Consider the following 54736-nt stretch of genomic DNA (forward strand, 5'->3'; position numbering starts at 1 on the left):
TGTCGATGTCGCTCGTCGACCGCGCCCTCAAGGCACGCGAATTCGGCGAGGCGGCCGAGTACCCGGCGCAGCAGGACGAGTTCGTCCTCTACCACTCCGACAATGTCGAGGCGGCGGGCTTCGTCGAGCATCTCAAGCTGCCGCACTATGTCGATTTCCAGGGCGAGCTCGAACTGATCCGCCGCATCCGCCGCGAGCGCGAGGCGCGCCTCGCAGCCGAACCCGAGACGCTGCCGGAGGCCGCGGAATGACCGTTCACCAGACCCTGCCGGGCGACGAGACCAGCCCCGCCTACAACTACGCCTATCTCGACGAGCAGACGAAGCGGATGATCCGCCGCGCCCTCCTCAAGGCCGTGGCCGTGCCGGGCTACCAGGTGCCATTCGGCTCGCGCGAGATGCCGCTCGCCCGCGGCTGGGGCACTGGCGGCATCCAGGTCACGGCGGCGATCATCGGCCCCCAGGACACGCTGAAGGTCATCGACCAAGGCGCCGACGACACCACCAACGCCGTTTCGATCCGCCGCTTCTTCGAGAAGACCGCCGACGCCCGCACCACGGAAGCCACCGAGCAGGCCACGATCATCCAGACCCGCCACCGCATTCCCGAGGCGCCGCTCCAGGCCGGGCAGATCATGGTCTACCAGGTCCCCCAGCCGGAACCGCTGCGCAAGCTCGAGCCGCGTGAGGCCGAGACGCGCAAGATGCACGCCTGGGCCGAATACGGGCTGATGCAGGTGAAGCTCTACGAGAACATCGCCCGCTTCGGCGAGGTGACGACGACCTATGACTACCCGGTCATGGTCAACGGCCGCTACATCATGGCGCCCTCGCCCATCCCCAAATTCGACAACCCGAAGATGCACATGTCGCCGGCGCTCCAGCTCTTCGGCGCCGGCCGCGAGAAGCGCATCTATGCGCTCCCGCCCCACACCAGCGTGCGCAGCCTCGATTTCGAGGACCACCCCTTCCGCATCCAGAGCTGGAACGAGCCCTGCGCGCTCTGCGCCGCCACCGACAGCTATCTCGACGAGGTCGTGATCGACGACCAGGGCAGCCGGATGTTCGTCTGCTCGGACAGCCACCATTGCGAGACGCGTCGCGCCGCCGGCCATCGCGGCGCGATGCTGGGCGATGCGGCGGCGAGCGGGCTGGTCGCCAGCGAGGAGAGCACGTCATGACCCTCCACGTCTCCCCCCCCGACACCGCCCTCGAACCCGCCCCACTGCTCTCCGCCGCCGGCGTCTCGCGCTTCTATGGCGAGCGCATCGGCTGTGAGGGAGTCTCCTTCGACCTCTGGCCGGGCGAGGTGCTCGGCATCGTCGGCGAATCCGGCTCCGGCAAATCGACCCTGCTGCGCTGCCTCGCCGGCATCGACCGTCCCGACGAGGGCGAGGTGCTGTTCCGCGGCGGGGCCGAACCGCTCGATATCTACTCCGTGCCCGAGCAGGAGCGTCGGCGGCTGATGCGCACCGCCTGGGGCATCGTTCACCAGAACCCGCGCGACGGCCTGCGCATGGACGTCTCGGCCGGCGGCAATGTCGGCGAGCGCCTGATGGACCGTGGCGACCGCCATTACGGGCAGATCCGCGAGCGCGCGCTCGACTGGCTCTCGCGCGTCGAGATCGCCGGTGCGCGCATCGACGACCGGCCGCGCCAGTTCTCCGGCGGCATGCAGCAGCGCCTGCAGATCGCCCGCGTGCTCGTTTCGGAACCCCGCCTCGTTTTCATGGACGAGCCGACCGGCGGCCTCGACGTCTCGGTGCAGGCCCGCCTGCTCGACCTGCTGCGCGTGCTGGTGCGCGATCTCGGCCTCGCCGCCATCATCGTCACGCACGACCTCGCCGTGGCGCGGCTTCTCACCGACCGGCTGATGGTGATGAAGGACGGCCATGTCGTCGAGCAGGGCCTGACCGACCAGGTGCTCGATGATCCCCACCATGCCTACACACAGCTCCTCACCTCGGCGGTGCTGACCGTATGAGCGGCTTCATCCAGCCCCAATGGTCGGGTTTCGGCGCTCAGGCCGTCCCGAGCCCCGTCTCCAGCGAGGCGGACCGGCAGCCGAGCGGGCTGGATGTCGAACGGACCCTGCTGGGCCGGCCGGCCAGGGCCGCCCCGCCGCCGAACACCTCGACCACCCAACGCACGCCCGTCACGCCGGCGTCACCGCCCCCCTCCAAGGCCTGATCCCATGACCACGATGATTCGCGTCGAGAACGTCACCAAGGCCTTCACCCTGCACAACCAGGGCGGCGTCCGGCTGCCCGTCTTCGACGACGTCAATTTCAGCGTCGAGGCCGGCGAGGCCCTCGTGCTCGCGGGCGCGTCCGGCGCCGGCAAGTCGAGCCTGCTGCGCATCCTCTATGGCAACTACCTGCCGAGCGCGGGCCATATCCACATCACCCATGCGGGTCGGCCGGTCGACATCGTCACCGCCGTTCCGCGCACGGTTCTGGACATCCGCCGCCGCACGCTCGGCTTTGTCTCGCAGTTCCTGCGCGTGATCCCGCGCGTCAGCGCGCTCGACATCGTGCGCGACCCGCTTCTGGCGCGCGGCATCTCGCCGGATCAGGCGAGCGAACGGGCCAAGGCGATGCTCGCCCGGCTCAACCTGCCCGAGCGCCTCTGGAACCTCGCGCCGGCGACCTTCTCCGGCGGCGAGCAGCAGCGCGTCAACATCGCGCGTTCCTTCGTCGATCCCTCCGCCATCATGCTGATCGACGAGCCGACCGCCTCTCTCGACGCCGCCAACCGCGACGTCGTGGTCGAACTGATCGCGGAAGCCCGTGCTAAAGGCTCCGCCATCGTCGGGATCTTTCACGACGAGGCCGTGCGCGAGAAGGTCGCGACGCGCTATCTCGACATCACCGCTTTCCGGAAGGCCGCCTGATGCAGACCGTTCTGACCAATGCCCGCCTGATCCTCGAGGACGAGATCGTCACGGGCACGATCGCCTTCGAGAACGGCGTCATCACGGCCGTCGACCAAGGACTCTCCTCGCTGCCGGGGGCTGTCGACGCCGGCGGCGACTATGTCGCGCCCGGCCTCGTCGAGATGCACACCGACAACATGGAAAAGCATTTCATGCCGCGGCCCAAGGTCTTCTGGCCGAACGGGCTTGCCGCCGCGCTGGTCCATGATGCGCAGATGGCGGCCGCCGGCGTCACCACGGTCTATGACGCGATCTGCGCCGGCACGCCCTTCTCGGCCAAGGATTACCGCAAGGACATCTTCGCCGATGTGATGGCCTCGCTTGCCCAGGGCCAGGCCGAAGGCGTCTTCCGCATCGACCACCGCATCCACATGCGCTGCGAGCTGACCAGCCCCGATCTGCTCAGGGACATCGAGCCCTATCAGGACGATGCGCTCGTGCAGCTCGTCTCGCTGATGGACCACACCCCGGGCCAGCGCCAATGGCGCAACATCGAGCACCTGCGGACCTATGCCATCGGCAACGGCAAGACCGAGGCCGAGTTCGAGGAGGACGTCGCCACCCGCCAGCAGGAGGGCGCCGCCAATGTCTCCAGCAACTGGCAGGCGGTGGTCGCGCTGTTCCGCGCCCGCGGCATCCCGATCGCGACCCATGACGACACCACCGTCGCGCATGTCGAGGAAGGCCTCGCCTCGGGTGCGGTGATCTCGGAATTCCCGACCACGGTCGAGGCCGCCGCCGCCGCCAAGCAGCGCGGGCTCGCCACGATCGCCGGCGCGCCGAACGTCGTCCGCGGCGGCTCGCATTCCGGCGGCGTGTCCGTCTCCGAACTGGCCGAGAAGGGCCTGCTCGACGGCCTCTCCTCCGACTATGTGCCCGCCAGCCTGCTCCAGGCGGTGCTCAAGCTGCATGACGACCATGGACTCGGTCTGCCCGACGCCATGGGCATGGTCACCTGGAAGGTTGCCGACATCCTCGGCCTGAAGGATCGCGGCCATCTCAAGACCGGGCTGCGGGCCGACCTCGTTCGCTTCAGGGCGCTCGGACCGACGCCCGTGATCGCCGCGGTCTGGTCGAAGGGCGAGCGCGCGTTTTGAGCGGCCCGCGCTACGCCCTCTATTATGCCCCCGCAGTCGACAGCGCGCTGTGGCGCTTCGGCTGCGCGACGCTGGGATACGACGCCTTCACGGGCGAGGAGATGCCCTTCGCTGTCCCGCCCGGCTGCGACGCGCAGCTCTGGCCGGACCGCACCGCCGAGCCGCGCCGCTACGGCTTCCACGCGACGCTGAAGGCGCCGTTCGAGCTGACCAACGGCCGCAGCGAGGGTGAATTGCGGGCCTTCGCCCGGCAGATCGCGATCGGCCGCGCGGCCGTGCCTCTCGCCGGGCTCAGGGTCGCCTCGCTGGGCCGCTTCGTCGCGCTGACGCCGAGCGAGCCGAGCCCGGCGCTGCAGGCGCTGGCCTTCGGCATCGTCCAGGCCTTCGAGCCGTTTCGCGCGCCGCTGGGACAGGCCGATCTGGCGCGGCGCCTCGCCAGCCCGCTGACCCCGGCCGAGCGCGCCCATCTCGAAGCCTATGGCTATCCTTATGTCGGCGACGCCTTCCGCTTCCACATGACGCTGACCGGGGCGCTCCCGCCGGGCGAGGCGCCCGCCGTCGCGGCCGCCCTGGCCGAGGCCCATGCGCGCGCCGTCCCCGCGGGTCCGGTTGCCATCGACCGCCTCGCTCTGTTCCGGCAGGACGACCGGGCCGGCCGCTTCCGCATCATCGACGCCTTTCCGCTCGGCCGCTGACGACCGGGCCGGCGATCCCCACAGGACGGAGACACCCCATGGCCGCCAAGAAGCTCGGGCTCGAACCGGTGATCCATGAGACGGCGGTCGTCCGGGAGGCGACGCTGGGGCGCTACACCGAGATCGGGGCGCGAACCTCCTTCGTCGAGTCGACGATGGGCGACTACTCCTACGTCGTGAACGATTCCAACATCATCTACACGACCATCGGCAAGTTCTGCTCGATCGCGGCGATGACCCGGATCAACCCCGGCAACCACCCGATGCAGCGGGCCAGCCAGTCGCATTTCACCTACCGCGCCAGCGCCTATTTCGAGGATGCGGAGGACGATGCCGCCTTCTTCGAATGGCGCCGCTCGACGCCGGTGACCATCGGCCACGATGTCTGGATCGGCCACGGCGCCATCATCCTGCCCGGCCGCAGCATCGGCACGGGCGCTGTCGTCGCCGGCGGGGCGATCGTGACCAAGGACGTCGCGCCCTACACCATCGTCGCGGGAAATCCGGCCCGGCCGATCCGCCGCCGCTTCCCCGAACAGGTCGCAGAGCGGCTGATGGCGCTCGGCTGGTGGGACTGGAACCACACCCGCCTGCGCGCCGCACTGGCCGACTTCCGGGCGCTGCCGGTGGAAGCCTTTCTTGAACGCCATGAACACGACCATGTGCAGAGCAACGGGTAGCAGTACGCTACGGCATGCAATCCAGCCGTGCGAATTTGATCTGGATCAACGCTTTTGTTGAGGGGCGATTAACCAAACTGCGCTTTCCTTGGTCAGTAGCCGGCAATCGGCACTCTTGGCCCAAGGAGCCTTTCGATGTCGTCGGATCACCTCACGAGCCGTCTCGCCTTCATGCAGCTCGACAGCAAGTCGCGCGACCGCATCAAGGGCATGCATGACGAGATCGTCGCAGCCCTGCCGGGCGCGCTCGATGCCTTCTACAGCCAGCTCAGGACCTATCCGGAGACGAAGCGCTTCTTCAGCAGCGAAACGCAAATCGATGGCGCCGCGCAGCGCCAGTCCTCGCATTGGGACCGGATCGCCAAGGGCGAGTTCGATCAGAACTACGTCGCCGCCGTCACCAAAGTCGGCGAAATCCACGCCCGCATCGGCCTCGAGCCGCGCTGGTATATCGGTGGCTATGCCCTGATCCTCGAGCGGATCATCAGCGATGTCCTCGAGGCCCGCTGGCCCAAGAGCCGCTTCGGCGGTAAGATCGCGGGTGCCTCCGACCGGGCCGCCGAAATCAGCGCCCTCGTCAAGGCGGCGCTGCTCGACATGGATTATGCCATCTCGGTCTATCTCGAAGCCTCCGAAGCGGCCCGCCTCAAGTCCGAGGAGCGCGCAAAAGTGGCCGAGCGCGTCCTGACGGCCGAGCGCGAGAAGGCGGTCAAGTCGGTCAGCGAAGGCATGGCGGCCCTCGCCAAAGGCGACCTGACCTTCCGCATCGGCCAGGACATTCCGCAGGAATACAGCACGATCCGGGACAACTTCAACGAAGCCATGGGCCGGCTCGAACAGATGGTCACCACGATCAAGACCAGCTCGGCCGCGATCGCAGCCTCCTCCCAGGAGATCAATTCCGGCGCCGAGGATCTCTCCTTGCGGACCGAGCAGCAGGCCTCGGCACTGGAGGAAAGCGCAGCCACCACCGAGCAGCTGGCGGCTTCGGTCAAGACCTCCGCTCAGGCCTCCCGCCGCTCGGTGGCGCTCGCCGATGACGCCACCAAGATCGCCCGCACCGGTGGCGACATCGTCAAGAACGCGACCGATGCGATGGCCCGCATCGAGGAGGCCTCGAAAAAGATCTCGGAGATCACCAGCGTCATCGACGGGATCGCCTTCCAGACCAATCTTCTCGCGCTGAACGCCGCCGTCGAAGCGGCCCGGGCCGGCGATGCCGGGCGCGGCTTTGCGGTCGTCGCGGCGGAAGTTCGCGCGCTCGCCCAGCGCTCGTCGGACGCCGCCAAGGACATCACCGGGCTGATCGCCTCCTCCGACGCCGAGGTCACGGAAGGCGTCAAGCTCGTCAGGGAGGCTGGCGGCACGCTGGAGCAGATCGTCGAAGCCTCGGCGGCCGTCTCCAACACGGTCCAGGAAATCGCCAGCGCGTCGGCCGAACAGGCCGGCGGCATCGACGAGATGAGCCAGACCGTCAGCCATATGGACGAGATCACGCAGCAGAATGCAGCGCTCGCCGAGCAGAGCGCCGCCTCCGCCAAGACCCTGCTCGACCAGATCGAGCAGCTCAACAGGCTGATCTCGACCTTCCGCACGCAGGACAGCCGCGTGGTGACCATGCCGGCCGCGCGACGCGCGGCCTGAGGGAAGCGAAAGGCGGCTGACGGCGTGGGCTCGGCCTACGCCGTCAGCCGCCACACCGTGCTGTGCTTGATGTCGGCATCCTCCAGCGAGCGCGTCACCGGCACCGCGTAGCTCGCCAGCGGCTCCAGCCGGTCCTTCGGCAGATAGCTGCGGCCGGGGTCGCCGATCAGCACCCGGGCGCCGCGTGACGCAAGCCGCGTCAGCCAGGCGACGGCACGCTCCGCCATCGCCTTTTCGTAGCAGACATCCCCGGCGCACACGACGTCCCAGCCCTCGTCCCGGCCGACGAGATCCTCGAGGCGGACCGTGATGGAAACACCGTTGGCAGCGCCGTTGAGACCGATCGCCTCCGCCGCGAAAGCGTCGATGTCGCAGGCCTCCACCGCGCTCGCCCCGCATCGTGCCGCCGCGATCGCGACCAGCCCCGAGCCACTGGCGAAATCGAGAACGCGATGGCCGCGCACGATCGCCGGATCGTCCAGCAGATAGCGCGCCAGCGCCTGACCACCGGCCCAGGCGAACGCCCAGAACGGCGGCGGCAGGCCGATCACGGCGAGCTCGTCCTCGGTCTTCTGCCAGAGTTCGGTCGCCTCCTGCGCCACATGGAGGCTGAGCTCGGGCGCATGCGGCACCGGCAGAAGCCGGGTGTGCTCGAGAATGAAGGCGCGCCGGTCGAGCGCCGCCGCGCTCACGCCGCGATATCCGTGGTCGGCCTGGCGAGCAGGCGGCGGTACAGCGCCTTCACGGCGTTCATCACGTCGCGCTCGGTGTGCCCGTCGATCAGCCGGGCCCGGGCGCTGGCGCCCATGCGCTCGGCCAGCGCCGGTGCGCGGGCGAACAGGATCAGCGCCTGCGCCAGTGCAGCCGCGTCATCGACTGGGACGACCTTGCCGTCCAGCCCGTCGCGCACGAAGGAGCGGCACCCCGGCACGTCGGTGGTCACAATCGCCCTGCCGCAGGCCGCTGCCTCCAGGATCGTGCGCGGGAGCCCCTCGCCGCCGCGCGAGGGCAGAATGCAGAGATGGTGCTGGCGCCAGACGCCCTCGATGTCGCGCGTCGGCCCGGCCCAGACGATGCCCGGCCGCGACGCCCACTGCTTCAACATGTCCTCGGGGATCGCCTTGGGGTTGGACGGGTCGGGCGCGCCGTGGATCGTGAGTTCGACCCGCACGCCCTCGGCCCGCGCCAGGCGCACCGCCTCGACCGCGAGATCGACGCCCTTGGACCAGAGCATGCGCGCCACCAGCGCCACCTTGAGCGGCGGCGTCGTCGGCATCGGCTCGGGCATCAGGATCAGCGGGTCGACCCCGGCCCCGCCGACGATCGCGACCTTGTCGTGATCCTGCGGATCGAGACCCAGCGTCACCGGATCGTCGGGGTTCTCGAACAGGAAGCGCACCTGCGGGCCGTCGATGGCGCCGCGCAGCCAGAGCGTCGCGGCCAGCCGGGCGGCCGCCGCGACCGCCCCTTGCCGGGCGCCCAGGAAACCCAGCCCGGTCAGGGCGTAGACGCGCCGCTCGACACCCGCCAGCCGCCCCGCGAGACCGGCGAGCGCGATCGGCTTCAAGGCGATGCAGTGCAGGATGTCGGGGCGCTCCGCCTCGATCAGGCGCTTCAGCGCCAGGATCTGCCGGAACAGCACCCGGGGGTCGAGGCTGCGGCGCTCCGCCTCCAGCGCAATCAGCCGCGCACCGGCGCCTTCGATGATGCGGCGATGATGGCGTTCGCGCGCGATCACCGCGACCTCGAAATCGAGCTCGCGCGCGGCCCGCGCCATCGGCAGGAAATGCGACGCGAAGAACCAGTCCTCGGTCGCGACGAAGAGAAGTCTCGGTCGGGCCATGGCGCGACATCAGGCCGATGCCGCGCAGAAGGTCAAGGCTGCGGCTGGGAAAACACCCGCCCATAGCCGTTGCCAGCGGGGGCCCGGCGCATGCTAGCCTCCGGCTTTCCGGAGACACGCCCATGAACCGACCATCGCCCCCCTCGCCCGCCCAGGCATTCCCGGCTGCGCTGGCGAATTTGCGTGAAGCGCTCGCCCATGTCGCCAATGGCCATGTCGAGCCGATCAAGGCGCTCTATTCCCACGCCGACGACGCGACCAGCATGTATGGCTGGGGCGGCTACGAGAAGGGCTGGGACGCGATTTCGCGACGCTGGGACTGGGCCGGCCGGCAGTTCCGGGGCGGCACCGTCCGCCATGACAACGTCACCACCATCATCGGAGGCGAGCTCGCCTACACCACCGACATCGAGACGTTCGACGTCACGCTGCCCGGCATGGACGCGCCGACGCAGTGGACCAACCGCGTCACCCATGTCTTTCGCTTCGAGGACGGGAGCTGGCGTCTGCTCCACCGCCACGCCAACCGGCTGGAGGGGCAATACGAGCCCGCCCCGCGCCTCGGCGGCGGCACCAAGCCGGACGCGTAAGCCTGATCAGGGCCGCGAGGCGGTCACCGGCTGGGCCCGGGCGAGCGCCGCGGCCGCATCGATCCGGCCCGCGCCGAAGACCGGGTCGCGACCCTTCGAGCCGAGGTCGATCGCGCTTTCCGTCAACAGCCGGCGCACACCGGCGAGGTCGAGATCGGGCCGCCGCTCAAGCACGAGCGCGACCAGCCCGGACACATGGGCGGCCGCGATCGAGGTGCCGGAGGAGAAGGCATAGCGTCCCTGCGGCTCGGCCGCGAGCACATCGACGCCGGGCGCCGCCAGCGTGATATAGGCGCCGCGATTGGCCTGGCGGAAGATCTTGTCGTCGGCGTCTGTCGCGGTCACCGCAATGACGTTGGGATCCGCGCCGGGAAAAAGCGGGGCGGCGCCCGGCCCGCCATTGCCGGCCGCCGCCACCGCGATCACGCCCTTGGCGGCGACCCCGGCGAGCCCGCGCGTCAGCAGCCGGTCTTCGGGACCGGCGAAGCTCAGATTGATCACGCGGGCGCCCTGGTTCACCGCCCATTCGATCGCCGCCATGATCTGGAGGCTGGTGCCATTGGCCGAGGTCGTGCTGGCACGCCCCGAAAACGCCCTCGCCACGAGCAGCCGCGCCGCCGGCGCGACACCCTGGAGCTGGCCCTGTGCCGAGATCGCCGCCGCCATGGCGGTGCCATGGGCATGCGGGACGAAGTCCTCGCCGAGCGCATCATAGGAACCGGCGATCGCGCCGCGCAGTTCGACATGGCCGACATCGACGCCGGAATCGATCACCGCGACGCGGATCGTCGCCCCGCGCGCCAGCTTGTGAACATCGCCGAGCCTCAGCTTGTCGACGACATATTGCGGCGGCAGATCGCGCCGGGGCGTCGGCGTCGCGCGCACGGCGGCGGGGTCCGACAGGCGCAGCGTCGGAATGTCCGAGCGCGCATTGCCGGACGCCGTGGTGCTGACCGGCTGCGCCGACCCCTGCTGCAGCTCAAAGGTGAAGTTCGGCTGCGCCCCGGCGATGGCGGTGTCGTTGGCCATCTGCGTCAGCACGGCGCGCAGGTCGCGGCCGGCCTCCAGCCGCGCGCGGATGATCGTCGTCCCGGCGAGCTCGACGCGCCGGCTGGTGATCAGCGTCGCGCCATAGCGCCGCAGCACCGTCTCGGCCTGGGCATCGGGGGCGAGCTCGAACAGGATCTCGTCGGGGACGAAGCGGTTCTCGGTGGCGGCCGGCACCACGGTGCGCGACTGCCGCGCCCCGCCGAAGACAGAAGGAACCTGCCAGGCCGGCGGCGGCACCGTGATCGCCCGCGTCGAACCCGAACCGCTGGCCGGCGGCGTGCTGGCGCCCCCGCTGCCCGGCTGCTGGGCCAGCGCGGGCACAGCGGCCAGGGACAGCAGGAGCGAAAGGCATCCGCCTGCCGCCAGCCGCAGGGTCTGGCCGAGCCGGAAAACGGGCGGCAAGTGCGTCGTCATCATGCGCTCTCCCGATACGCCTCGATGCAGCCTCGGCTTAGCAGAACGCTGCCGATCCGTCACCGTGTCAGCGCCGAGACGTCACGGCGCCGGGGCGACGAAACGCACGATCGCGGCCTCGGACTTCATCCGCGCCGCGATGGCGTCGACCTGCGCCTGCGTCAGCGTGGCGTCGCCGACGCGTACCTTGAAATAGCCGTTGGCGCGGGGACCGTCGACGACCGAGGCATCGAAGCGCTTGAAGAAGGAGGCGATGTCGCCGGCCCGGGCATCGCTGGCGAAGCTCAGGAGCACATAGCGCTCCGACGAGCGGGCGGGAGCCGATGCGGTTTCAAAGCCCGTGCTCTCGCGCAGGGCGATGCCGGTCAGCGCAACGCCCTGAATCGCGATCAGCGCGCACGCCGCGGCCCCCGCATAGGCCAGTCGGCGGGGCGGCTGCGCGGCCAGGAGGCCTCCAAACCAGGTCATGAAGCCACCCTTGGCGGTCGCCAGCAGGCCTGCTCGGCGCGGTTCGGCTTCGATCCCCGCCATCAGCCGGTCGAGGACGCGCGGCGAGGGAGCGCCGAGGCTCTCGTTGAGCAGCGTCGTCTCGGCCATGTCGTCACGGATGATCTCGAGGCGTAGCGCGAGCTCGGCATCGGTGGCGAGCGCTGCATCGATGCGCGCCTTGTCGGACGCGGAGATGCGGCCATTGGCATAAAAGGGCAGGAGTTGCTCGAGTTCGGCGCGCTGCGCGTCGGTCGCGATGGCGTCTGTCATGACTTTACTCCCGGACAGCTTGGAGGATGGAAGCGACGCATCGGCAACGTAGCGCAGGACCGGCGCGAGGCCGGCTGTTCCTCAAGGCCAGCCCCGGTCGATCCCGGCGCTCTTGAGCAGCTCGCCCAGCTTCTTGCGGGCATGGAAGAGCCGTGTCTTGACGGTGTTCTCGGGAATGCCGACGATCTTGGCGACCTCGTCGAGAGAATGCTCGTGATAATAGACGAGGTCGATGACCTCAGAATGCTCGCGGGACAGTTTCTGGAGGCAGGCCCGGATCGCCAGCCCCTTGTCCTGCTTCTGCAGCACGACCTCGGGATCGTCGGCCTCGTCCTCGATGCTTTCGGCGAAATCGTCGTCGAGCCCGGCGTCGCGCCGCTTGCGCAGGGCGGAATAGGATTTGTTGCGCGCGATCGTGAGCAGCCAGGTCGTGACCGAGGAACGAGCCTCGAACCGGTCCGCCTGACGCCAGAGATCCATGAAGACGTCACCGGTCACATCCTCCGCCCTCGTTTCGTCGCGCAGCAGGCGCAGCGCGAAACGATAAACCCGCGTCTGGTGCCGCGAGAACAGCACCTTCATCGCGAGCCGGTCGCCACCGGCGATCCGCTTGACGAGTTCTTCGTCCGATTCCGTATGCATTGCCCTCGAGGCCTGACATCCGGCTCGCAAGGGTTGGTCGCGGCGAGCGTGGGAAAGGTTCAACCAGCGGCGAGATTAAACTGCCTGCGACAATTTTTCATACGTCATCGACAGGCTTGGTCAACCGGAAGTGACGCAATGGCGCAAATCGAGGCGACCACCGCGCGACGGTCACGCGGCGGATGAGAACAAACTGATCAGGGAGAGGGCAGCATAAGCCAAGAAGCCCCCCGGGGGGGGCGGCCAGCGCCACCCTTTTCGAAACGGCGGCCCAGGCGAGGCGATCAGAGCGCGGGCTTGGCCTTCGGCACGCGCTTGACGACGGCTGCGGCCTTGGCGGTCTTCGCAGCCTTCGCGGCAGCCTTGGCGTCGGCGATCTCGGCCTTGGCACGGGCCTGCTCGTCGGCCACGATCGCGGCCGTCTCGGCGTCGGCAGCTTCCTTGGCGAGACGCAGCGCCTTCAGGCGTACGGTCTTCTGCAGCACGGCGTCGCGCTCGAGCTGTTCGGCCTCCATCGCACGCGAAGCCTCCTGCTTGCGTGCATCGGCCTTGTCGAAGGCGAGTTGGGCCCGACGCTTGATCTCGTCGGGTGAGAGGCCTCGCGTCGCCATGGCGGCTCGCTCCGAATGTGCGGCTGAGGCGGGTTCACGGTTCGCGCCGATCGGCTCGAAGCGACCCGGCTCCTGAAGGGAGGCGTGACGCGCCCGTCAGGCCAGGCGTCTCGGAAGAGACCCGTCCGGACAGACATCGACTGCCGAGCCTTCACCGCCACATGCGTGCGCGCGAAACCCCGCAGCGAACGCCGGGACGATGCGGCCCGGCGCCAAACTTGTCTAGCGGCGACCGCCCTTGCCGGCGGCGCGCATCTGCGCGTACTGCACGGCCTCGAGCAGCACCTTGCGCGGACGCTCGGCATCGCGCTTTGCTTGCTCAGCCTTGCGCTCGACTTCGCGCGCGATTTCGGCGATGCGCTCTTCCTCTTCGAGGCGCAGGCGCTCGATCTCGGCGAGACGCTCCTGCTCGGCGCGGGCAGCGGCCTTTTCGGCCTCGCGCGCCATGCGCGCCACGGCGACGGCTTCGCGTTCCGCGCGTCGCTGCTGCATGATCGGGTCATCCGGACCCGGCCGCGCCTTGAAACGCTCGAGGAGCGCCTTCTTGGCGGCCGACGAATTGGCCTGACGATCAGTGAAGCTGCGGTCGGTCGGGTTCTTCAAGGCTGGCCTTCTCTCGGGTTGTCACGGGCGCACATCGGCCCGCGAGGGCGCAATAATCCAAAATGCGCCCCAATGGTATCGAAATCAGCGCGGCGCAGGTGCGCTTCCAGCGCGCACCGGGCGCGGCTTGGGCTTCGGCGCGGCGATCAGACCCTCGCGCTGCATCTGCTTGCGGGCGACCTTGCGAGCGCGACGGATGGCATCGGCCTTCTCGCGGACGCGCTTCTCGGACGGCTTCTCATAAGCCGAACGGCGCTTCATCTCGCGGAAAACGCCTTCGCGCTGCATCTTCTTCTTCAGAACCCGGAGGGCCTGGTCGACATTGTTGTCGCGAACGAGAACCTGCATGTCTCACTCCTGCGGTTGGAGGATGGAAAAAGGGCCGGGCTTGGTTCCCGACCCTTCGTCATGCCGCGGCGTCCTGACTTGGAAATGGCGGGCGCCAGTACATCCGTGGTCGCCCTTCCTGATCTCTCTGGCCAGCGCGCGCGGCTGTCGTCTCACTCGGCGCGAAGCTGGTCGGCCGACATCTTGCCCGAACGCTTGTCCTGCGTGAGCTCGTAGGAGATCTTCTGACCTTCACGGAGATCGCGCATGCCAGCGCGCTCGACGGCGCTGATGTGGACGAACACGTCCTGACCGCCATCATCCGGCTGGATGAAACCAAAACCCTTGGTCGAATTGAACCACTTAACTGTACCGGCGCTCATGACGAACCCTTTCACGGTATTATTGTCAGGCGCGCAAAGGAGTTCACGCGCCCTTTTTCGAATTTTAGCGGGAAGGTCGTCAGCAAGCGCATTTACATGCGCGGGGCCACGTCGTTCGGCCTAAATATCGACATCGCTGATATGGGCTCTTGAAACCGCAATGTCAATGCAAAGCTGTCGCGACGACGGACTTCGCGTGCCGGCCAGCGTCCTCGGTGCTTTACAAAGCGCCGCTTTTCGCCAACAGGCAGGGTTCGAGATCGCCAGCCATCCGGTTCCCTTCCCGTGCAGACGCCGTCGCTGAACCAGTTCCGCCGCATCGTCGTCAAGGTCGGCTCGAGCCTTCTGGTCGACCGGGCCCGCGGCCGGCTGCGCCAGGCCTGGCTCGCCGCCCTGGCCGAGGATCTGGCCGAGCTTCACCAGCGTGGTGCCGACGTGCTGGTCGTCTCGTCGGGGGCGATCGCACTGGGCCGCACGGTGCTGGGGCTGCCCGCAGGCCCCTTGCGTCTGGAAGAGAGCCAAGCCGCCGCCGCCGTCGGACAGATCGCGCTGGCCCGCACCTGGTCCGAGGCGCTCGGCGCGCATGGCCTGACCGCCGGGCAGATCCTGCTGACGCTGGCCGATACCGAGGAGCGCCGGCGTTACCTCAACGCCCGCGCCACGCTCGGGCGCCTGCTCGACCTGCGGGCCATACCCGTCATCAACGAGAACGACACCGTCGCCACGACGGAGATCCGCTATGGCGACAACGACAGGCTCGCCGCCCGTGTCGCCACCATGGCCGGCGCCGATCTCCTGGTGCTGTTCTCCGATATCGACGGCCTCTACACCGCCCCGCCCGCGCGCGACCCGGCGGCGAGGCACATCCCCCTGGTCGAGCGCATCACGGCCGAGATCGATGCGATGGCCGGCGGCGCGGCGTCGGAACTCTCGCGCGGCGGCATGCGCACCAAGATCGAGGCCGGCAAGATCGCAGCCGCCGGCGGCACGCACATGCTGATCGCCGACGGACGGCCCAAGAACCCGCTGGGCGCGATCCTCGCAGGCGCACGCTGCACCTGGTTCCTCACGGCCTCGACGCCCGCCACGGCCCGCAAGACCTGGATCGCCGGCTCGCTCGAACCGCGCGGGACGCTGCATGTCGACGCCGGCGCGGCGCGCGCGCTGGCCGGCGGCGCGAGTCTCCTGCCCGTCGGCGTCAGCCGCATCGAGGGCGAATTCGCCCGCGGCGACGCCGTGCTGATCCGCGACCCCGAAGGCCGCCTGCTTGGCCGCGGGCTCGTGGCCTATGATGCCGGCGAAGCGGCGCTCGTGCTCGGCAAGGCCTCGCGCGACATCGCCGCGATCCTGGGCTATCCCGGCCGCGCCGAGATGATCCACCGGGACGACATGGCGCTCGGCGTCGGCTAAGGTTGCACGGCTATGGCGTTTGACGGGGTAAACATGACGAGCGAAGGCGCGCTTCGCAGGGTCTCGACCCGCGACCCGGCCCGCGACGATGCGGCCGGCGACATCGCCACGCAGATGCGGGCGCTGGGCCGTCGCGCCCGCAAGGCGGCGCGGCTGATCGCGCTGGCGCCCGAGGCGCAGCGCAACGCAGCGCTGGCGGCCATGGCCGCTGCGCTGCGTGAGCATGCTGCCCCGATCCTCGCCGCCAACGCGCTCGATCTCGCCGAAGCCCGTGCCGCCGGGCAGACCGCGGCCTTCATCGACCGGCTCCTGCTCGATCCGGCCCGCCTGTCTGACATGGCTGACGCCGTGGCCAGCGTCGCGGGCCTGCCCGACCCGCTGGGCCGCGTGCTGGCCTCCTGGACGCAGCCCAACGGCCTGCGCTTCGAGCGCGTCGCGACACCGCTCGGCGTCATCGCCGTGATCTTCGAAAGCCGCCCCAACGTCACCGCCGATGCCGGTGCGCTCTGCCTGAAGAGCGGCAATGCCGCGATCCTGCGCGCCGGCTCCGACAGTTTCCGCAGCGCGAGCGAGATCGCTTTGGCCCTGCGCGAGGGGCTGGAAGCGGCCGGCCTACCCGGCGACGCAATCCAGCTGGTGCCGACCCGCGATCGGGCGGCCGTCGGCGAGATGCTCCAAGGTCTCGACGGCTGCGTCGACGTCGTGGTCCCCCGCGGTGGCAAGAGCCTGGTGGCGCGCGTCCAGAGCGATGCGCGCGTGCCGGTCTTCGCGCATCTCGACGGCAACTGCCATGTCTATGTCCATGCGCAAGCCGATCTCGCCATGGCGCGCAAGATCGTGCTCAACGCCAAGCTGCGGCGCACCGGGGTCTGCGGCTCGGCCGAGACGCTGCTGGTCGACCGGGCCTGCGCGGCGACGCATCTGTCCCCCCTCGTGAGCGCACTGCTCGACGCCGGTTGCGCCGTGCGCGGCGATACCGACACGCAGGCGACAGACCCGCGCATCACCGCCGCCACCGAGGACGACTGGGCGACCGAATATCTCGATCGCATCATCGCGGTGAAGGTTGTTTCCGGGCTCGACGGGGCGATCGATCACATCGAGCGCTACGGCTCGCATCACACGGATGCGATCGTCACGGCCGACGAGGCCGCGGCAAAACGATTCCTCGCCGAGGTCGATTCGGCGATCGTCCTGCACAATGCCTCGACCCAGTTCGCCGATGGCGGCGAATTCGGCTTCGGCGCCGAGATCGGCATCGCCACGGGCCGCATGCATGCGCGCGGACCGGTCGGCGTCGAGCAGCTCTGCTCCTTCAAATATCGCGTCCATGGCAGCGGTCAGATCAGGCCGTGACCCATGATCCCGCCGCGGCTCCCACGCCTCACATGACCACCGAACATCTGCGCCTGCCGCCGCATGCGCCGGGCCTTCGCATCGGGCTGTTCGGCGGCACCTTCAACCCCGCTCATGACGGTCACCGCATGGCCAGCCTCACCGCGCTGCGCCGGCTCCAGCTCGACCGGGTCTGGTGGCTGGTGACGCCGGGCAACCCGCTCAAGGACAACGCCGCCCTGCCCGCGCTGGCGCAGCGCATCCAGTTCGGGCGCAAGCTCGCCGACCATTCGCGCATCCACGTCACCGGCATCGAGGCGATGCTGCGCACGCGCTACACCGCCGACACGCTGCGCGCGCTGAAGCGCCGCTGCCCGGGCGTGAACTTCGTCTGGATCATGGGCTCGGACAATCTCGCCAGCTTCCACCGCTGGAACGAATGGCGCGCGATCGCCCGGATGATGCCGATCGCGGTGATCGACCGCCCGGGGTCGACCCACAGCGCGGTCGCCTCGCCGGCCGCCAACTGGCTGTCGCGCTGGCGGATTTCCGAAAGCCAGGGCGCCGCGCTCGCGCTGACCAAGCCGCCCGCCTGGATCTTCCTGCACGGGCGCCGCTCGGAGCTGTCCTCGACGATGTTGCGCGAGCGGGCCGAACGCGATTGAATTTTGGGCCGATCCGGCGTATTTTCGTTTGATCGCGCCACGAGCGCATCGAACATGTGAGGATACGGAACTGACCCGTTCAACCCTTGGCGAAGCCGAGCCCAAGCCGCTTCCCCAGGCCGCTGTGCCAGAGAACCCCTCTGCAGCCAGCGTTGCCCTCGCATTGCATGTTCTCGAAGACATGAAGGCCGAAGATATCACGGTCATCGATCTGGTCGGCAAGACCTCGCTGGCGGATGCGATGATCATCGCGACCGGCCGGGTGAACCGCCATGTCGCCTCCATCGCCGATTCGCTGGTCGAGGCGCTGAAGGCGTCGGGCCTGCAGACGCCCAAGGTCGAGGGCATGCCTGCCTGCGACTGGGTCCTGATCGACACCGGCGACATCATCGTCCACGTCTTCCGCCCGGAAGTGCGGCAGTTCTACAATCTCGAGAAGATGTGGGGCGCCGACAGGCCCAATGAGCGTCTGGTCGGCTGACGACCCACAGCCGGCCGCGTCGAAGCGGACCCCATGCGCCTCGCCCTGATCACCGTCGGCCGTCTCAAGGATGGGCCGGAGCGTGAACTCTGCGAGCGCTACCGCGAGCGGGCCGCGACGCTGGGACGCGGGCTGGGATTGACCGGACCCGAGATCGTCGAAATCCCCGAAAGCCGCGGCCGCCGCGCCGACGAGCGCAAGCGCGACGAAGCGGCGGCGATCACGGCCAAGCTCGCCCCCGGCCTCGTCATCGCGCTCGACGAGCGCGGCAGGAGCCAGGGCAGCGACGCCTTCGCAGCCCGTATCGCAGCGGCGCGCGATTCGGGAACCGCCTCGCTCAACCTCGTCATCGGCGGCGCCGATGGTCTTGCCGACGAGATCCGGAACGCGGCCGCGCAGACGCTCTGCTTCGGAGCCTTGACGATTCCCCATCAACTCGTCCGGGTGCTCGTGCTCGAACAGCTCTACCGGACGATGACGATCCTGACCGGTCACCCCTATCACCGCGCCTGAGCTATCATCTCCCATGCGCCCTATCCGGCCCCTGATTCGCGCCTTCGCCGCGACCGGTCCCCTTCCCACCGCCTGCGGCGGGGAAGGGTTGGGGATGGGGAGCCGCAAAGTACGCACGCAACCCGTGATCGTCTCGCCGAGCGGCAAGGCCTCCCACCCCAACCCTCCTCACCGCAAGCGGGGGGCGAGAGTGCGCATGTGCCTGTCGGCGTTGTGGCTCTTGCTGACCGTCATGCCACTGGCCGCCCAGCCACAGCCGCCCGACCCTGACGCGCTCACCCGGGAGGCGATGCAGAAGCTCGTCGAAAAACAGGCCCGGGAGGCCGAACTCAAGGCCATCGAGGAGCGGCTGGCCGGCAATGCCGCGGCGCGCGCCAGGCTCGAGGCCGAGATCGCCGCAATCCGGGCCGACCGCGCCGCCCTCAACAAGGCCCTGCTCGACACCACCGCCCGCGCGCAGGGCGCCGAGCAGCGCGCCAGCGCGCTGGAACAGCGACTCTCCCTGCAGCAGTCGAGCGAGAGCGCCATCCGCCGCTCGCTCGAGAGCCGGCGCGGCCTGATCGCAGAGGTTCTGGCGGCGTTGCAGCGCATCGGCCGCCGGCCGCCGCCGGCCGTTCTGGTGCGCCCCGAGGACATTCTGGAGGCCGTACGGGCCTCGATGCTGCTGGGTGCCGTCGTCCCCGACCTGCGTCATGAAATCGAGGTGCTGGGCACCGATCTCGGCGAACTCGTCCGGCTGCGCGAGGCCATCGCCAAAGAACGCAAGGCCCTGACCGCCGAACTGGAGCAACTCGCCGGCGAGCGCCAGCGCATCGCTTCGCTCGTCGAGGCGCGCCGCCAGCGCGAGGCCAGCGCCGCAAGCGACGCCGATGCGCAGCGCGGCCAGGACGGCGACCTCGCCGCCCAGGCCCGCAGCCTGCGCGACTTCGTCGAACGCATGGAAAAGGAGATCTCGGTCGCCAACCGCGCCGCCGACGCGGCCCGCGAGGCGCTCGAGGCCGAGACCCGCGAGCAGCGCCAGCGCATGGCGGCGCTGGCCTTCAAGGACCCGGCCCGGCTGGCGCCCAAGATCGCGTTTGCCGAAGCGCGCGGCCTGTTGCCGCTGCCGGTGGCCGGTTCACAATTGCGTGGTTTTGGCGCGTCCGACGGCGCGGGCGGCACAACCCGCGGAATTTCGCTGGAGACGCGACCCGGCGCCCTAGTTTCGGCGCCTTCGGACGCTTGGGTGGTTTACGCGGGTCCGTTCCGCTCGTTTGGGCAACTCTTGATCCTGAACGCGGGCGGGGGGTACTATATGCTTCTCGCCGGCATGCAGCGGATCGACGTCGCGCTGAATCAGTTCGTCCTCGCGGGAGAACCGGTTGCGGTTATGGGCGAAACGTCGGAAGCTGCCGCGACGATCGTGGGTTCGGGAACCGGCCAGCCGGTTTTGTATATCGAATTCAGAAAAGACGGCGTGTCGGTCGATCCGGCGCCGTGGTGGACGAAACCGCTTGGCGAAAAGGTTCGCGGATGATGCGCAAGGTTTCTCTCGTTTTCGCCGGAGCCGTCCTCGGTGCGGGCCTGACCGGCATGGTCACGCAGACGCGCCTGCTGACCTCCACCAGCGCGGTCGCGGCCTCGGCCGAGGTCTATCGCAGCCTGAACCTCTTCGGTGACATCTTCGAGAAGATCCGCACCGACTATGTCGAGAAGCCCGACGAGCAGAAGCTGATCGAGGCCGCGATCAACGGCATGGTCTCCTCGCTCGATCCGCATTCGTCCTATCTCGACGCCAAGTCCTTCCGCGACATGGACACCGACATGCGCGGCCAGTTCGGCGGGCTGGGCATCGAGGTGACGATGGATGACGGCGTCCTCAAGGTCGCCAAGCCGATCCGCGACACGCCCGCCTTCAAGGCCGGCATCCTCGCCAACGACATCATCAGCCAGATCGACGGCACCGAGGTGAAGGGCCTGTCCCTGACCCAGGCGGTCGAGAAGATGCGCGGCATCATCAACACGCAGGTCAAGCTCAAGGTCGATCGCCCGGGCAAGCCGGAGCCGCTCGAATTCACCCTGACGCGCACGACCATCGTCGTGCCCGCCGTCGAGGAGCGCGTCGAGGCCGATATCGGCTATATCCGCATCGGCACCTTCAGCGAGCAGACCTATGAAGGCCTGCGCAAGGCGATCGACAAGGTCAACGCCGATATCGGCATCGACAAGGTCAAAGGCTACGTCATCGACCTCCGCAACAACCGCGGCGGTCGTCTCGACCAGTCGGTGCTGGTCTCGGACGCCTTCCTGGATCGCGGCAAGATCGTCTCGACCCGCGGCCGCAACGCCGAGGAGACGCAGGTCTTCAACGCCAAGGCGGGCGACCTCACCAAGGGCAAGCCGGTCGTGGTGCTGATCAACGGCTCCTCGGCCTCCGCCGCCGAAATCGTCGCCGGCGCCCTGCAGGACCACAAGCGCGCGACCGTGATGGGCACGCGCTCCTTCGGCAAGGGCTCGGTCCAGACCGTCATCCCGCTCGCCGGCAATGGCGGCCTGCGCCTGACCACCGCGCGCTACTACACGCCCTCGGGCAACTCGATCCAGGCCAAGGGCATCACGCCCGATGTCGAGGTCGTCCAGGAGATCCCGGCGGAGCTCAAGGACAAGCTGGCGGAAAACAAGGGCGAGGCCGCTCTGAAGGGGCACCTCAAGGCCGGTGACGGCAAGGACGAGCAGTCCGGCTCGGCCTCCTATGTGCCCGCCGACCCGACCAAGGACACGCAGCTGATCGCGGCGCTGAACCAGATCCGCGGCGTCAAGAAGGACGCAGCCGCTCCGGCGGCGCCTTCGACCGAAGCGCTCAAGCCGAACTGAGGCGGGCGAGGGCAGCGCAATACGAGCATGATCGCGAAGACGACGCGAAAGGCTGTCTGATCGAACCGAAATCTGACAGTGTCTCGCCTTGCGGGTCGCTGATTCGGGCCCGTTTCGTAAGCTTGAGGACGGCTTCGCTTGGCCGGAACGCCGCTCACTGAGCTCAACCGGCCGCTCGGCCAGGACATCGCCAAGCCCCCTGGCAAGCCATGGGGCCGCTGGCTGGCTTTTGTGTGCGCCGGTGTCGTCGGCCTCGTCTGGGCCTCGGTTCTGCTCGTCGTCGCGATCCGTCGCGATCCCGATGGCGGCGAGCCGATGACCACAGCCCGGATCGAGAAGCGCGCCGCGCCGGCGCCATTGCCCGCCACGGCACCGTCGCCGGGCAACGTCCAACCCGATCCGGCTCAGACGGCGCGGTCGCAGTCCAGCGCACGCCAGCTCGAGACCGCATCGGGCGTCACGGTCGTGCGGCCGGGCTCGGAGGCGCCGGGCTCCATCGTCATCACCATCCCCGACGACTCCGCGGCGGTGAAACTCGCGCCGGCGCCCGACAGCCGGCTGGTCGAGCGCACGCGCTTCGGCCTGCTGCCGAAGATCGGCCCCGACGGCGCGACCGCCGCCCAGATCTATGCGCGGCCGATCGGACCGGCGCACTCCGGGAAGATCGCGGGCCGCATCGCCATCCTCGTCGGTGGTCTCGGCATCAGCCCGACCGGCACGGCCGACGCCATCACCAAGCTGCCCGGCCCCGTCTCTCTGGCCTTCGCCCCCTATGGTGCCGAGCTGGAGCGGACGGTCCAGCGTGCGCGCAGCGAGGGCCACGAGGTCTTCCTTCAGCTCCCGATGGAACCCTTCGACTACCCCGACAGCGACCCCGGCCCCCACACGCTCCTGACCGGGCCCAAATCAGCTGACAACATCGATCGGCTGCACTGGGCGATGGGCCGTTTCACCGGCTATGTCGGCATCGTCAATTTCCTCGGCGGGCGCCTGACCTCGGACGAGGCCGCGCTCTCGCCGATCCTGCGCGAACTGGCGGGCCGCGGGCTGATGGTCGTTGATGACGGCTCGTCGGCGCGCAGCCTGCTCGCAGCCTCCGCAGCCCGCGCGCAAATCCCGGCGATGAAGATCGACCGAGTCGTCGACACGGTGGCGCGCCCCGATGCGATCGACAAGGAACTGGCGGCCATCGAGGCGATGGCGCGCGACCAGGGCGTCGCGGTGATCAGCGCCAGCGCGCTCCCGGTCTCGATCGAGCGGATCTCACGCTGGGCGCAAACGCTGGAAGCCAAGGGCCTGATGCTCGTGCCGATGAGCGCGGCCCGCGGCCTGCGCAGCCCGAAGACGACCGGATCCCTGAGATGACGACAGCCATGATGACGCAGGCCCCGCCGGAAGGCTATCGCCCCTGCGTCGGGCTGGCCCTGTTCAATGCGCAGGGCCTCGTCTTCATCGGCCGGCGCGCCAACCAGTCCCTTCGCGAACACGTCGCGCCCGGCCATGAATGGCAGATGCCCCAGGGCGGGATCGACAAGGGCGAGGCTCCGTTGCAGGCGGCCACGCGCGAATTGCAGGAGGAGACCAACGTCACCTCGGTCGCCCTCCTGGCCGAGGCGCCGGGCTGGCTCGCCTATGATCTGCCCGTCGATATCGGCAAGGAGGCCTGGAAGGGTCGCTGGCGCGGCCAGGCGCAGAAATGGTTCGCCTTCCGGCTGACCGGCCCCGACAGCGAGATCGACATCGAAAAGCCGGCCGGCGGCCACAAGGCCGAGTTCGACGCCTGGCGCTGGGAACGGCTGGACGCGACGCCGTCCCTGATCATCCCGTTCAAGCAGGGCGTCTATCGCGAGGTGGCGGCGCTGTTTGCGCCGTTTGCCGCCCCCGCTGGCGCCTGACGCGCTGAGGACATGGCCATGCAGTTTGACGACGCTCTCGGGCCGGTCTCGCCCGCCTGGCGGGAGCGCCTCGCGCCCGGCGGCACGCTGCGCGCCGGCATCAACCTGTCCAATTTCCTGCTGGTCTCGGCCCGGACGGATGACGGCGGCCCGGCCGGCGTCTCGCCCGACATGGCGCGCGCGATCGCAGACAGGCTCGGCGTGGGCCTGCGTCTCGTCCCCTATGCCTCCCCGGCTCTGCTGGCCGATGCCGCGCAGCGCGACGAGTGGGATATCGGCCTGATCGGCGCCGAGCCCCAGCGGGCTGAGACCATCGCCTTCACGCCGGCCTATGTCGAAATCGAGGCGACCTATCTGGTGCCGGCGGGCTCGGCACTGACCAAGATCGCCGAGGTCGACGCGCCGGGTGTGCGCATCGCGGTGACCGCCAAGACCGCCTATGGCCTCTGGCTCGACCGCAACATCCACCGCGCCGAACTCGTCCGCACCGCCACGATGGACGAGACCTTCGCCGATTTTCGCGATCGGGGCCTCGAAGCGCTCGCCGGCCTGCGCGCGGGATTGGTCCCGGATGCCGCCCGCCTGCAAGGCTCCCGCATCCTCGACGGCCGCTTCATGGCCGTGCAGCAGGCGATCGGTATCGTCCGCAAGGACGATGCCGAGACGCAAGAGGCCGTCGCCTGGCTCACGCGCTTTGTCGAACGCGCCAGGACCACGGGCTTCGTCGGCGATCTGATCCGCAAGCACGCCGTCCCCGATCTGCGAGTCGCGGAAGGCTGAGCGGGGTTGATTACCGGCCCCTCGCGGCCCACCTTCCGGCCCGCCCTTGCGGAACCCGCCGGTCGTCTCACGGGTTGCCGAGGCGGCCGCAGAGCGGGCCGATCGATCGAACAGGAGCTTCATGGTGCAGGACGAGATTTGGGCGGCGCTGGCCGATCATCGCGAAGCCACGCGCGGGCACCATCTGCGGACGCTCTTCGCGCAGGACCGCGCGCGCTTCACCGGGTTCTCCGCCCGGCTCGACGACCTGCTGCTCGACTACGCCAAGACCGCGATGACGGCCGAAACGCGCGCGCTGCTGCTGAAGCTGGCGCAGGCCGCCGACGTCGCAGGTCAGCGCGACGCGATGTTTGCGGGCAAGCCGATCAACACCACCGAAAACCGCGCCGTGCTCCACACCGCGCTCCGCGCCCCCGCAGGCCACAAGGTCATCGTCGACGGCGCCGACGTCATGCCGGAGATCCAGGCCACGCTGGACAAGCTCGCCACCTTCGCAGACGGCATCCGCAGCGGCGCGATCGCCGCCGCCGATGGCGCACCCTTCACCGACGTCATCAATATCGGCATCGGCGGCTCCGATCTCGGCCCCGTCATGGTGACGCTGGCGCTGGCGCCTTATCATGACGGCCCGCGCCTGCATTACGTCTCCAATGTCGACGGCGCCCATATTGCCGATACGCTGGCGAAGCTCGATCCGGCGCGCACGCTGGTCATCGTCGCCTCCAAGACCTTCACCACCGTCGAGACCATGACCAATGCCGCCACCGCCCGGCGCTGGATCGCCGGCGCGTTGGGGGAAGCCGCCGTCGCCTCGCATTTCGCCGCGGTCTCGACCGCGCTCGACAAGGTCGGCGCCTTCGGCATCGCGGCCGACCGCATCTTCGGTTTCTGGGACTGGGTCGGCGGCCGCTACTCGGTCTGGTCGGCCATCGGCCTGCCGGTGATGATCGCGATCGGCCCGGAGCATTTCCGCGCCTTCCTCGCCGGCGCACACGCCATGGACGAGCATTTCCGCACCGCGCCGCCGGAGGCCAACCTCCCCGTCCTGCTCGGCCTGGTCGGGATATGGCATCGCGATATCTGCGGCTATTCCGCCCGCGCGGTCCTGCCTTACGAACAGCGCCTGTTGCGCCTGCCAGCCTATCTCCAGCAACTCGACATGGAATCGAACGGCAAGCGCGTCCGCAAGGACGGCTCGCCCGTGACGCGGCCCACCGGCCCCCTGGTCTGGGGCGAGCCCGGCACCAACGGCCAGCACGCCTTCTATCAGCTTCTCCACCAGGGCACGGACACCGTGCCCTGCGAGTTCCTGGTCGCGGCGGAAAGCCATGAGCCAGATCTCGCCCAGCACCACCGTCTCCTGCTGGCCAACTGCCTGGCCCAGAGCGAGGCGCTGATGAAGGGCCGCACGCTGGACGAGGCGCGCGAGGTCCTGGCGAAGCAGGGCATGGCGCCCGACACCATCGCCGCGCTGGCGCCGCACAAGGTCTTCCCCGGCAACCGCCCCTCGGTGACGATCGCCTACCGCAAGCTCGACCCCTTCACGCTCGGCCGCCTCATCGCGCTCTACGAGCACCGCGTCTTCGTCGAGGCGGCGATCTGGGGCATCAATGCCTTCGACCAATGGGGCGTCGAACTCGGCAAGGAACTCGCCACCGCACTCTTGCCGGTGATCGAGGGCAAGGCCTCCGCTGACACCCATGATTCCTCGACGGCGGGTCTGGCGGGATATCTGACGGGCAAGGGCTGAGACGCGCCGCGTGGCAGGTCAAACAGGCCCGGCGCTTGCGTCACATGCCATCACTGCTTAATTTGCCATCAGTGATGACGGAGCGCGGCCATGGCGAGCATGACGATCCGCAATATCGATGACCAACTGAAGACACGCCTGCGGATGCGTGCGGCGTCGCATGGTCGCTCCATGGAAGACGAGGCCCGCGACATCCTGCGCGCCGCGCTTTCGACCGAAAGGCCCTCCGCTCGCAACATCGCCGCAATGATCCGCGCGCGCCTGTCGCAGACGGGTGGGGTGACGCTGGACCTGCCGCGCCGCGAACCCATGCGTGAACCGGTCGATCTGGGAGAATGATCGTCCTCGACACCAATGTGGTATCGGAATTGCTGACCCCGGCGCCTGACGCCTCGGTCGAGGCATGGCTGACCGCACAGCCGCCGGCGTCGATTTTCACGACAGCGATCACGCAGGCGGAGATCCTTTATGGACTTCGCCTTCTCCCGGACGGAAAACGCCGAACCGAGCTTGAAGCGGCGATCCGGCCAATCTTCACGGAGGATTTTGAGGATCGCGTCCTGTCCTTCGGCCCACAGGCGGCCGAAATCTATGCGCATATCGCCGTCGTTCGGCGACAGGCGGGCCGCCCGATCAGCCAGTTCGATGCCCAGATCGCAGCGATCGCGCTGTCGCGGGGCGCCGCCCTGGCCACGCGCAACGTGGCCGATTTTGCCGGCATCGGCCTGACGATCCTCAATCCGTGGCAGCTCACGACATAACGGTTCAACTCGGGCCAGCCGGCCTTCGCAGCGATCTGTCATGGTCTGTGCTGCCCGCAGACATCGGCATGCGCTATGCACCAATGCTGGGCCAGTGAAGCGGGTTCACCCGTGTTTGCTTCGGCAACGACATCACGCGAGGCCCTTAGGTGAGACTGGATCGATATGAGTGACGGCCTGACCGCTTTGGATTGCCCCGGGCTCCCGTCAGCCCCCAATGACCCCCGCTCGCTGCGTCGCCGCGAGGATGAGCGCTTCCTGACCGGCCGGGGCGACTATCTCGACGACAGCGCGCTCAACGGGCAGCTCTGTGCCGCCGTTCTGCGCTCGCCCCACGCCCATGCCGCGATCGTCTCGATCGACACGAGCGCCGCCGCTGCCCTGCACGGCGTGCGCGGCGTCTATACGGCGGCCGATCTCGACGGGCTCGGCCCGCTGCCGACCTCGATCACGGTCGCCACCGTCGAGCCGCTGATCGTGCCGCCGCGCCTGCCGCTGGCGCAGGGAACCGTCCGCCATGTCGGCGAGCCCGTCGCCTTCGTCGTCGCCGACACGCCGGCCCTGGCCCGCGAAGCCTGCGAGCAGATCGCCGTCGAGTACGACATCCTGCCCGCCGTCACCGACCTGCGTAGCGCTGTAGCGCCCGAGGCTCCCCAGCTCTGGCCGGAGGCTCCTGGCAACCTCGCCTTCCGCTTCCGCCGCGGCGACAAGGACGCCGTCGCGAGGGCTTTCGCCAAAGCGGCGCATGTCGTCAGCTGCGACCTCGTCAACAACCGCATCGTCGCGGCCGCGCTCGAACCGCGCATCGCGATCGGCCGTTTCGACCCAAACTCAAGCGTCTATCATCTCGAACTCAGCGGCGCCTCGGTCCACGCCATCCGGCAGGAGCTGGCGCAGGGCGTCTTCGGGCTGCCGCTCGACAGGATCCAGCTCTCCAGCCCCGATGTCGGCGGCGGCTTCGGCATGAAGAACGTCACCTATCCGGAATATGCGCTGGTGCTCTGGGCCGCCCGTCGGCATGGCCAGCCGGTGCGCTGGAGCGCCGAGCGGATCGAGGAGTTCACCGGCGGCGTCCACAGCCGCGACAATCTCAGCACCGCGCGGCTGGCGCTCGACAGCCGCGGCCGCATCCTCGCACTCGAAGTCGAGACGATCGCCAATCTCGGCGCCTATGTCTCCTCGCTCGGCCCCGGCAGTTCGACCAATGCGCCCTCGGCCGCCATGGGCGGGCTCTACGATATCCCGGCGATGAGCATGGATGTCCGCGGCGTCTTCACCAACACCGCGCCGATCGACGCCTATCGCGGCGCCGGCAAGCCCGAGGCCAACTACCTGATCGAGCGGCTGATCGACGAGGCCGCTCATAAGCTCCGCATCGACCCCGCGGAACTGCGCCGGCGCAACTTCATCCGCGCCTTCCCCTATCGCTCCGCCTTCGGCACCACGATCGACTGCGGCACCTTCGCGGAGAACCTCGACGCGGTGCTCGAAGCGGCCGACCGGGCGGGCTTCGCCGCGCGCAAACGGGCGGCCAAAAAGCGCGGCAAACTGCGCGGCTTCGGCATCGGCTGCTTCCTCGAAACCTCGCGCGGACAGCCCAATGAGGAAGCCTGGCTGCGGGTGCGCCAGGACGGCACGATCGACATGGCGGTCGGCACGCAATCCAACGGCCAGGGACACGAGACCTCCTTCGCGCAGGTCGCGGCAGCAAAACTTGGACTGCCGGTCGAGACCTTCAACCTCGTGCAGGCCGACACGACGCGCGTGCCCCGCGGCGGCGGCCATGGCGGCGCCCGCTCGCTGCATCTCGGCGGCACCGCGTTGGTGATGGCGGCCGACGATCTGATCGCGAAGGCGAAGCCCATCGCGGCGCAGTTGCTCCAGGTGGCAGCCGACGGCCTCGTCTTCGAGAACGGCCGATTCCGGGCCGCCGCCGGCCCCGACGGCCTGCCGCGCGAGATCGACCTCTTCGCAATCGACCGCCATTGGCGCGACGGCGCCGGCTCAGGCCTCGAAAGCCATGGCGACAATGTCTGCGACATCATCACCTTTCCCAATGGCGCCCAGGTCGCCGAGGTCGAGATCGACCCCGAAACCGGCGCGATCTCGCTCGAACGTTATGTCGCGGTCGATGATTACGGCACGCTGGTCAATCCGCTGCTGACGGAATCCCAGGTTCATGGTGGTCTGGCGCAGGGCATCGGTCAGGCCCTGCTGGAGGAGGCGATCTACGATCCCGATTCCGGCCAGCTATTGAGCGCGACCTTCATGGATTACGCCATGCCGCGCGCCGACGACATTCCGTTCTTCGATCTCAGCATGGTCGAGGTTCCCACAAAGGCGAACCCGCTCGGCGTCAAGGGCTCCGGCCAGGCCGGCTGCATCGGCGCGCCGCAGACGGTGATGAACGCGGTGCTCGACGCGCTGCGCCCGCTCGGCGTGACGCATGTCGACATGCCCGCCACGCCGGCGAAGGTCTGGCGCGCGATCCGGGATGCGCGGGTTGCGGCCGCCACAAAACCTTGAGCCCCTCCAAAGCGCTGCCCCGATCAATCTGCGCGCCGTCATCCCGGGCGCAGCGAAGCGGAGACCCTGGATCCATTCCGGAACGGGTCAGGAATGGATCCCGGATCGGCGCTGCTTCGCAGCTTGTCCGGGATGACAGGTGGGTCCAAGCGAATTCAGAACAGCCTCACGCCATCACCAACCCGCCATCGACATGCAGTGTCTGGCCGGTGACAAAGCCGCTCCAGTCGGAGGCAAGGAACAGCACCGGTCCGGTGACGTCGTCGGGCGTCGCGATGCGCCCCAGCGGCGTCTGCGCGATCAGCATGTCCTTGACCGCCTCGCGCGTTCCCCGGCTGGCATCGGTCGGCCAGACCAGCCCCGGCGCGACGCAGTTGACGCGGATACCGAGCGGCCCGAGCTCCGTCGCGAGATTGCGGCTGAAGCCGATCAGCGCGGCCTTGGCCGTGGTGTAGTCGTGATAGGCGATGCTCGGCCGCGCCACGAGGTCGGTCGCCATGTTGACGATCGCCCCCCGCCCGCGCTGGCGCATCAGCGGCAGCACCGCCTGGCAGACGGTGTAGGTCGCCTTCAGCGCGCCATCGATTTGCGCTTGATAGGAAGCCCACGGCGTCTCCCAGAAGCGCACCCGGTTGTCGGGGTCGAAGACGTAAGGCGCAAAGGCGTTGTTGACGACCACGTCGAGCCTGCCGGCCTCCTCGGCGATGCGCGCGACCATCGCCTCGACCGCCTCCGGGTCGGTGACGTCGGCGGCGATCGCGACCGCTTGCCCGCCTGCCGCCCGACAGGCCTCGACCACCGCCTCAGCCGCCGCCTCACTGCTGCGGTAGTTCACGAAGACGAGCCCGCCCTCGGCGGCGAAGGCTTTGGCGATGGCCGCGCCGATACCCCGGCTCGCCCCGGTGACGAGGATCGTCCTGTCGCGGAATTTCATGATGTCTGTCCGCCCAGCATTCGCAAACCCCGCATGAAAAACACCACGTCATCCCGGGCGACCGAAGGGAGACCCGGGATCCATGCCTGAAGCGTTCCGGAATGGGTCCCGGGTCTGCGCTGCGCTCCGCCCGGGACGACGACGCGTTTAAGGGGAGACAGAGCCCTCACGGGATCAGATCCGACTTCACGACCGCGCCCATGTCGAGCGGCTTTCCGATCAGCCCGAGCTTGTGGAAGGTATCCGCGCCCTTCTGCATCAGCTCCGGATCGAAATGGCCGAGCCCTTTGGCGGTGGTCGTCGGCGACACCGTCGAGATGTTGCGCAGCTTGATGATCTCAAGGTTGAGCGCCTCGTCGCGGCCGTTGATGGCGCGCGTCACCGCGATCTTGGCCGCCTCTTCCGGCTTGGCGATCATCCAGGCGGCGCTGTCGCGATAGGCGGCGAGGAAGCGCTTCAGCAGCGGCTTCTTGGCCTCATAGGTCGCCTGCGTCACCACGAAGATGTCGCTGGGCAGGTTGAGATGGTCCTTCACCTCGATGACGTCGACCTCGGGCAGGCCCTTCATCTTGGCGACCAGCAGGCCTGTATCGGTGGCGGCCGTGGCATCGACCTGCCCCTGGATCAGCGGCGCGAAGTTGAGCAGGCCGGTGACCTCGACCGTGACGTCTTTTTCGGTGAGCCCGACCTGGTGCAGCAGCACCTGCAGGTTCTGGCGCGTGCCGCTCGACAGCGAATAGACGCCGATGCGCTTGCCCTTCAGGTCGGCGGCCGTGCGGATGCCCTTGGCCTTCGGCGCGACCACGTTGAAGACGTTCTGCGGATAGATGTTGTAGATCGCGACCAGCTTCTCGCCCTTGTCGAGCGCGAGATAAAGCGCGGCCGGGTCCGTGAAGGCGATGTCGGCCTGGCCGGTCAGCATGTTCTGGATCGCCGAGCCGCCGCCGGAGCCGGGCACATAGCCAAGATCGATACCCTTCGCCTTGAAGAAGCCCTTGTCCGGCTCGGCCAGCAGGTTGGTGATCTCGCTGATCGGCTGGCTCCAGCCCGCGACCGTGACCTTGTCGAGCGGCTGGGCTTGGGCGGACGACATCGCAAACAGGCTTGCCGCGACACCGGCCACCACCCGCGCCGTCATCCCGGGCGCCCGCAGGGCGTCCCGGGATCCATCGGAGGGCAACGACTGATGGATCCCGGCCCTCCGCTTCGCTCCGGCCAGGATGACGAGCCCCTTCCGGAGGACATGCGAGAGGTCGAACCGACCATTGGCAATCATGACTTACCCTTTCAGATGATGGCGCAGCAGCAGCCGTTCGAGGAGAAGCGCCGCCTGGTAGAAGGCCATGCCGAGCAGCGTGATCACGATGAACAGCGCAAACATCAGGCTGGAATCCATCACGCTCTGCGCGGCGATGATCGAGGCGCCGAGCCCGGCCCGCCCGCCGATGAACTCGCCGACCACGGCCCCGACCAGCGCCAGCACCACCGCGACGCGAAACCCCGCGAGGATCACCGGCAGCGCACTCGGCAGCTTCAGCCGCAGCAGCGTCTGAGCGCGGCAGGCGCCCAGCATGCGAAACAATTCGCGCCTGGACGGATCGACCCGGGAAAGCCCCGTCAGCGTGTTTTCCATCAACGGGAAAAAGCAGATCAGCGCGGTGATCACCACCGTCGGCGTCAGGCCGAAGCCGAACCAGATGATAAAGAGCGGCCCGAGAGCGAGCTTGGGCACGACCTGGCTGGCGACGATGTAGGGGTGCAGCAGCCGTCTCAAAAAATCGGCCTCCGCAAGCAGGATGCCGGCGCCGAGCCCGATCAGGCTGCCGAGCGCCAGCCCCAGCGTCATCTCGGTGGCGGTGATCGCCAGATGCGGGAACAGCCGGCCGCTGGCGATCTCGCCCCACAGCGTCGCGAAGACGGCCGATGGCGCGGGCACGATCAGCGCCGGCACGTTGCCGAGCCGGCACCACGCCTCCCACGCGCCGAGCAGCACCACCAGCAACAGGGCCGAGGCGAGACGCGCCTTCATGACGCGGCGTCCATCGCCCGCCGCAGCTCCCGGCAAAGCGCATTGAAGGGCTGGCCGTAGCGCAGTTCGCGTCCCCGCGGACGCGGCAAGTCGACTGCCATCTCGTGGTGCAACCGCCCCGCCGCCATGATCGCGACCCGGTCGGCCAGATAGACCGCCTCCCCGATGTCGTGGGTGACGAACAGGACCGTCGTGGCGTGATGCGCACAGAGCGCCAGCAGGTCGTCCTGCAGCTCCTCCCGCGTCAGCGCATCGAGCGCGGCGAAAGGCTCGTCGAGCAGGAGCAGGTCGGGCTCCGTGATCAGCGCCCGCGCCACCGCGACCCGGCTCTGCTGCCCGCCAGACAGCTGCCACGGATACCGCTGTGCGTAATCACCGAGCGAAACGAGGTCGAGCAGCGCGTGGGCCTTCTCGCGATCCTCGCTCCGCAGGCCACGCTTGAGCGAGAGCGGCAGCAGCACATTGTCGAGGACGCTAAGCCAGTCCAGCAGCGTCGGCTGCTGGAAGACGAAGCCGATCCGTTCTCCGGGCCCCGTCAGGACCGCCCCGCCGATGCGCACGCAGCCCTCCTGCGGCAGCAGCAGCCCGGCCGCCAGCTTGAGCAATGTGGTCTTGCCGCAACCGCTGCGGCCGACGAGGCAATGGAAGGCGCCGCGCGGGATGGCCCAATCGATGCGATCGACGGTGGCCTCTTCGCCATAGCCGAAATGCACCGCCTCAATGGCGACGAAGGGTTTGGTTGCCGGCTCAGTCGACATAGCCAGCAAAACCGTCGGCCGCGTGTTCGGCCGTGCTCTCGATCTCGGTGATCGTCACGAGGTCGAGCAGGTTGAACCGCCCGTCATTGTGCCAGCCCGCCTCCGGCGCGGTCATCTGGCCGAAGGCGCAGATCCGGGTCACACCGGCCGCGCCGAGCCGTTCCGCGATTGCAAACAGCTCTCGCGGAGGCGCCGCCACCGCCGCGCTCTGGAGGAAAGGCCGGAAGGGCGCGACCAGCGGGACGACGTCGTCCAGACTGTCCACGGCCACGACCTTGAGGGTACGGTACAAGGCGCTCGGAGCCAGAGCCTCCGCCGTCTCAACGCAAACGACACTCCAGGGATCGCCCGCATCCCCGAGCACGACGCGCCCGGGCGCATCGAAAGCGCGCATCTCCTCCGTACTGCGCCAGGCGGAAACGCCGGAAGCTTCCGCCACCGAAAGCGCCCGGCGCGGATGCGTGTGCGCAAACCGCGCCAGCTCCTGCGAGACCAGCTCGGCAAACTCGCGCGGCGAGACGCGGCCCCCGCGCGCGACGAAGAGCATCTGCGGCGAATAGCAGCCCTGCTGTTCGTATCGGATCACATCATGGGCGACGAGGCGCGCCAGCGGCCCGGCCCGGCGCGTGTCGAGCGCGGCAGCCGAGATCGCCCCGAAGCCGATCTTGTGGCCATGCGGCAGGAACCGCGCGGTCACCGGCGCGCGGTCGCGGATCGCCGTCAACGCCTCGTTGCCGCCATAGGCGACGATCGTGTCCGCTTCGGCGAGCCAGATGCCTTCGCTTTCGACGTCGCCACCCTGCCACCAGACGATCGCCAGGCACTCGCCGAGCTTCGGGTCGATCTCGGCGAGGATCTGCGCGAACCAGCCGGCCAGCAGCGGCTCGCCGCTCGCGACCTTGCCGATGGTCCCGGCCTTGACCAGCAGGCCCGAGATCAGGCTCCAGAGCGACAGCCCCGGCACATTGCCGGCCCAGATATGCAGCAGCAGTTCGGGACCGTAGGCCCGCGTGAAACCGCCCTTCATCGCCGGCTGGAACGCGTCGAGGATGCCGGGATGGGCGAAGTCCTCGGCGAGAAAGCGCTGCAATTGCGGGGCCCGGAAAGTCCGCAGATAGCCCGACAGTCCCAGCCGCACCGTCTCACGGTCATAACCGGTGACGATCGGCAGGATCGCATCCGCCTTTCGCCGCCAGGGATCGTCCCGGTCGAGCAGCCGCGCGATGGCCTTGTCGATGGTCGCGACGATCTGCGCGACCGGCAGCGTCTTGAGATAGGCGCGCGCATTCTCGCGCACATGCTCCGCCAGTGCGCGCGCCTGGGCCGCGCCGAGCACCGGCACGGACACCTGCACGCTTTCGCCCCAGGCGGCGAAATCAAGCTCTCGCCATTCGACCTCGCCGACCGCCAATGCCGGCAGATGCCCGGCTCGCTCGATCACCGCGTCAGCCTCGTGCCGCCCGAAGGAACTCGGCCACCGCCAGCGAACAGCCCTTCGAATCGGCGCCGTCGACGCGGCCGAGCAGCTTGAAGCCGCCCTCTGTCATGATTCCCGCATCCTCGGTCAGGATCGCCGAGACGCAGTTGAAATGGGCGAGGTCGTGATGCACCAGTACGCCGGTCGCGCCCTCGGGCAGATCGCGCCCGGTGACCGGATCGACCACGCGGCTGCGGACCCAGTGCGGCCCCGATTTCACCGGCGGGCAGACCGCATTGCCGTCATCGTAGAACTGCGTGCTGAGCTCGGTCATACCGTACATATTGATGCAGGCCGCGCGCGGCACGCCGAGCGTGGTCGACAAGGCGTCATAGAAGGCATCCGCCCCCATCTCGCGCGACTGGCCCTTGAAGCCGCCGGTGTCGAGGATGCGGCTGCCTTCCGGCAAGGCGAAACGCCGCCCCGCCGCCGCCAGCGCGTCGAGCAGATGGACGAAGGAATAGCTGGCGCCCAGCAGCGCATAAGGCTCGCCCGAGGCTTGCGCGCGCTCCAGCGCCGCGATCAGCCGGGCGAGGTCGAGGCCCTCGGCCCCGATGAAACCCTCGCTGTCGGGCGTCCCGCATTCTTGCTTGGCCAAAGCGAGGTAATGCGCCAGCGAGGAGTTCGGCATCGCCGCCTCGTCGGGGAAGAGGATGCCCATCGCGATCCGCTCGCGGCCTTGCATGAAGCGCTGCCGGAAATTCACCAGCATCGAGCGGTCCCAGACAACCAGCGTCGGATGGTGGCTCTTGCCGCGGATGCCGCCCTGGGTCGTGCCGCTGGTCATGAAGACGGCTTGCGCCTGCTCCGGCGCGGTGCAGCTCAGCGTCAGATCCTTGAAGGCGGTGATCGGGACGGCGGGAATGTCGCGCCAGTGGCGCACGGTCAGCGTCGTGCGGCTGCGCTGGATGGCAAAACGCCGATAGGGCTGGTTGTTCGCAAACTGATAGGCGAAGACGGACAGCGCCATCTCCTCGAACGCGGCCTCCGTCGCCTCGCCCCGGTCGATGAAACCGAGCAGGGCTTCGATGATCTGTGCTTCCGTCACGTCCGCCACGCCTTCCCTCGGGCCCGCATGGTCGGGCACGATGCCCTGCATGGGACCGGAGATCCGGATTGACGGCGCGCGCCTGGATAAGGGGCGCGCATGGCCGCGCCCGATGTCCCGCATCCCTACGCCGGCATGACCCGGATCAGGTTCGGAGGGTCACCGCGTCGTCGGGCTTTCGGCCCGACCGGCGGAATCTCAGCCCCCTCGCGGGGCACCCCTTGGAACAGCCGGCAACATGACGGGGGAGGGAGAGCGATGTCAAGAAAGCCCGTCGCGGGCCACCTCCCTCCCTCATGGGCGATGCGGCCGGGCGAAACCTTCGCGGCCGGATGCGCGTTCAAACCCTGCAACGCTCGAAACGAAGGATCGACCATGGAAACCGTCAAAGACAGCCCCGCCATTGACATCGCCGACGACGGCAGCCGCGTCACGGAAGCCGAAGTCGCGGCATCGACCCATCGGGTCAGCCTCCGGACCAATGTTCATGACGAAGGCAGCGACGCCAATGACACGGCCGATGGGCTGACCGAGATGGAAGAGGCGGTCCGCCACGCCGCCGAGGACATTCCCACGGGCCAGCGCCCCGAGGGCCCGATCGAAACGGTGCCCGTCTTCGACCGTGGCTCTTTGCCGCCGAAGGTCTGACACGACAGGCGCCCCTGCGTGGCACCGGTTGCGACGGTGGTTTGCAGGCTTCGCCAGCACCGGCGACAATCGGTGCGAAGGCTTGCTCATGCGGTCTGGGACACCAAAGAGAGTGGCAATTCCCGAGCGCTGGCGATAACCCTTCACGGCCGTCTGCCGATCGATCAGGCATGGGCGGGCCTGCCCTGTCGACCCAGCAATGGAAATCAGCCAGCCCCATGCAATCGCGAGCAAGTCATGCGCTGGTCGGGTTGTTCACGCTGGCGGTCCTGGCTGCGCTGTTTGGCTTCGTCTACTGGTTCAGCAGCGGCGGCGGCGCCAGAAAAATGGACGTCCGTCTTATTTTCAATGACAAGATCACAGGCCTCGGCCGCGGCTCCAGCGTACTGTTCAACGGGCTGCGCGTCGGCGAGGTCACGCGGCTTGCGCTTCATCCCGGCGATCCGCGACAGATCTATGCGGTCATCACGGTCGATCGATCGACGCCGCTGCGTGTCGACACCCGCGCGCGGATCGAGGCGCAGGGGCTCGCCGGTGTCGTCGCAGTTCAGCTTCTGGGGGGCGCCCCGGATGCGGCCGTCCTGAAGGCAGAGCCCGGCCAGTCGCTCGCGACGATCACGGCGGAACCAACGGAAGGCTTTCTTGAGACGGTGCGGACCGTCGCCAAGCGGGCCGAGGAGGCGCTGGGCGGCATCGAGGCGATGGTCAAGGAAAACGAGACGGCGATCGGCGACCGAATCCGCAGCGCGGAACAGTTCTCGATCGCCCTCAGCGGCAATGCGGACGGCATCGCCAGCCTGATGCAGAACATCGGCGGGGTTGCCGACGTGATCGCGCCCGTCACCCAGAAGCTCGGCACGTTCAGCGAGGACATCACCCAGACGATCCGCTCGCTCGATCGCGCGGCGATCGCGTCGGCCGTCGCCAGCGCCGGGACGCTGACGGCGACCCTGGGAGACGCCAGCGGCGCCGTGAGCCAGGGGTTGAAGGATGTCGGCTCGATCACGGGCCGGCTCAACCGGGCCGCCGACCAGGTCGACGGCGTGCTGAAGGGCGCTCAGGCCTTTCTCAACACTGCGGCCGGCCAGAACGGCCGCAACGCCTTCTCGGACGCCAGCGAAGCCGCGAGGAACATCCGGGTCCTGGCCGACACCCTCGACAGGAGTTCAGCGGACATCACGGCAGAGATCGTCCGCCTCACCAGGGGCGGGTTGCGCGGCCTCGAGCCCTTCATCGACACAGGCCGTCGCGCGCTGACGGGATTCGGCCGCACCTTGCAGGGAATCGAGCAGGACCCGCAGCAGCTGATCTTCAGCACCAAGCCGACCGTCCCGCCTTTTGGCGGATCTCGCTGATCAGCACCGCCTCAGACCGCAGTCTCCCCCTGGGCGCGCTGGCAGGACAATCGCTGCTGGCGGTTAATCGAGTTTTTGAAAGACGATCCGTGTGCTTCGGCGGTCACGCCTGCGGAATGCAGAAAGACGGCTGAAGGAGGAAGTGGCGGACAGGGAGGGATTTGAACCCCCGATACCCTTGCGGGTATGCCGCATTTCGAGTGCGGTGCATTCAACCACTCTGCCACCTGTCCGCGGTCGCCTTCGGTCGAAGCAGGCGGGTTACTACACGCGCCGTCCGGCCAAAACAAGTCTTCCGGCTGCAACAAGTCGTGGGGCCGTCATATTTCCAGGCGCGCGAACGCTTTCCAGCATGCCACGCCGCGCCTGCCCTTGACCCGGCACCCCCTTTGCGCCTATCGAGCGACGTCCGGCGTGGGGAAACCCGCGCCCGATCTCTTTTGGCCCCATGGCTCCGCAGATGCGGGCCGGAGCCGGCAAGAGCGAACCCTGACCCGTAACGACTGCCAAAAAGCTGTCCCGCATCGGCCTCCCCGGAGGTCATGACAGGGCAGGGCCGAACATGGAGGATAAAATGTTCGCAGTCATCAAGACCGGCGGAAAGCAATTCCGCGTTGCCGCCAACGACCGCATCACCACCGCCAAGATCGAGGGCAACCCGGGCGACACCGTCGCCTTCGGCACCGTGCTGATGCTCACCGATGGCGACAAGACCACGCTCGACGCCAAGGCCCTTTCCGAGATCACGGTTGCCGCCGAGATCGTCGAGCAGGCCCGCGGCGACAAGGTCATCGCCTTCAAGAAGCGTCGCCGCCAGAATTCCAAGCGCAAGCGCGGCTTCCGCGCCGAGCTGACGGTCATCCGCATCACCGACATTCTCACCGGCGGCAAGAAGCCGGAGATGAAGAAGGGTGACGCCTCGGCCGCCGCGCTGCAGGCCGGCTCGACCGAGACCAAGGGCAAGCCCGCCGCGAAGGCTCCGAAGGCCGCCAAGGCCGAGGCCGGCGCCATCGACGCCTCCAACCTCTCGCTGATCTCGGGCGTCGGCCCGACCATCGAGAAGAAGCTGCGCGCCGCCGGCATCACCTCCTGGAACGACATCGCGTCCTGGAGCGAGGCCGATGTCGCCAAGTGGGACGAGGAGCTCAAGCTCCGTGGCCGCGCCACCCGCGAGGAATGGGTCGTTCAGGCCCAGGAACTGCTGGCCGGCAAGCCCCCGCGCGCCAAGGCCGACCAGGCCGAACAGGCTTCCGGCGAGGACTACTGACGCCACCCGTCAGGTCGACTTCGCTTTCGCTGCCCGGACCGGCTGGCTTTTGCCGCCGATTCGGGTTAGAGAACACACATCAGTTTTGAGGTAGGGCGTTATGGCTCATAAAAAGGCAGGCGGTTCATCCCGCAACGGTCGCGACTCCGCAGGCAGGCGCCTGGGCGTCAAGAAGTTCGGCGACCAGTCCGTGATTCCGGGTAACATCATCATTCGGCAGCGTGGGACCACCTGGCATCCCGGCGCCAATGTCGGCATGGGCAAAGACCACACCCTGTTTGCGACGACGACCGGTCGCGTCCGATTCACGACCAAACTCGGCCGAGCTTTCGTGAACGTAGTCCCGGCCCAAGAGGCCGCAGAATAAGACGGCGGATAGGGACACTCCTCGATCCGCCGGTTCCATCGAACCGGAACGGATCAGGGGTCTAGTCCCTTCTCAGGGGTCACCCAAGGTCAGCGAAAGGGAGATGGGACAAGTCCCAGCTCCCTTTTTTCGTTTGCGCCGACGGAGAGACTCAGATGTTCCCCGAATTGACCCGCGATGATGTCTTTCGGCTCGAGACCCGCCGTCTCTGGCTGCGCTGGCCGCGCATGGCGGACGCCTCCGCCATCCTGCGTCAGGCGGGGGAGAAAGCCGTGGCCGAGATGACGGCCTCGATTCCGCATCCCTATCCGGTCGATGCGGTCGAGCCCTTCATCTTCGCGATGCGCAAGGGCAATGCGCTGGGCGAGCATCTCGTGCTGGCGGTCACGCCGCGGGCGAAGCCCAACGAACTGATCGGCATGATCGGCGCCCATCGCCAGGCCACGGGCGTGCCCTTCATCGGCTACTGGCTGGGCACCCCGCACTGGGGCAAGGGCTATGCGACCGAGGCCGTGCAGGCCTTGATCGACACGCTGTTCTCGCTCGTCGAGATGCCGGCCATCGAGGCCGATACGCGCGTCATCAACCCGGCCTCGCGGCGGGTCCTGGAGAAGTCGGGCTTCCGGGCCGAGGGCTCGTTCCTGAAGTCGCTGCCGGCGCGCGGCGGGCTGTTCCCCTGCGAGCAGTTCCGGCTCGACCGCTCGACCTGGGCGGCGCTGAAGAGCTGGGGCGCCAGCGGCTGGGCGCACGCGCCGGACAACGAGCCGCTCGCGACGGTCGATATCCCGGGCGAGCCCTGCCCGGCGTGAAACCATGCGCGTCATTCTCGGGCGGCGCTCGCGCCGACCCGAGAATCTCTAGCCGGAGATGCTCGGGTCAAGCCCGAGCATGACGGCCAGTTCTGCCTACTTCACGAACGTCCCGCCCAACTCGTCCTCAATGTGGATGCGGATGATCTCGTCGAAGCTCGACTCGGCCTTGAAGCCGAGCGCGATCGCCCGCTGCGGGTCGAAATTGCGCGGCCAGCCCTCCACGATCTTGTCGATCACCGGGTCGGGCACGCGCTTGATGCGCGCCACGACGCCGTCTCCGGCGACCTTGCGCAGCGCCTCGATCTGCTCCGCCACCGTGCAGGAATAGCCCGGCATGTTCAGCGCGCGGCGGGGGCCCACAGTCGCCAGGTCCATGGTCGCGGCATGGAGCAGGAAGTTGACGGCCGAGCGCGGCGAGGCGTGCCAATGGCGGACCTGGTCCGACACGGGCAGCACCGCATCGATGCCGTTCAGCGGCTCGCGGATGATGTTGGAGAAGAAGCCGGACGCCGCCTTGTTGGGGCTGCCGGGCCGCACGCAGATCGTCGGGAAGCGGATGCTGAGCCCGTCGAAGAAGCCGCGGCGCGAATAGTCCGACAGCAGCAATTCGCAGATCGCCTTCTGCGTGCCGTAGCTGGTCAGCGGCGTCGTGAAGAACTCGTCGCCGATCTTGTCGTGGAAGGGCGCACCGAACACGGCGACCGAGGAGGTGAAGACCACCCGCGGCTTGTAGCCGTCGCCGGTCAGGCGGATCGCCTCGAACAGGAAGCGCGTCCCGTCGAGATTGATCGTGTAGCCCTTCTCGAAATCGGCCTCGGCCTCGCCCGAGACGACCGCCGCCAGATGCACGATGATCTCAGGCCGCGAGGCGATCAGCTTCTCCGCCTCCCCCGGCACCGAGAGATCCGAGACGATGGCTTCGAACGTGAAGGCCGCGCCGTTAGGCGCCTGTGCCGCGACGACGTCCTGCGCCGTCACCTTGGTGATGGGCTTAGCCCCGAGAGCGCCGTCGCGAGCGAGACGCTCGATGAATTTGCGGCCGGCCATGCCGGCCCCACCGAGAACGAGAATATGCATGGGCTTCCTCCCTTTTGTTGTTCTTGTGCGCTCAGAGAGCGAAGCCGCCATCGGCGAGATGGATCTGTCCGGTGGTGTAGCTCGCCTCATCGGAGGCCAGATAGACCGCGAGCCATGCGATCTCCTGCGCCGTGCCGAGCCGACCCATCGCCTGCCGATCGATGAAGGCCTGGCGGGCGGCGGCTTCCGTGGTCTTGTTCGCCGTGGCCAGGTCCTTGATGCGCTGGTCGAGCGAGGGCGACTGGATCGTGCCGGGGCAGATCGCGTTGGAGCGGATGCCCTTCTTGATGTAGTCGGCCGCGACCGCCTTGGTCAGGCCGATGACGGCAGCCTTTGTCGTGCCATAGGCGTAGCGGTTCGGGATGCCGCGCACCGAGCCCGCGCCCGAGGCGATATTGACGATCGAGCCCGCGCCCGTGGCTAGCATGCCTGGCAGGAAAGCCTGGATCGTCCTGTGCATCGAAACGACATTGAGATCCCATGAGAAGGTCATGGCCTTCTCGTCGGTATCGAGCACCGTGCCATGATGAACGAAGCCGGCTGCGTTCACGAGGATGTCGATCGTCCCGACCTTCTCGGCGAAGCCCATCACGGCCTTGGTCGAGAGCACATCGAGCTTGCGCTTCTTCGCCTTGGGAATGCCCTCGAGCAGCGCGACGTCCTTGTCGGTCGCCCAGACGGTGGCGCCCTCGGCCACGAAGGCCTCCGCGATCGCCCGCCCGATGCCCTGGCCGGCTGCGGTGACGACCGCGACCTTGCCCTTCAAACGTCCTGCCATGATGTGCCCTCGCCTTTGCGTTTCTTGGTTGGGTAAGTCAGACCCGGTGGGTCCTGAAGCTCTCCAGACGCGCCCTCTGGTGCCCGTCGGAATCGAAATTGGCCGGATCGAGCCAGGCCTCGAAGGCGGCGTTCACGGTCGGCCATTCGCTGTCGAGGATCGAGAACCAGGCGGTGTCGCGGTTCCTGCCCTTGACCACCATGTGCTGGCGGAAGAGGCCCTCATACTGGAAGCCGAAGCGCAGCGCAGCGCGCTTGGACGGCTCGTTGAGATTGTTGCACTTCCACTCGAAGCGCCGGTAGCCGAGCGAGAAACCATAGCCGCCGCAGAGATGGATCGCCTCGGTGGCAACGCGGGTCCGCTGCAGCTCCGGCGAATAGGTGATGTAGCCGACCTCGAAGACGCCATGCTCGGGCCGGATCTCCATCAGCCAGAGATGCCCCTTGGGCCTGCCGTCGGCCTTGTCGATGATGGCGAAGGGCACGATGCCCGCCTTCGACACCATCATCGCCAGCAATTCGCGATAGGCCTCGCGCGTTTGCGGCGGATCGGCCGGCATCCATTGCCAGATGTGATCATGGCCGGCATTCACCGCCCAGATGTTGTCGAGATGGCGCTCCGGATCGATCGGCTCGAGCCGGCAATAGCGCCCTTCGAGCACGCGCGCGGGCGGAAACGGGGGCGCGACCCAGCCTTCGAGAGGCGGATTGCTCGCCGGGATGGTCTCGATCGTCATGGTTTGGGCATCTCCTGCCAGCCGGTCAGATCGGTCGAGACCGTCCAGTCGGGACCGAGTTCCGCTGCAACGGCGCGGGCAATGGCCGCCCCCTCGGCTTCCCAGGCCTGCTGTTCGGCCGGGCCGGGAAAACGCGAACGGGCCGCGTCATCCTCGTCATAGATCGCGTCGAACTCATCCATCCAGGCTTCCAGCCGGTCGGCTAGGTCCTCGGACAGGTCGAGATCCTCGGCATCGACGGCTTTGCGCCGCCCCTTGGCGTCGAGGCTCCAGAGCCCGCTCAGGCCGAGCCAGGCCGGCGCGATCAGCAGCGTCCCGCTCACGAACGCGCCTTCAGATCGTCGCGGAAGAACGGTTCGAGCGGCGCCGTGCCGGCGTTGCCGAGGAAGCCCGCGAAGCTGCCCTCATCTTTGATGAGCCGGGTCGACTCGATGAAGCCGGCCCAAGCCGATCGCGCGGATGCGCCACCCGTCGAGAGCCGCCTGACGCCGAGCGCGGCAAAATCGCTCACGCGCAGGCCGAAATCGGCAAAAACGACGACATTGACCGGCCGGCCGGCGGCCGCCGCAACGATCGCGCTGATCTCCTCGGGCGTGCGGACCCAGGGCGCATAAAGAACGTCAGCGCCGGCTTCCGCAAAGGCCGCGATGCGGCGCGTGACCTCCGGCAGCGGGTCGGGGTGGCCGGTCAGAAACGCCTCCGCCCGCGCCGTCAGCATGACTCCCGAGCCGGTTTCGTCGATCGCCTTGCGTGCCGCCCTGATGCGCTCGACTGCGAGGTCGAACGGATAGAGCGGTTCGTCTTGGCGCCCGGTCGCGTCCTCGATCGACAGCCCGGCGACGCCGGTCGCGACGCAGAGCTTCACATTGGCGGCGACATCGTCGGGCATGTCGGCATAGCCGTTCTCGAAATCGGCATTGACCGGAAGATCGGGCACGGCAGCGACCAGCTCGGCCAGATGCGCCAGCATCATGTCGCGCGGGACGTCCTGGTCGGCGCGCCCCTGCGTGAAGGCGAAGCCCGCGCTGGTCGAGGCCAGCGCCCTGAAGCCCTGCCCCCGCAGCCAGCGCGCCGAGCCGACATCCCACGGATTGGGCATAACGAAGCAGCCGGCCTCGTGGAGTTGGCGGAAAGCGGTGATCCGCGAGGCGTAAGCCATTTTCAATCGTTTCAGATCGGTGGACTCGGCAGGCGCTGCATAGTGTCCGCGCCGTCTGCTTTTGTCAGCCCCGAATTCCGGGCGCGATTGGGCCAACGCCAATGCGCGCGCGACATGGAGATGCCGCTCAATAGGCCAGGATCAGATCGAACAGCCCGTGATCGATCAGGCCTGCGCCCATGCTGGGCTCAGCGATCAGTCCCGCCAGAACCCGCTGCAGACTCCGGCGCTCGGTGCCGCCGATCAGGGCGACGCGGTGCTCGGCCGCGTCGGCCGGCGTCGGCGGAAAGGCGGGGTGAGGCGCCGTCACGCGGCTCGTGCCGAGCCTGACCGAGACGATGCCGTCGCGGCCTGGGAGATCGATCAGCACGCGCTGATCGCCGCCGCGCCATGTCAGCCAGCCGAGATGCCGCGCCAGCCCCGCGCCGGATTGGCCATCGGCGCGATAAAGTCCCCGCACGACCGCGCTCATCGCCGGCCGCATCGACAGCGAGGCCGGCGTCGGATGGGCCAGCAGCTGCCTGTAGGCCGGTGTTTCGACCGCCTCGACGCCGGCGAGATCGTAGACGGTGAGGTAGCGCGTCGCCGCCCCGCGGCCCGCGACATAGCGTCGGCCCGCCAGGAAGCCCGGCATCGTCAACCGTTCCGGCACATGCTCGAAGCTGTGCCAGTTCTCATACGCCCGCCGACGATGCGCGGCGACGCCATTGGCGAGGATCAGGAACGCCTCGCCCTGACAGCCGCCACGACCATGCGCGACACCCGTCACGGCAGCAGCATGATCTTCGAAGCCGTCCGGCTCTTGGCCCGCGCAAAGGCAGCGACCGCGTCGGCGAGCGGCACGGCCTCGCTGATCAGGAGCCTCATGCGCTGCGGGTCGGCCGCGAGGAACGCGATCACGCGTGGCCAGGTCTCCAGCGGCGCGCGGTAGCTGCCGCGGATCTGCTGGTGGCGACGCACCAGCTTGGTCAGATCGATCATGGCCGGCCGGGCGTGAATGCCGCAGATCGTCAGCACGCCGCGCAGCGCCAGCAGTTCGAGCGCTTCGGGCACCAGCGCCGGCACGCCGGCCGCCTCGATGACGACGTCGAAGCGGCTGGGCAGGCCGGCGGCCGCGAGGGCCCCGCTGAGGCTCCTGCCGGCCGTGTCGACGGTGTCGGGAAAGCCCAGGGCCCGCAGCGTGGCGAGACGGGCGGCATCGTCGCGACCGGCGATCACGACGCGCGCCGCGCCCGCCGCCTGCGCAAACAGCGCGATGCCCTGGCCGATCGTGCCGGGGCCGATGACCAGGACCGTATCGCCCGGCTGGACCCCGGCCGTATCGACGGCCTCGGCGCAGACGGTCATCGGCTCGGTCAGGGCGGCGAGCGCATCGTCGAGACCGTCGGGCACGGCGACGCAGTTTTCGGCCGGCGCCACGACCTGCGCGGCGAAGCCGCCATTGCAGCCGACGCCCATGCCGGTCCGGGCCATGCAGTCCTGCGAGCGCCCGCCGCGGCAGGACGCGCAGACGCCGCAGACGACGGAGGGGCGGGCGACGACGCGGGTTCCGACAGCGAGCGCGGAAACGCCGGCCCCGGCGGCGACCACGCGCCCGGAAAACTCGTGCCCGAGCGTGACCGGCATGGCGGCCGTCATCGCCTCATAGCCGGCCGTCCAGTCGGCGATGTGCAGATCGGTGCCGCAGATCCCCGCCGCGCCGATCGCCAGCAGGACTTCGCCGGGACCGGGCGCGCCAGGTTCGGGCGCGTCGCAGAGCGCGATGCCCGGCGTCGGGGCGAGCTTTCGCAAGGCCAGCATGACGGAGCTCTTCAGTCGACCTTGATCGACGCGGTCTTGACCACACCGGCCCAGATCTTCGCGTCCTTCGCCATATAGGCACCGAGATCGGCGGCGCTGCCCGGCGCCGGCTCGGCGCCGATCTCGATGAGGCGGGATTTGATCTCGGGCTTCCGCAGCGCGGCGTTGACGGCGTCGTTCAAGACCTCGACGACGGCGGCCGGGGTGCCCTTGGGCGCCACCAGCGCCACCCAGGCGGACAGGTCGTAGCCGGCATAGCCCTGCTCCGCCACGGTCGGGACCTCGGGCAGCAGGGCGGTGCGCTTGGCCGTGGTGACGCCGAGAGCCTTCAAGGTGCCGCCCTTGATGTGGCTGGACGCCGCCGCGAGCGTGCAGAACATCACGCTGATGTTGCCGCTGATCGCGTCATTCAGCGCCGGGGCCTCGCCGCGATAGCTGACATGCTGGACCTGCGCGCCCGAGACGATGCCGAAGAACTCGCCGGCGAGATGGGCCACCGTGCCGGCGCCGCCCGAGCCGAAGGTGATCGGGTCCTTGCCCGACTTTCCGACCGCCTCCAACTCCTTCATCGTGCTTGCCGGATAGGCCTTGCCGGCGACCACGACGAAGGGCAGTTTCGCGATCATCGCGACGGGAACGAAATCCCTCTCCCAATCGAACGGCACGCTCGCCTTCAGCGCGGGGTTGATCACCATCGTCGTCGGTGCGGCGAGCAGCGTGTAGCCGTCCGGATCGGCCTTGGCGACCGCCTGCGAGCCGAGCATGGTCGCGGCCCCGCCGCGGTTCTCGATGACGAAGCGTTGCTTCAGGACGGCGCCGGCCGCCTCCGCAACGACGCGCGTGACGACATCGACGCCGCCGCCGGCCGCAAACGGGACGATGATCTGCATCGCCCGGGCCGGATAGGCCTGGGCCCGGGCCGGCCCCGCGGCGGCTGCCGCGAGCAGACCGAGCGCGCTGGCGAGCACGTCGCGGCGGTTGAGTGAAACGGAAGCGTCAGTCTGCGGCATGCTCATCGTAGCGATCCTCCCTGATCGTCCTTGGCCACGACAAGGCCATCGATCCCCAGATGCGACAACAGCGAAATCTGCGCGGATCGATAGCCTGAGGCTATGCTTCGGCGGCGATCGTCGCAATCTCCGCCCGCAAGGCGCTCTCGAACCGCTGCAGCAGCCGGCTGCGCGCCCGCTCGGCATGGCGATGCAGGTAGACCTCGTAGCTCGCCGGGTGGTCGAGCGGTAGCACGGCCACGCGGCCGCGGTCGGCGGCAAGCGCGCTGAAGCGGTCGACGATGGCGAGCCCCAGCCCTGCCTCGGCGAACCCGATCGCCGTCTCGGCGAAGCGCGCGACATGGGTGCGGCCCGGCACCACCCCGCCATCGCGCAGAACGGCGTCGACGACCCGGCCATGGACCGATTGCGGCTCGAAAACGATCAGCGGCACGTCGGCCAGGGCTGCGGGCGCCAGTTGGGCCTGCGATGCCAGCGGCCAGCCCCGCGGGCAGACCGCGACCGCCGGCGCGCAACCGACACTGACGCTGCGGATGTCCGCATGCAGGATCGGGAACAGGGTCACGGCGCTCTCGCCCTGGCCCGAGAGCAGATAGTCCATCACCTGGCTGACCGAGAGGATGTCGACATGCAGGCTCAGCCCGGCATGGTCCGCCAGCAGACGCGCCGCCGCACGGATGATCAGGACCCGCCCGACGCTGGGCGAGCCCCCCAGCCGAAACGAGCCGGTATCGGCGCGGGCGAGTTTCAACGCCCGCGCGAGAGCGCCCTCGAGCTGATCGAAGGCGCGCTCGACCTCGCCGAGCAGCCGATGCGCCTCGGCTGTCGGCGTCAGCCGCCCGCCATGCCGCTCGAACAGCGCGAACGCGCAGACATCCTCAATGCGCCGGATCATCTTGGTGACGGTGGGCTGGGCGATGCCGAGTTCTCGCGCCGCACCGACCATGGTGCGGGTTCGCATCACGGCGCGGAAGACCTCGATCTGCCGGAGCGTGAGCAGCATGGCGCGGCGATCCCGGAAAGCACGGGCGACGACGACCGCCCCCGCGAGCGATCGCCGGTCGAGACCGCCCACCCCGCCGCCCGGCGCCGCTCCGCGGGCCGGCCGACAGGACCAGGACTGTGTCGAGGCCCGGAAGCCGAAGCTCAGTGATTGTCGCGCGGGATGCCGAACTTCTTGTGGATCTTCTGGTACTTGACCGCCGGCTTCAGCACCATGCCCTCCGACAGTTCGCCGACGATCTTGCGCTGGATTTCCTGCCAGGGCGTCTGGCTCTTCGGGTATTTGTAGCCGCCCGCCGCCTTCAGCGCCGCGCGGCGCTTCTCGAGTTCCTCCTCCGAGATCAGGATATCGGCCGAGCGCTTGGTCAGATCGATGCGGACCTTGTCGCCTGTCCTGAGCAAGGCGAGCCCGCCGCCCGTCGCCGCTTCCGGCGACGCGTTCAGGATCGACGGCGACCCGGATGTGCCCGACTGGCGCCCGTCGCCGACGCAGGCGAGCGCGGTCACGCCCTTCTTGATCAGGTAATCCGGCGGCCGCATGTTCACCACCTCCGCCGCGCCCGGATAGCCGATCGGCCCGACGCCGCGGATGAAGAGGATGCAGTGCTCGTCGATGGCGAGCGCCGGATCGTCGATGCGGTGGTGGTAGTCCTCCGGCCCGTCGAAGACGATGGCGCGGCCCTCGAAGGCGTTGGGGTCCTTGGGGTTCTCCAGATAGCGCTTGCGGAACTCCGGCGTGATCACGCTGGTCTTCATGATCGCGGAATCGAACAGATTGCCGGAGATGTTGAGGAAGCCCGACTGCGCCTTCATCGGCTCGTCATAAGTCTTGATGACGCGCCGGTCCTCGGAGAAGAAGCCCTCGCAGTTCTCCGCCAGGGTCCGGCCATTGACGGTCAGCGCCGGCTTGATCTTGCCCTTGGCGACGAGCTCCGCCACCACGGCGGGGACGCCGCCGGCCCGATAGTAATCCTCGCCGAGATACTCGCCGGCCGGCTGGAGATTGACCAGCAGCGGCACGTCGTAGCCGATCGTCGTCCAGTCCTCGTTGTCGAGGGCGACGCCGATATGCTTGGCGATGGCGTTGACGTGGATCGGCGCATTGGTCGAGCCGCCGATCGCCGAGTTGACGACGATGGTGTTCTCGAAGGCTTCGCGCGTCAGGATCTTGGAGGGGATGAGGTTCTCCCAGACCATGTCGACGATGCGCTTGCCGGTGAGATAGGCCATCTCGTAGCGGTCGCGATAGGGCGCGGGAATCGCGGCGCCGCCGGGCAGCGTCATGCCCATCGCCTCGGCGAGCGAGTTCATGGTCGAGGCCGTGCCCATGGTGTTGCAGTGCCCGGCCGACGGCGCCGACGAGGCGACGAGCTCGACGAAGCCTTTGTAGTCGATCTCGCCGGCGGCCATCATCTGACGGGCCTTCCAGACGATCGTGCCCGAGCCGGTGCGCTCGCCGCGGAAATTGCCGTTCAGCATCGGCCCGCCCGGCAGGGCGATCGCCGGAATGTCCACCGTCGCCGCCGCCATGATCTGCGCCGGGGTGGTCTTGTCGCAGCCCGTCGTCAGCACGACGCCGTCGAGCGGATAGCCGTAGAGGATTTCCACCAGCGAGAGATATTGCAGGTTGCGATCGAGGCTCGCGGTCGGGCGCTTGCAGGTTTCCTGGATCGGGTGGATCGGGAACTCGAAGGGCACGCCGCCGCGCTCGCGGATACCGTCGCGGACGCGATGCGCCAGCTCGATATGGTGGCGGTTGCAGGGCGCGATGTCGGACCCCGTCTGGGCGATGCCGATGATCGGCCGGCCGGACTGCAGCTCGTCGCGCGACAGGCCGAAATTCATCGTGCGCTCGATGTAAAGCGCGGTCATGTCGGCATTGGCGGGATTGTCGAACCAGGCCTTCGAGCGCAGCTGCTCGGGCTTGATCTTGCGGACAGGCTTCTTGCCTACGGGAGTCTTGGCCATCCTCGTCTTCCTCTCGCGCGACGCGACACTGACGGCCGCTTGTCGATCTCATTCAACCAATGTGAGACAGGCTCATCATGCCCATCGCCCGGCCCCGGGCAAGAGCCGGCTCGCGGGATAGTCATACTATTTACGCGCCCTGCATACAGCATGCAATAATGTCGTCGCCATCGGCGGTGCTTGCCAGCCGCGGCGATTTGAAGCCAAGACAAAGACAAGGCCCCGGCAAGAGCGGGCCGTGTCGCGATCCAGCCCGAGGAAGCCCGCCATGACACTCCATGTCGTCCCGTCCTTCGCCCGCATCGGCGAGGAAAACGCCTTCGCCGTGCTGGCGCGCGCCACGGAATTGCAGCGACAGGGCAAGGACATCATCAATCTCGGCATCGGCCAGCCCGACTTCCCGACGCCCGACCACATCGTCGAGGCCGCGGTGAAGGCGCTGCGCGACGGCCACCATGGCTATACGCCCGCCAACGGCATCCTGCCGCTGCGCGAGGCGGTCGCGGCTGATCTGCACAAGCGCTTCCAGGTCGAGGTGTCGCCCGAGAGCGTGATGATCGTGCCCGGCGGCAAGGTCACCATGTTCATGGCGATCCTGATGTTCGGCGAGCCCGGTGCCGAAATCCTCTATCCCGACCCCGGGTTCCCGATCTACCGCTCGATGATCGAATACACCGGCGCGACGCCGGTTCCGGTGCCGATCCGCGAGGAGAACGGCTTCGCCTTCTCGGCCGAGGAAACGCTGGCGCTGATCACGCCCAAGACCCGGCTGTTGATCATCAACTCGCCGGCCAACCCGACCGGCGGCGTCACGCCCAAGACCGAAGTCGACAAGCTCGTCGCCGGCCTCGCCAAATTCCCCGACGTCGCGATCATGTCCGACGAGATCTACGACCAGATGCTCTATGACGGAGAGCAGCATGTCTGCCTGCTGTCCTACCCCGAAATCCGGGACCGGCTGATCCTGCTCAATGGCTGGTCGAAGACCTATGCCATGACCGGCTGGCGCATGGGCTGGTCGGTCTGGCCCAAGCCCCTCTATGACAACGCCCGCAAGCTCGCGGTGAATTCGCACTCCTGCGTCAACGCCCCCGCCCAATGGGCCGGTCTCGCGGCGCTCACCGGCCCGCAGGACGCGGTCGGCATGATGCTGGCCGAGTTCGACACGCGCCGGAAGGCGGTGGTGAAGGGGCTCAACGCCCTGCCCGGCATCTCCTGCATCGTGCCCAAGGGCGCATTCTACGCCTTCCCGAACGTCTCGCAGACCGGCTGGAAGGCGAAGAAACTCGCCTCGGCGCTGCTGGAGGAAGCTGGCGTCGCCACGATCGGCGGGCCCGATTTCGGCGTCCATGGCGAGGGCTATATCCGCCTTTCCTACGCCAATTCGCTTGTGAATATCGAGCGCGCGCTCGCGCGCATGGGCACGTTCCTGACAGACCACAAAGCCACCTGAGCCAGAGACCGATGACCTTCAGCAGCGCGAGCTATCTCTATCTGGCGGCCGCGATCGTCAGCGAGGTCATCGGCACCTCGGCGCTCAAGGCGTCGAACGAGTTCACGCGGCCCGTGCCGACGCTGATCATGCTGGCCGCCTTTCTCAGCGCCTTCTATTTCCTGACGCTGACCCTGCGGACGATCCCCGTCGGCGTCGCCTATGCGATCTGGTCGGGCGTCGGCATCATCATGATCAGCATCATCGCCAGGGTGCTGTTCGGCCAGAAGCTCGATGCGCCAGCGATCATCGGGATGGGCCTGATCGTTGCCGGCGTGCTGGTGATCAACCTGTTCTCGAAATCGACAGCGCATTGACGCCAAGCGTCATTCTCGGGCGAAGCAAAGCGCAGACCCGAGAATCTCCGTCAGGATGAAGCTACGGCGCCGCGTTCGGCATGAGATGCTCGGGTCCAGCCCGAGCAAGACGCCGTCCGCCTCAGTCCCGCTTCGCAGCGCTCGCCGTCACGCCCGGATCGACCTTGAAGCTCGAGGCTTCGAGCACCGCGGTGCCGATCATCGTCTTCACCGAGACGCGCACGGGCACCATCAGATTGGTGCCGGCCACCGGCGCGAGCCAGGTGCTGATGTCCTTGTTCTCGGTCATGAACTTCGTGCTCGGCCGCAGGGCGCGATGGCCGGCGATCGGCACATAGCGCACCTGGCAGACCGCGACAGGGCCGCTATAGCCCTCGAGCTTGACCTCGCGCGTGCCGGCAGGGCTGAGCTTAATGTCGTAGCGCGCCGCCCCGTCGAAGATCTGCAGCGTGCGGTTGCAGGCGTTCGCCAGGCCCTTGCCGTTCACCGGCATCAGGAAGGCGCTGAGCGGATCGATGATGTTGCGCCGATGCCCGTCGTTCAGCGGCACCCGGTCGGCTTTGGCGTCGATCGGCGGCTCGATCTCGACCGCCGCGACGCTGTTGGCGTCGAGCGCCATGCGCACGGTGCGGCTCTCGCTGGAACTGGCGGAACTGACGGCGAAGTTCGCCGGCGACAATTTCACGCCGTTGAGGCTGCCGCTCGCGGCGCCCGAGCCGCGCCCACCCGTGAAGCCGCCGATCAGCCCGGTCAGCTTGGCGGTGAGATCGAGCTTGTAGGCGGAGCCGTCGATGCCGCCGGTCAGGCTGGCGGTGCCCAGCGTCAGGCCCAGCAGCGACACGTCATAGCGCGCATCGAGCGAGGCGGCGCGGGCGGTGGGGGCTGCGACAGCGCCGCCGATGGCGAGAATGCACCCGGCCAGGGACAATGCGATGGCGGGTTTCATCCACTTCCTCCGGGCTGAGCGAGCATTGGGACAAGCCGAGCAATGGGGTGAGACATGCATGGCGATTCGGTCTGAATCGTGACCCTTTTCGCGAGGCTTGGCGAGCAGCAATGCAGCCCGCCCGGCTCCACCCGCATCACGGGTACGGGATCGACGGACCCTGCACGACTTTTCCTTGACGCGCCTGCCAGCCTTGGCTATGCAACCGCGACTTCAATTTGACTTCCGGTGCTCATGTCCGGCACGTCGCGTGTCGGCATTTTTGTTTGAGCCAGCCGGTTGATTTAGGGAACGATACCATGGCGCGCCGTTGCGAACTGACCGGGAAAGCCACCCAGACCGGCCACCTCGTCAGCCACTCGAACCACAAGACGAAGACCGTGTTCCGTCCGAACCTGGTCAACGTCACCCTGCAGTCCGATGCGCTCGGTCGCTCGGTGCGTCTGCGGATCTCCGCCAACGCGCTGCGCACGGTCGATCACCGCGGCGGCCTCGACGCCTTCCTGGTCAAGGCCCCGGCTGCCGACCTGTCGACCGGCGCCCTGACGCTGAAGCGCGACATCGAGAAGAAGCTCGCCACCGCCTGAGCGGGGACGTCTCTTCCGGACGAAACGAAGCGGCCGCGAGGCCGCTTTTTTCGTTTGGGAAAGGCTCGTCATTCTCGGGCGGAGCGAAGCGCGGACCCGAGAATCTCCGGGGAGAGATGCTCGGGTCTGCGCCCGAGCATGACGTGGTGTGGGCCGGACGTAGCCGCCGTCAGGTGAGCTCGAATTCCAGCAGTACAGTCCGCTGCAGGATCGAGAAATTGTCGTCGGAGATCAGCGTGAGCACGGTCTTCGCGCCCTCCTGATGCACCGAAAGCCCCTCCATGTTGTCGATCTCCTGTCCGAGATCGGCCTGGATCAGGGTTGGCCCGTCGAGCACCGCACCGGCCTTCAGGCTGACCGCCGGCACGCGACGGATCCGCATGCCGACGCCGCGCAGCGTGCGATACCAGCGCTCCAGCAGCAGCATGTCGCCATTGGGCAGGAAGGCGAGGTCGGTGATGTCGAAACCGCCATGCCGGGCCACCTGGAACAGGCCTGGCTGGCGGCCGAGGATGACACCGAGCGTCGGCTCGTCGTCGCTGCCCGAGCGCTCGGAGATCGCCACGATGGCACCCGCCAGCGGCTGCCCCGCGGGCACCACCCCGATCGCCTCGAGCCCCCGGTTGTCGGGCAGGCGCTTGGCCTCGCGCGGCACCGGCACGAGCCGCGCCCGCGCCATCACGCCCTCGCCCGCCCAGTCGAAGCGCAGCACGTCATGCGTCCGCTCGACGCCCAGATAGGCCACGCCATCGGCGATGCAGAGGCTCTCGGTGTCGTAGTAGCGCGAGCGGTGCAGCGGCTTGCCTGACGTGCCGAGGATCGGGGAGAGTTCCGCCCCCACGAGCCCGGTCAGGCGGCCGTCCCTGGCGGCGAGCTTCGCCGTCAACCAGAATCCGTTATCGGTGACCGCGACCAGATCGCGACCATTCGCGCTGCGCCACAAGCCCGACAATCCGCCAAACCGCGCGTGACTGCCGCTCAACACCAGCCCGCTTCGGAAGACGAGTTGGCCGAAGCGCGTCTTCTCGGGATTCCGCGGCTCGAAAGCGGCGATCGGCCGGGCGGAGATGGCGACGGGAATGGCGCCGGTTTCGGACGCTTCGGCCAGGGCACAGGGACTGACGGCGAGCGCTCCGAGTCCGCCGAGCGCGGAGCGACGGGTCAGACGCATGGAAACGAAGCGCCTGAAGGGAAAGCTGCGCTCACTGCCGCCGCCGTGACCCGCGCGATGGCTTGGCGTTCAGCCCCGCATCCTCCTCGAACAGCTCCGCGAGCTTTTCGGTCATCACCCCGCCGAGTTCCTCGGCATCGACGATGGTGACGGCGCGCCGGTAGTAGCGGGTGACGTCGTGACCGATGCCGATGGCGATCAGTTCGACCGGCGAGCGCGTCTCGATCTCCGCGATGATGTGGCGCAGATGCCGCTCAAGATAATTGCCGGCGTTCACCGACAGCGTCGAATCGTCGACCGGCGCGCCGTCCGAGATCACCATCAGGATCTTGCGCTGCTCCGGCCGGGCCAGGATGCGCTTATGCGCCCAGTCCAGCGCCTCGCCGTCTATGTTCTCCTTGAGCAGCCCCTCGCGCATCATCAGGCCGAGATTCTTGCGCGCGCGCCGCCAGGGCGCATCCGCCGCCTTGTAGATGATGTGCCTGAGATCGTTGAGGCGGCCGGGATTGGCGGGCTTGCCCGATTGCAGCCAGCTCTCGCGCGACAGCCCGCCCTTCCAGGCCCGCGTGGTGAAGCCGAGCAATTCGACCTTGACGCCGCAGCGCTCCAGCGTGCGAGCGAGAATATCGGCGCAGGTGGCGGCGACAGTGATCGGCCGCCCGCGCATCGAGCCGGAATTGTCGATCAGCAGCGTCACCACCGTATCGCGAAAATTGACGTCCGATTCCTGTCGGAACGAGAGCGGCTGATAGGGGTC

At 68.2% G+C, this 54736-nt stretch carries 60 protein-coding genes, 1 tRNA gene and 1 riboswitch (2 of these 62 running past the window's edge); of the genes, 32 read left to right on the forward strand and 29 right to left on the reverse strand.

Annotated features, from left to right (window positions below):
* The 9 genes from Q8S38_RS09175 to Q8S38_RS09215 form a co-directional block, all read left to right on the forward strand.
* Nucleotides 1-251 carry the final stretch of a carbon-phosphorus lyase complex subunit gene (locus tag Q8S38_RS09175; protein WP_305680114.1) on the forward strand. Its footprint begins 946 nt before the window's first position, so only the last 251 of its 1197 coding nucleotides appear in the window; the start codon falls outside the window, past its left edge; the stop codon is at nt 249-251.
* Nucleotides 248-1180: an alpha-D-ribose 1-methylphosphonate 5-phosphate C-P-lyase PhnJ gene (locus Q8S38_RS09180; protein ID WP_305680115.1), complete on the forward strand. Its 933-nt coding sequence runs from the start codon at nt 248-250 to the stop codon at nt 1178-1180. Before Q8S38_RS09175 ends, Q8S38_RS09180 begins: the two co-directional genes overlap by 4 nt.
* On the forward strand, nt 1177-1983 hold the full coding sequence (gene phnK, locus Q8S38_RS09185) for a phosphonate C-P lyase system protein PhnK (protein ID WP_305680116.1): 807 nt from the start codon (nt 1177-1179) through the stop codon (nt 1981-1983). The genes Q8S38_RS09180 and phnK overlap by 4 nt, the downstream gene beginning before the upstream one ends.
* On the forward strand, nt 1980-2189 hold the full coding sequence (locus Q8S38_RS09190; RefSeq protein ID WP_305680117.1) for a hypothetical protein: 210 nt from the start codon (nt 1980-1982) through the stop codon (nt 2187-2189). The genes phnK and Q8S38_RS09190 overlap by 4 nt, the downstream gene beginning before the upstream one ends.
* A 4-nt stretch (nt 2190-2193) precedes the next feature.
* Nucleotides 2194-2892 (forward strand): phosphonate C-P lyase system protein PhnL, encoded by a 699-nt coding sequence (gene phnL / locus Q8S38_RS09195; protein ID WP_305680118.1) that lies wholly within the window; start codon nt 2194-2196, stop codon nt 2890-2892.
* The gene (locus Q8S38_RS09200; protein ID WP_305680119.1) at nt 2892-4031 is read left to right on the forward strand and encodes an alpha-D-ribose 1-methylphosphonate 5-triphosphate diphosphatase; all 1140 of its coding nucleotides are present in this window, start codon (nt 2892-2894) and stop codon (nt 4029-4031) included. The genes phnL and Q8S38_RS09200 overlap by 1 nt, the downstream gene beginning before the upstream one ends.
* On the forward strand, nt 4028-4726 hold the full coding sequence (locus Q8S38_RS09205) for a DUF1045 domain-containing protein (protein ID WP_305680120.1): 699 nt from the start codon (nt 4028-4030) through the stop codon (nt 4724-4726). Before Q8S38_RS09200 ends, Q8S38_RS09205 begins: the two co-directional genes overlap by 4 nt.
* Before the next feature lie 38 nt (nt 4727-4764).
* Nucleotides 4765-5406 carry a transferase hexapeptide repeat family protein gene (locus Q8S38_RS09210; protein WP_305680121.1) on the forward strand — a complete coding sequence of 214 codons (642 nt, stop codon included), beginning with the start codon at nt 4765-4767 and terminating at the stop codon, nt 5404-5406.
* Between the two features lie 135 nt (nt 5407-5541).
* Nucleotides 5542-7050, forward strand: a complete 1509-nt coding sequence (locus Q8S38_RS09215) for a globin-coupled sensor protein (RefSeq protein ID WP_305680122.1) — start codon at nt 5542-5544, stop codon at nt 7048-7050.
* 35 nt (nt 7051-7085) lie between these two features.
* On the opposite strand, the gene Q8S38_RS09220 is transcribed toward Q8S38_RS09215, so the two are convergent.
* Entirely contained in the window at nt 7086-7742 is a 657-nt protein-coding gene (locus tag Q8S38_RS09220; RefSeq protein WP_305680123.1) for a class I SAM-dependent methyltransferase, read from the reverse strand.
* A complete protein-coding gene (locus Q8S38_RS09225) occupies nt 7739-8893 on the reverse strand; it encodes a glycosyltransferase (RefSeq protein ID WP_305680124.1) in 1155 nt (384 codons plus the stop codon). The genes Q8S38_RS09220 and Q8S38_RS09225 overlap by 4 nt, the downstream gene beginning before the upstream one ends.
* A 122-nt stretch (nt 8894-9015) precedes the next feature.
* On the opposite strand from Q8S38_RS09225, the gene Q8S38_RS09230 reads away from it, so the two are divergent.
* Complete coding sequence (locus Q8S38_RS09230) at nt 9016-9483, forward strand: YybH family protein (protein WP_305680125.1); 468 nt, start codon at nt 9016-9018, stop codon at nt 9481-9483.
* Nucleotides 9484-9489: 6 nt separating this feature from the next.
* Here Q8S38_RS09230 and Q8S38_RS09235 read toward each other — a convergent pair whose 3' ends face one another.
* The 7 genes from Q8S38_RS09235 to Q8S38_RS09265 form a co-directional block, all read right to left on the reverse strand.
* Nucleotides 9490-10950 (reverse strand): S8 family serine peptidase, encoded by a 1461-nt coding sequence (locus Q8S38_RS09235; protein WP_305680126.1) that lies wholly within the window; start codon nt 10948-10950, stop codon nt 9490-9492.
* A gap of 78 nt (nt 10951-11028) precedes the next feature.
* A complete protein-coding gene (locus Q8S38_RS09240) occupies nt 11029-11706 on the reverse strand; it encodes an anti-sigma factor family protein (protein WP_305680127.1) in 678 nt (225 codons plus the stop codon).
* A gap of 81 nt (nt 11707-11787) precedes the next feature.
* Nucleotides 11788-12348, reverse strand: coding sequence for a sigma-70 family RNA polymerase sigma factor (locus Q8S38_RS09245; RefSeq protein WP_305680128.1), 561 nt, complete (start codon nt 12346-12348; stop codon nt 11788-11790).
* 284 nt (nt 12349-12632) lie between these two features.
* Nucleotides 12633-12959 carry a hypothetical protein gene (locus Q8S38_RS09250; protein WP_305680129.1) on the reverse strand — a complete coding sequence of 109 codons (327 nt, stop codon included), beginning with the start codon at nt 12957-12959 and terminating at the stop codon, nt 12633-12635.
* Nucleotides 12960-13181: 222 nt separating this feature from the next.
* Nucleotides 13182-13562, reverse strand: coding sequence for a DUF6481 family protein (locus tag Q8S38_RS09255; RefSeq protein WP_305680130.1), 381 nt, complete (start codon nt 13560-13562; stop codon nt 13182-13184).
* 84 nt (nt 13563-13646) lie between these two features.
* Complete coding sequence (gene rpsU, locus Q8S38_RS09260; RefSeq protein ID WP_066723523.1) at nt 13647-13910, reverse strand: 30S ribosomal protein S21; 264 nt, start codon at nt 13908-13910, stop codon at nt 13647-13649.
* A gap of 152 nt (nt 13911-14062) precedes the next feature.
* On the reverse strand, nt 14063-14272 hold the full coding sequence (locus tag Q8S38_RS09265) for a cold-shock protein (protein WP_054143126.1): 210 nt from the start codon (nt 14270-14272) through the stop codon (nt 14063-14065).
* Nucleotides 14273-14557: 285 nt separating this feature from the next.
* Between Q8S38_RS09265 and proB the strand changes: the two genes are divergently transcribed.
* From proB to Q8S38_RS09335, 14 genes are all read left to right on the forward strand, one after another.
* The gene (gene proB, locus Q8S38_RS09270; protein WP_305680131.1) at nt 14558-15682 is read left to right on the forward strand and encodes a glutamate 5-kinase; all 1125 of its coding nucleotides are present in this window, start codon (nt 14558-14560) and stop codon (nt 15680-15682) included.
* 33 nt (nt 15683-15715) lie between these two features.
* The gene (locus Q8S38_RS09275) at nt 15716-17038 is read left to right on the forward strand and encodes a glutamate-5-semialdehyde dehydrogenase (RefSeq protein ID WP_371125862.1); all 1323 of its coding nucleotides are present in this window, start codon (nt 15716-15718) and stop codon (nt 17036-17038) included.
* Nucleotides 17039-17070: 32 nt separating this feature from the next.
* Entirely contained in the window at nt 17071-17682 is a 612-nt protein-coding gene (locus Q8S38_RS09280) for a nicotinate-nucleotide adenylyltransferase (protein WP_305680132.1), read from the forward strand.
* 124 nt (nt 17683-17806) lie between these two features.
* Nucleotides 17807-18163 carry a ribosome silencing factor gene (gene rsfS / locus Q8S38_RS09285; protein ID WP_305680133.1) on the forward strand — a complete coding sequence of 119 codons (357 nt, stop codon included), beginning with the start codon at nt 17807-17809 and terminating at the stop codon, nt 18161-18163.
* A gap of 33 nt (nt 18164-18196) precedes the next feature.
* Nucleotides 18197-18676 (forward strand): 23S rRNA (pseudouridine(1915)-N(3))-methyltransferase RlmH, encoded by a 480-nt coding sequence (gene rlmH / locus Q8S38_RS09290; protein WP_305680134.1) that lies wholly within the window; start codon nt 18197-18199, stop codon nt 18674-18676.
* A 196-nt stretch (nt 18677-18872) separates the two neighbouring features.
* On the forward strand, nt 18873-20192 hold the full coding sequence (locus Q8S38_RS09295) for a murein hydrolase activator EnvC family protein (RefSeq protein WP_305680135.1): 1320 nt from the start codon (nt 18873-18875) through the stop codon (nt 20190-20192).
* Nucleotides 20192-21529 (forward strand): S41 family peptidase, encoded by a 1338-nt coding sequence (locus tag Q8S38_RS09300; RefSeq protein ID WP_305680136.1) that lies wholly within the window; start codon nt 20192-20194, stop codon nt 21527-21529. The genes Q8S38_RS09295 and Q8S38_RS09300 overlap by 1 nt, the downstream gene beginning before the upstream one ends.
* Nucleotides 21530-21667: 138 nt before the next feature.
* Nucleotides 21668-22894, forward strand: a complete 1227-nt coding sequence (locus tag Q8S38_RS09305; protein ID WP_305680137.1) for a divergent polysaccharide deacetylase family protein — start codon at nt 21668-21670, stop codon at nt 22892-22894.
* Nucleotides 22891-23424 carry an RNA pyrophosphohydrolase gene (locus tag Q8S38_RS09310; RefSeq protein ID WP_305680138.1) on the forward strand — a complete coding sequence of 178 codons (534 nt, stop codon included), beginning with the start codon at nt 22891-22893 and terminating at the stop codon, nt 23422-23424. Before Q8S38_RS09305 ends, Q8S38_RS09310 begins: the two co-directional genes overlap by 4 nt.
* 18 nt (nt 23425-23442) lie before the next feature.
* Nucleotides 23443-24204, forward strand: coding sequence for a transporter substrate-binding domain-containing protein (locus tag Q8S38_RS09315; RefSeq protein WP_305680139.1), 762 nt, complete (start codon nt 23443-23445; stop codon nt 24202-24204).
* Nucleotides 24205-24325: 121 nt separating this feature from the next.
* Entirely contained in the window at nt 24326-25954 is a 1629-nt protein-coding gene (gene pgi, locus Q8S38_RS09320; RefSeq protein ID WP_305680140.1) for a glucose-6-phosphate isomerase, read from the forward strand.
* Nucleotides 25955-26044: 90 nt separating this feature from the next.
* Nucleotides 26045-26293, forward strand: coding sequence for a FitA-like ribbon-helix-helix domain-containing protein (locus tag Q8S38_RS09325; RefSeq protein WP_305680141.1), 249 nt, complete (start codon nt 26045-26047; stop codon nt 26291-26293).
* The gene (locus Q8S38_RS09330; protein ID WP_305680142.1) at nt 26290-26715 is read left to right on the forward strand and encodes a type II toxin-antitoxin system VapC family toxin; all 426 of its coding nucleotides are present in this window, start codon (nt 26290-26292) and stop codon (nt 26713-26715) included. The genes Q8S38_RS09325 and Q8S38_RS09330 overlap by 4 nt, the downstream gene beginning before the upstream one ends.
* Nucleotides 26716-26880: 165 nt before the next feature.
* A complete protein-coding gene (locus Q8S38_RS09335) occupies nt 26881-29241 on the forward strand; it encodes a xanthine dehydrogenase family protein molybdopterin-binding subunit (protein WP_305680143.1) in 2361 nt (786 codons plus the stop codon).
* Nucleotides 29242-29407: 166 nt separating this feature from the next.
* Here the strand turns inward: Q8S38_RS09335 and Q8S38_RS09340 are convergent, their stop codons facing one another.
* From Q8S38_RS09340 to Q8S38_RS09365, 6 genes are all read right to left on the reverse strand, one after another.
* Nucleotides 29408-30175, reverse strand: a complete 768-nt coding sequence (locus tag Q8S38_RS09340; RefSeq protein WP_305680144.1) for an SDR family oxidoreductase — start codon at nt 30173-30175, stop codon at nt 29408-29410.
* 166 nt (nt 30176-30341) lie between these two features.
* The gene (locus Q8S38_RS09345) at nt 30342-31313 is read right to left on the reverse strand and encodes an ABC transporter substrate-binding protein (RefSeq protein WP_305680145.1); all 972 of its coding nucleotides are present in this window, start codon (nt 31311-31313) and stop codon (nt 30342-30344) included.
* A gap of 141 nt (nt 31314-31454) precedes the next feature.
* A complete protein-coding gene (locus Q8S38_RS09350; protein WP_305680146.1) occupies nt 31455-32204 on the reverse strand; it encodes an ABC transporter permease in 750 nt (249 codons plus the stop codon).
* Nucleotides 32201-32962 (reverse strand): ABC transporter ATP-binding protein, encoded by a 762-nt coding sequence (locus tag Q8S38_RS09355; RefSeq protein WP_305680147.1) that lies wholly within the window; start codon nt 32960-32962, stop codon nt 32201-32203. Before Q8S38_RS09355 ends, Q8S38_RS09350 begins: the two co-directional genes overlap by 4 nt.
* A complete protein-coding gene (locus tag Q8S38_RS09360; protein WP_305680148.1) occupies nt 32952-34403 on the reverse strand; it encodes an acyl-CoA reductase in 1452 nt (483 codons plus the stop codon). The genes Q8S38_RS09355 and Q8S38_RS09360 overlap by 11 nt, the downstream gene beginning before the upstream one ends.
* Nucleotides 34404-34407: 4 nt before the next feature.
* Entirely contained in the window at nt 34408-35538 is a 1131-nt protein-coding gene (locus Q8S38_RS09365) for a LuxE/PaaK family acyltransferase (RefSeq protein ID WP_305680149.1), read from the reverse strand.
* 54 nt (nt 35539-35592) lie between these two features.
* Nucleotides 35593-35719: riboswitch (TPP riboswitch) on the reverse strand.
* Nucleotides 35720-35862: 143 nt separating this feature from the next.
* On the opposite strand from Q8S38_RS09365, the gene Q8S38_RS09370 reads away from it, so the two are divergent.
* Together Q8S38_RS09370 and Q8S38_RS09375 are read left to right on the forward strand one after the other, a co-directional pair.
* Nucleotides 35863-36135 (forward strand): hypothetical protein, encoded by a 273-nt coding sequence (locus Q8S38_RS09370; RefSeq protein WP_305680150.1) that lies wholly within the window; start codon nt 35863-35865, stop codon nt 36133-36135.
* A gap of 218 nt (nt 36136-36353) precedes the next feature.
* On the forward strand, nt 36354-37490 hold the full coding sequence (locus tag Q8S38_RS09375; protein WP_305680151.1) for an MlaD family protein: 1137 nt from the start codon (nt 36354-36356) through the stop codon (nt 37488-37490).
* Nucleotides 37491-37633: 143 nt separating this feature from the next.
* Here Q8S38_RS09375 and Q8S38_RS09380 read toward each other — a convergent pair.
* Nucleotides 37634-37723: transfer RNA gene (locus Q8S38_RS09380), tRNA-Ser, on the reverse strand.
* Between the two features lie 341 nt (nt 37724-38064).
* Here Q8S38_RS09380 and rplU point away from each other — a divergent pair.
* From rplU to Q8S38_RS09395, 3 genes are all read left to right on the forward strand, one after another.
* A complete protein-coding gene (gene rplU / locus Q8S38_RS09385) occupies nt 38065-38757 on the forward strand; it encodes a 50S ribosomal protein L21 (RefSeq protein WP_305680152.1) in 693 nt (230 codons plus the stop codon).
* A 100-nt stretch (nt 38758-38857) separates the two neighbouring features.
* A complete protein-coding gene (gene rpmA / locus Q8S38_RS09390) occupies nt 38858-39124 on the forward strand; it encodes a 50S ribosomal protein L27 (protein ID WP_305680153.1) in 267 nt (88 codons plus the stop codon).
* Nucleotides 39125-39279: 155 nt separating this feature from the next.
* Nucleotides 39280-39933 (forward strand): GNAT family N-acetyltransferase, encoded by a 654-nt coding sequence (locus Q8S38_RS09395; protein ID WP_305680154.1) that lies wholly within the window; start codon nt 39280-39282, stop codon nt 39931-39933.
* Nucleotides 39934-40029: 96 nt separating this feature from the next.
* On the opposite strand, the gene denD is transcribed toward Q8S38_RS09395, so the two are convergent.
* From denD to Q8S38_RS09445, 10 genes are all read right to left on the reverse strand, one after another.
* On the reverse strand, nt 40030-41013 hold the full coding sequence (gene denD / locus Q8S38_RS09400; protein ID WP_305680155.1) for a D-erythronate dehydrogenase: 984 nt from the start codon (nt 41011-41013) through the stop codon (nt 40030-40032).
* Between the two features lie 31 nt (nt 41014-41044).
* Entirely contained in the window at nt 41045-41791 is a 747-nt protein-coding gene (locus Q8S38_RS09405) for an SDR family oxidoreductase (RefSeq protein ID WP_305680156.1), read from the reverse strand.
* A 37-nt stretch (nt 41792-41828) separates the two neighbouring features.
* Nucleotides 41829-42527 (reverse strand): GNAT family N-acetyltransferase, encoded by a 699-nt coding sequence (locus Q8S38_RS09410; protein ID WP_305680157.1) that lies wholly within the window; start codon nt 42525-42527, stop codon nt 41829-41831.
* A complete protein-coding gene (locus tag Q8S38_RS09415; protein ID WP_305680158.1) occupies nt 42524-42850 on the reverse strand; it encodes a hypothetical protein in 327 nt (108 codons plus the stop codon). Before Q8S38_RS09415 ends, Q8S38_RS09410 begins: the two co-directional genes overlap by 4 nt.
* Nucleotides 42847-43686 carry an isocitrate lyase/PEP mutase family protein gene (locus Q8S38_RS09420; RefSeq protein WP_305680159.1) on the reverse strand — a complete coding sequence of 280 codons (840 nt, stop codon included), beginning with the start codon at nt 43684-43686 and terminating at the stop codon, nt 42847-42849. The genes Q8S38_RS09415 and Q8S38_RS09420 overlap by 4 nt, the downstream gene beginning before the upstream one ends.
* 127 nt (nt 43687-43813) lie before the next feature.
* Nucleotides 43814-44455 carry a hypothetical protein gene (locus Q8S38_RS09425; RefSeq protein WP_305680160.1) on the reverse strand — a complete coding sequence of 214 codons (642 nt, stop codon included), beginning with the start codon at nt 44453-44455 and terminating at the stop codon, nt 43814-43816.
* Nucleotides 44452-45486 (reverse strand): zinc-dependent alcohol dehydrogenase, encoded by a 1035-nt coding sequence (locus tag Q8S38_RS09430; RefSeq protein WP_305680161.1) that lies wholly within the window; start codon nt 45484-45486, stop codon nt 44452-44454. Before Q8S38_RS09430 ends, Q8S38_RS09425 begins: the two co-directional genes overlap by 4 nt.
* A gap of 11 nt (nt 45487-45497) precedes the next feature.
* Nucleotides 45498-46502, reverse strand: a complete 1005-nt coding sequence (locus tag Q8S38_RS09435; protein ID WP_305680162.1) for a tripartite tricarboxylate transporter substrate binding protein — start codon at nt 46500-46502, stop codon at nt 45498-45500.
* A gap of 94 nt (nt 46503-46596) precedes the next feature.
* Entirely contained in the window at nt 46597-47499 is a 903-nt protein-coding gene (locus Q8S38_RS09440; RefSeq protein ID WP_305680163.1) for a LysR family transcriptional regulator, read from the reverse strand.
* Nucleotides 47500-47642: 143 nt separating this feature from the next.
* Nucleotides 47643-49466 (reverse strand): IlvD/Edd family dehydratase, encoded by a 1824-nt coding sequence (locus tag Q8S38_RS09445; RefSeq protein ID WP_305680164.1) that lies wholly within the window; start codon nt 49464-49466, stop codon nt 47643-47645.
* A 268-nt stretch (nt 49467-49734) separates the two neighbouring features.
* On the opposite strand from Q8S38_RS09445, the gene Q8S38_RS09450 reads away from it, so the two are divergent.
* Complete coding sequence (locus tag Q8S38_RS09450) at nt 49735-50919, forward strand: pyridoxal phosphate-dependent aminotransferase (RefSeq protein ID WP_305680165.1); 1185 nt, start codon at nt 49735-49737, stop codon at nt 50917-50919.
* An 11-nt stretch (nt 50920-50930) separates the two neighbouring features.
* Nucleotides 50931-51275 carry a DMT family transporter gene (locus Q8S38_RS09455; RefSeq protein ID WP_305680166.1) on the forward strand — a complete coding sequence of 115 codons (345 nt, stop codon included), beginning with the start codon at nt 50931-50933 and terminating at the stop codon, nt 51273-51275.
* A 121-nt stretch (nt 51276-51396) separates the two neighbouring features.
* Here the strand turns inward: Q8S38_RS09455 and Q8S38_RS09460 are convergent, their stop codons facing one another.
* A complete protein-coding gene (locus Q8S38_RS09460) occupies nt 51397-52221 on the reverse strand; it encodes a DUF3108 domain-containing protein (protein ID WP_305680167.1) in 825 nt (274 codons plus the stop codon).
* Nucleotides 52222-52520: 299 nt separating this feature from the next.
* Here Q8S38_RS09460 and rpmB point away from each other — a divergent pair, with 299 nt between their 5' ends.
* A complete protein-coding gene (rpmB, locus tag Q8S38_RS09465) occupies nt 52521-52808 on the forward strand; it encodes a 50S ribosomal protein L28 (protein ID WP_054142103.1) in 288 nt (95 codons plus the stop codon).
* A 169-nt stretch (nt 52809-52977) separates the two neighbouring features.
* Here rpmB and Q8S38_RS09470 read toward each other — a convergent pair whose 3' ends face one another.
* On the reverse strand, nt 52978-53979 hold the full coding sequence (locus Q8S38_RS09470) for an esterase-like activity of phytase family protein (protein WP_305680168.1): 1002 nt from the start codon (nt 53977-53979) through the stop codon (nt 52978-52980).
* 31 nt (nt 53980-54010) lie between these two features.
* On the reverse strand, nt 54011-54736 hold the 3' portion of the coding sequence (gene cobT / locus Q8S38_RS09475) for a cobaltochelatase subunit CobT (RefSeq protein WP_305680169.1). It continues 1176 nt past the right edge of the window; the window shows 726 of its 1902 coding nt (coding positions 1177-1902); the start codon falls outside the window, past its right edge; the stop codon is at nt 54011-54013.

Origin of the sequence: Allobosea sp. (genome assembly GCF_030695125.1) — a bacterium.
Lineage (GTDB): Bacteria > Pseudomonadota > Alphaproteobacteria > Rhizobiales > Beijerinckiaceae > Allobosea.

What these genes read in the sequence shown, in the direction of transcription:
- Q8S38_RS09275 (WP_371125862.1), top strand. Translation starts at nt 15,716, where the DNA reads ATGACGAGCGAAGGCGCGCTTCGCAGGGTCTCGACCCGCGACCCGGCC.
- rlmH (WP_305680134.1), top strand. Translation starts at nt 18,197, where the DNA reads ATGCGCCTCGCCCTGATCACCGTCGGCCGTCTCAAGGATGGGCCGGAG.
- Q8S38_RS09180 (WP_305680115.1), top strand. Translation starts at nt 248, where the DNA reads ATGACCGTTCACCAGACCCTGCCGGGCGACGAGACCAGCCCCGCCTAC.
- Q8S38_RS09240 (WP_305680127.1), bottom strand. Translation starts at nt 11,706, where the DNA reads ATGACAGACGCCATCGCGACCGACGCGCAGCGCGCCGAACTCGAGCAA.
- Q8S38_RS09375 (WP_305680151.1), top strand. Translation starts at nt 36,354, where the DNA reads ATGCAATCGCGAGCAAGTCATGCGCTGGTCGGGTTGTTCACGCTGGCG.
- Q8S38_RS09280 (WP_305680132.1), top strand. Translation starts at nt 17,071, where the DNA reads ATGACCACCGAACATCTGCGCCTGCCGCCGCATGCGCCGGGCCTTCGC.
- rpmB (WP_054142103.1), top strand. Translation starts at nt 52,521, where the DNA reads ATGGCGCGCCGTTGCGAACTGACCGGGAAAGCCACCCAGACCGGCCAC.
- rpmA (WP_305680153.1), top strand. Translation starts at nt 38,858, where the DNA reads ATGGCTCATAAAAAGGCAGGCGGTTCATCCCGCAACGGTCGCGACTCC.
- Q8S38_RS09250 (WP_305680129.1), bottom strand. Translation starts at nt 12,959, where the DNA reads ATGGCGACGCGAGGCCTCTCACCCGACGAGATCAAGCGTCGGGCCCAA.
- Q8S38_RS09450 (WP_305680165.1), top strand. Translation starts at nt 49,735, where the DNA reads ATGACACTCCATGTCGTCCCGTCCTTCGCCCGCATCGGCGAGGAAAAC.
- Q8S38_RS09435 (WP_305680162.1), bottom strand. Translation starts at nt 46,502, where the DNA reads ATGAGCATGCCGCAGACTGACGCTTCCGTTTCACTCAACCGCCGCGAC.
- Q8S38_RS09345 (WP_305680145.1), bottom strand. Translation starts at nt 31,313, where the DNA reads ATGACGGCGCGGGTGGTGGCCGGTGTCGCGGCAAGCCTGTTTGCGATG.
- Q8S38_RS09245 (WP_305680128.1), bottom strand. Translation starts at nt 12,348, where the DNA reads ATGCATACGGAATCGGACGAAGAACTCGTCAAGCGGATCGCCGGTGGC.
- Q8S38_RS09210 (WP_305680121.1), top strand. Translation starts at nt 4,765, where the DNA reads ATGGCCGCCAAGAAGCTCGGGCTCGAACCGGTGATCCATGAGACGGCG.
- Q8S38_RS09315 (WP_305680139.1), top strand. Translation starts at nt 23,443, where the DNA reads ATGCAGTTTGACGACGCTCTCGGGCCGGTCTCGCCCGCCTGGCGGGAG.
- Q8S38_RS09235 (WP_305680126.1), bottom strand. Translation starts at nt 10,950, where the DNA reads ATGATGACGACGCACTTGCCGCCCGTTTTCCGGCTCGGCCAGACCCTG.
- Q8S38_RS09370 (WP_305680150.1), top strand. Translation starts at nt 35,863, where the DNA reads ATGGAAACCGTCAAAGACAGCCCCGCCATTGACATCGCCGACGACGGC.
- Q8S38_RS09330 (WP_305680142.1), top strand. Translation starts at nt 26,290, where the DNA reads ATGATCGTCCTCGACACCAATGTGGTATCGGAATTGCTGACCCCGGCG.
- rplU (WP_305680152.1), top strand. Translation starts at nt 38,065, where the DNA reads ATGTTCGCAGTCATCAAGACCGGCGGAAAGCAATTCCGCGTTGCCGCC.
- pgi (WP_305680140.1), top strand. Translation starts at nt 24,326, where the DNA reads ATGGTGCAGGACGAGATTTGGGCGGCGCTGGCCGATCATCGCGAAGCC.
- Q8S38_RS09460 (WP_305680167.1), bottom strand. Translation starts at nt 52,221, where the DNA reads ATGAAACCCGCCATCGCATTGTCCCTGGCCGGGTGCATTCTCGCCATC.
- Q8S38_RS09365 (WP_305680149.1), bottom strand. Translation starts at nt 35,538, where the DNA reads ATGCAGGGCATCGTGCCCGACCATGCGGGCCCGAGGGAAGGCGTGGCG.
- Q8S38_RS09420 (WP_305680159.1), bottom strand. Translation starts at nt 43,686, where the DNA reads ATGGCTTACGCCTCGCGGATCACCGCTTTCCGCCAACTCCACGAGGCC.
- Q8S38_RS09355 (WP_305680147.1), bottom strand. Translation starts at nt 32,962, where the DNA reads ATGTCGACTGAGCCGGCAACCAAACCCTTCGTCGCCATTGAGGCGGTG.
- Q8S38_RS09300 (WP_305680136.1), top strand. Translation starts at nt 20,192, where the DNA reads ATGCGCAAGGTTTCTCTCGTTTTCGCCGGAGCCGTCCTCGGTGCGGGC.
- Q8S38_RS09410 (WP_305680157.1), bottom strand. Translation starts at nt 42,527, where the DNA reads ATGACGATCGAGACCATCCCGGCGAGCAATCCGCCTCTCGAAGGCTGG.
- Q8S38_RS09190 (WP_305680117.1), top strand. Translation starts at nt 1,980, where the DNA reads ATGAGCGGCTTCATCCAGCCCCAATGGTCGGGTTTCGGCGCTCAGGCC.
- Q8S38_RS09395 (WP_305680154.1), top strand. Translation starts at nt 39,280, where the DNA reads ATGTTCCCCGAATTGACCCGCGATGATGTCTTTCGGCTCGAGACCCGC.
- Q8S38_RS09335 (WP_305680143.1), top strand. Translation starts at nt 26,881, where the DNA reads ATGAGTGACGGCCTGACCGCTTTGGATTGCCCCGGGCTCCCGTCAGCC.
- Q8S38_RS09230 (WP_305680125.1), top strand. Translation starts at nt 9,016, where the DNA reads ATGAACCGACCATCGCCCCCCTCGCCCGCCCAGGCATTCCCGGCTGCG.
- denD (WP_305680155.1), bottom strand. Translation starts at nt 41,013, where the DNA reads ATGCATATTCTCGTTCTCGGTGGGGCCGGCATGGCCGGCCGCAAATTC.
- Q8S38_RS09440 (WP_305680163.1), bottom strand. Translation starts at nt 47,499, where the DNA reads ATGCTGCTCACGCTCCGGCAGATCGAGGTCTTCCGCGCCGTGATGCGA.
- Q8S38_RS09350 (WP_305680146.1), bottom strand. Translation starts at nt 32,204, where the DNA reads ATGAAGGCGCGTCTCGCCTCGGCCCTGTTGCTGGTGGTGCTGCTCGGC.
- phnL (WP_305680118.1), top strand. Translation starts at nt 2,194, where the DNA reads ATGACCACGATGATTCGCGTCGAGAACGTCACCAAGGCCTTCACCCTG.
- Q8S38_RS09265 (WP_054143126.1), bottom strand. Translation starts at nt 14,272, where the DNA reads ATGAGCGCCGGTACAGTTAAGTGGTTCAATTCGACCAAGGGTTTTGGT.
- rpsU (WP_066723523.1), bottom strand. Translation starts at nt 13,910, where the DNA reads ATGCAGGTTCTCGTTCGCGACAACAATGTCGACCAGGCCCTCCGGGTT.
- phnK (WP_305680116.1), top strand. Translation starts at nt 1,177, where the DNA reads ATGACCCTCCACGTCTCCCCCCCCGACACCGCCCTCGAACCCGCCCCA.
- Q8S38_RS09310 (WP_305680138.1), top strand. Translation starts at nt 22,891, where the DNA reads ATGACGACAGCCATGATGACGCAGGCCCCGCCGGAAGGCTATCGCCCC.
- Q8S38_RS09430 (WP_305680161.1), bottom strand. Translation starts at nt 45,486, where the DNA reads ATGCTGGCCTTGCGAAAGCTCGCCCCGACGCCGGGCATCGCGCTCTGC.
- Q8S38_RS09200 (WP_305680119.1), top strand. Translation starts at nt 2,892, where the DNA reads ATGCAGACCGTTCTGACCAATGCCCGCCTGATCCTCGAGGACGAGATC.
- Q8S38_RS09325 (WP_305680141.1), top strand. Translation starts at nt 26,045, where the DNA reads ATGGCGAGCATGACGATCCGCAATATCGATGACCAACTGAAGACACGC.
- Q8S38_RS09295 (WP_305680135.1), top strand. Translation starts at nt 18,873, where the DNA reads ATGTGCCTGTCGGCGTTGTGGCTCTTGCTGACCGTCATGCCACTGGCC.
- Q8S38_RS09340 (WP_305680144.1), bottom strand. Translation starts at nt 30,175, where the DNA reads ATGAAATTCCGCGACAGGACGATCCTCGTCACCGGGGCGAGCCGGGGT.
- Q8S38_RS09215 (WP_305680122.1), top strand. Translation starts at nt 5,542, where the DNA reads ATGTCGTCGGATCACCTCACGAGCCGTCTCGCCTTCATGCAGCTCGAC.
- Q8S38_RS09445 (WP_305680164.1), bottom strand. Translation starts at nt 49,466, where the DNA reads ATGGCCAAGACTCCCGTAGGCAAGAAGCCTGTCCGCAAGATCAAGCCC.
- Q8S38_RS09225 (WP_305680124.1), bottom strand. Translation starts at nt 8,893, where the DNA reads ATGGCCCGACCGAGACTTCTCTTCGTCGCGACCGAGGACTGGTTCTTC.
- Q8S38_RS09470 (WP_305680168.1), bottom strand. Translation starts at nt 53,979, where the DNA reads ATGCGTCTGACCCGTCGCTCCGCGCTCGGCGGACTCGGAGCGCTCGCC.
- Q8S38_RS09405 (WP_305680156.1), bottom strand. Translation starts at nt 41,791, where the DNA reads ATGGCAGGACGTTTGAAGGGCAAGGTCGCGGTCGTCACCGCAGCCGGC.
- Q8S38_RS09455 (WP_305680166.1), top strand. Translation starts at nt 50,931, where the DNA reads ATGACCTTCAGCAGCGCGAGCTATCTCTATCTGGCGGCCGCGATCGTC.